39 protein-coding genes, 3 pseudogenes and 1 riboswitch (1 of these 43 only partly in view) are annotated in these 57671 nt (G+C 59.0%); of the genes and pseudogenes, 15 read left to right on the top strand and 27 right to left on the bottom strand.

All coding sequences use genetic code 11. The annotated features are described in order from the left end of the window. Positions 1 to 173 precede the first annotated feature (173 nt). From ACVILL_RS04165 to groES, 3 genes are all read right to left on the bottom strand, one after another. Positions 174 to 1718, bottom strand: a complete 1545-nt coding sequence (locus ACVILL_RS04165; RefSeq protein WP_456727979.1) for an acyl-CoA dehydrogenase family protein — start codon at positions 1716 to 1718, stop codon at positions 174 to 176. A gap of 2585 nt (positions 1719 to 4303) precedes the next feature. Then, positions 4304 to 5944: a chaperonin GroEL gene (groL, locus tag ACVILL_RS04160; protein WP_456727978.1), complete on the bottom strand. Its 1641-nt coding sequence runs from the start codon at positions 5942 to 5944 to the stop codon at positions 4304 to 4306. An 81-nt stretch (positions 5945 to 6025) separates the two neighbouring features. Then, positions 6026 to 6340, bottom strand: a complete 315-nt coding sequence (groES, locus tag ACVILL_RS04155) for a co-chaperone GroES (RefSeq protein WP_050421352.1) — start codon at positions 6338 to 6340, stop codon at positions 6026 to 6028. A gap of 1054 nt (positions 6341 to 7394) precedes the next feature. On the opposite strand from groES, the gene ACVILL_RS04150 reads away from it, so the two are divergent. Next, the gene (locus ACVILL_RS04150; RefSeq protein ID WP_456724715.1) at positions 7395 to 8042 is read left to right on the top strand and encodes an FkbM family methyltransferase; all 648 of its coding nucleotides are present in this window, start codon (positions 7395 to 7397) and stop codon (positions 8040 to 8042) included. A 705-nt stretch (positions 8043 to 8747) separates the two neighbouring features. Here ACVILL_RS04150 and ACVILL_RS04145 read toward each other — a convergent pair. The 9 genes and pseudogenes from ACVILL_RS04145 to ACVILL_RS04105 form a co-directional block, all read right to left on the bottom strand. Continuing rightward, the gene (locus ACVILL_RS04145) at positions 8748 to 9155 is read right to left on the bottom strand and encodes a hypothetical protein (protein WP_456727977.1); all 408 of its coding nucleotides are present in this window, start codon (positions 9153 to 9155) and stop codon (positions 8748 to 8750) included. Positions 9156 to 9169: 14 nt separating this feature from the next. Then, the gene (locus ACVILL_RS04140; protein ID WP_456734158.1) at positions 9170 to 9958 is read right to left on the bottom strand and encodes a condensation domain-containing protein; all 789 of its coding nucleotides are present in this window, start codon (positions 9956 to 9958) and stop codon (positions 9170 to 9172) included. 163 nt (positions 9959 to 10121) lie between these two features. After that, entirely contained in the window at positions 10122 to 11369 is a 1248-nt protein-coding gene (locus ACVILL_RS04135) for an MFS transporter (protein WP_456727976.1), read from the bottom strand. Further along, the gene (locus tag ACVILL_RS04130; protein WP_456727975.1) at positions 11366 to 13642 is read right to left on the bottom strand and encodes an aminotransferase class III-fold pyridoxal phosphate-dependent enzyme; all 2277 of its coding nucleotides are present in this window, start codon (positions 13640 to 13642) and stop codon (positions 11366 to 11368) included. The genes ACVILL_RS04135 and ACVILL_RS04130 overlap by 4 nt, the downstream gene beginning before the upstream one ends. 20 nt (positions 13643 to 13662) lie before the next feature. Continuing rightward, positions 13663 to 15177, bottom strand: coding sequence for an FAD-dependent oxidoreductase (locus ACVILL_RS04125; protein WP_456727974.1), 1515 nt, complete (start codon positions 15175 to 15177; stop codon positions 13663 to 13665). 1740 nt (positions 15178 to 16917) lie between these two features. Continuing rightward, a complete protein-coding gene (locus ACVILL_RS04120; RefSeq protein WP_456727973.1) occupies positions 16918 to 17241 on the bottom strand; it encodes a helix-turn-helix domain-containing protein in 324 nt (107 codons plus the stop codon). A gap of 1661 nt (positions 17242 to 18902) precedes the next feature. Continuing rightward, complete coding sequence (locus ACVILL_RS04115) at positions 18903 to 19139, bottom strand: hypothetical protein (RefSeq protein ID WP_456727972.1); 237 nt, start codon at positions 19137 to 19139, stop codon at positions 18903 to 18905. 52 nt (positions 19140 to 19191) lie between these two features. Further along, positions 19192 to 19497: pseudogene (locus ACVILL_RS04110) on the bottom strand (branched-chain amino acid ABC transporter substrate-binding protein); the annotation flags it as partial. 37 nt (positions 19498 to 19534) lie between these two features. Then, positions 19535 to 19729, bottom strand: a complete 195-nt coding sequence (locus tag ACVILL_RS04105; protein ID WP_456727971.1) for a hypothetical protein — start codon at positions 19727 to 19729, stop codon at positions 19535 to 19537. A gap of 264 nt (positions 19730 to 19993) precedes the next feature. Here ACVILL_RS04105 and ACVILL_RS04100 point away from each other — a divergent pair, with 264 nt between their 5' ends. Both ACVILL_RS04100 and ACVILL_RS04095 read left to right on the top strand, forming a co-directional pair. Further along, entirely contained in the window at positions 19994 to 20578 is a 585-nt protein-coding gene (locus tag ACVILL_RS04100) for a LabA-like NYN domain-containing protein (RefSeq protein WP_456727970.1), read from the top strand. A 3-nt stretch (positions 20579 to 20581) separates the two neighbouring features. Beyond that, positions 20582 to 21220 (top strand): hypothetical protein, encoded by a 639-nt coding sequence (locus tag ACVILL_RS04095; RefSeq protein WP_456727969.1) that lies wholly within the window; start codon positions 20582 to 20584, stop codon positions 21218 to 21220. A gap of 524 nt (positions 21221 to 21744) precedes the next feature. Here ACVILL_RS04095 and ACVILL_RS04090 read toward each other — a convergent pair. Beyond that, positions 21745 to 23403 (bottom strand): MFS transporter, encoded by a 1659-nt coding sequence (locus ACVILL_RS04090; RefSeq protein ID WP_456727968.1) that lies wholly within the window; start codon positions 23401 to 23403, stop codon positions 21745 to 21747. 641 nt (positions 23404 to 24044) lie between these two features. On the opposite strand from ACVILL_RS04090, the pseudogene ACVILL_RS04085 reads away from it, so the two are divergent. Then, positions 24045 to 25305: pseudogene (locus tag ACVILL_RS04085) on the top strand (Glu/Leu/Phe/Val family dehydrogenase). 199 nt (positions 25306 to 25504) lie between these two features. Here the strand turns inward: ACVILL_RS04085 and ACVILL_RS04080 are convergent. Then, positions 25505 to 26671: an acyl-CoA dehydrogenase family protein gene (locus tag ACVILL_RS04080; RefSeq protein ID WP_456727967.1), complete on the bottom strand. Its 1167-nt coding sequence runs from the start codon at positions 26669 to 26671 to the stop codon at positions 25505 to 25507. Positions 26672 to 27791: 1120 nt separating this feature from the next. On the opposite strand from ACVILL_RS04080, the gene ACVILL_RS04075 reads away from it, so the two are divergent. Both ACVILL_RS04075 and ACVILL_RS04070 read left to right on the top strand, forming a co-directional pair. Further along, on the top strand, positions 27792 to 28373 hold the full coding sequence (locus ACVILL_RS04075; RefSeq protein WP_456727966.1) for a LabA-like NYN domain-containing protein: 582 nt from the start codon (positions 27792 to 27794) through the stop codon (positions 28371 to 28373). Between the two features lie 564 nt (positions 28374 to 28937). Next, positions 28938 to 29240: a hypothetical protein gene (locus ACVILL_RS04070; RefSeq protein ID WP_456727965.1), complete on the top strand. Its 303-nt coding sequence runs from the start codon at positions 28938 to 28940 to the stop codon at positions 29238 to 29240. A 792-nt stretch (positions 29241 to 30032) separates the two neighbouring features. On the opposite strand, the gene ACVILL_RS04065 is transcribed toward ACVILL_RS04070, so the two are convergent. After that, positions 30033 to 30392, bottom strand: coding sequence for a Dabb family protein (locus ACVILL_RS04065; protein ID WP_456727964.1), 360 nt, complete (start codon positions 30390 to 30392; stop codon positions 30033 to 30035). A gap of 726 nt (positions 30393 to 31118) precedes the next feature. On the opposite strand from ACVILL_RS04065, the gene ACVILL_RS04060 reads away from it, so the two are divergent. Beyond that, entirely contained in the window at positions 31119 to 32279 is a 1161-nt protein-coding gene (locus ACVILL_RS04060; protein ID WP_456727963.1) for an 8-amino-7-oxononanoate synthase, read from the top strand. A gap of 1388 nt (positions 32280 to 33667) precedes the next feature. Here ACVILL_RS04060 and ACVILL_RS04055 read toward each other — a convergent pair. From ACVILL_RS04055 to ACVILL_RS04040, 4 genes are all read right to left on the bottom strand, one after another. Then, positions 33668 to 33832 carry a hypothetical protein gene (locus ACVILL_RS04055; RefSeq protein WP_456727962.1) on the bottom strand — a complete coding sequence of 55 codons (165 nt, stop codon included), beginning with the start codon at positions 33830 to 33832 and terminating at the stop codon, positions 33668 to 33670. A 311-nt stretch (positions 33833 to 34143) separates the two neighbouring features. Next, positions 34144 to 34887, bottom strand: coding sequence for a carbonic anhydrase (locus ACVILL_RS04050; RefSeq protein ID WP_456727961.1), 744 nt, complete (start codon positions 34885 to 34887; stop codon positions 34144 to 34146). Positions 34888 to 34898: 11 nt separating this feature from the next. Then, the gene (locus tag ACVILL_RS04045) at positions 34899 to 35624 is read right to left on the bottom strand and encodes a thermonuclease family protein (RefSeq protein WP_456727960.1); all 726 of its coding nucleotides are present in this window, start codon (positions 35622 to 35624) and stop codon (positions 34899 to 34901) included. A gap of 1478 nt (positions 35625 to 37102) precedes the next feature. Continuing rightward, complete coding sequence (locus ACVILL_RS04040) at positions 37103 to 37987, bottom strand: nodulate formation efficiency C protein (RefSeq protein WP_456727959.1); 885 nt, start codon at positions 37985 to 37987, stop codon at positions 37103 to 37105. A 1100-nt stretch (positions 37988 to 39087) separates the two neighbouring features. After that, positions 39088 to 39289, top strand: a riboswitch (cobalamin riboswitch). A gap of 98 nt (positions 39290 to 39387) precedes the next feature. Here ACVILL_RS04040 and metE point away from each other — a divergent pair. Next, a complete protein-coding gene (metE, locus tag ACVILL_RS04035; protein ID WP_456727958.1) occupies positions 39388 to 41733 on the top strand; it encodes a 5-methyltetrahydropteroyltriglutamate--homocysteine S-methyltransferase in 2346 nt (781 codons plus the stop codon). A 650-nt stretch (positions 41734 to 42383) separates the two neighbouring features. After that, positions 42384 to 43402: pseudogene (locus tag ACVILL_RS04030) on the top strand (IS110 family RNA-guided transposase). Between the two features lie 302 nt (positions 43403 to 43704). On the opposite strand, the gene ACVILL_RS04025 reads toward ACVILL_RS04030, so the two are convergent. Both ACVILL_RS04025 and ACVILL_RS04020 read right to left on the bottom strand, forming a co-directional pair. Then, positions 43705 to 44196 (bottom strand): hypothetical protein, encoded by a 492-nt coding sequence (locus tag ACVILL_RS04025; RefSeq protein ID WP_456727957.1) that lies wholly within the window; start codon positions 44194 to 44196, stop codon positions 43705 to 43707. Positions 44197 to 44229: 33 nt separating this feature from the next. Then, positions 44230 to 44889 carry a cation transporter gene (locus ACVILL_RS04020; RefSeq protein ID WP_456727956.1) on the bottom strand — a complete coding sequence of 220 codons (660 nt, stop codon included), beginning with the start codon at positions 44887 to 44889 and terminating at the stop codon, positions 44230 to 44232. A 67-nt stretch (positions 44890 to 44956) separates the two neighbouring features. Here ACVILL_RS04020 and ACVILL_RS04015 point away from each other — a divergent pair, with 67 nt between their 5' ends. Then, on the top strand, positions 44957 to 45379 hold the full coding sequence (locus ACVILL_RS04015; protein WP_456727955.1) for a MerR family transcriptional regulator: 423 nt from the start codon (positions 44957 to 44959) through the stop codon (positions 45377 to 45379). Positions 45380 to 45562: 183 nt separating this feature from the next. Here ACVILL_RS04015 and hemN read toward each other — a convergent pair whose 3' ends face one another. The 6 genes from hemN to ACVILL_RS03985 form a co-directional block, all read right to left on the bottom strand. Further along, the gene (gene hemN / locus ACVILL_RS04010; RefSeq protein ID WP_456727954.1) at positions 45563 to 46915 is read right to left on the bottom strand and encodes an oxygen-independent coproporphyrinogen III oxidase; all 1353 of its coding nucleotides are present in this window, start codon (positions 46913 to 46915) and stop codon (positions 45563 to 45565) included. 687 nt (positions 46916 to 47602) lie between these two features. Then, positions 47603 to 48232: a hemerythrin domain-containing protein gene (locus tag ACVILL_RS04005; RefSeq protein ID WP_456727953.1), complete on the bottom strand. Its 630-nt coding sequence runs from the start codon at positions 48230 to 48232 to the stop codon at positions 47603 to 47605. A gap of 145 nt (positions 48233 to 48377) precedes the next feature. Beyond that, positions 48378 to 49058, bottom strand: a complete 681-nt coding sequence (locus tag ACVILL_RS04000; protein WP_456727952.1) for a helix-turn-helix domain-containing protein — start codon at positions 49056 to 49058, stop codon at positions 48378 to 48380. Positions 49059 to 49558: 500 nt separating this feature from the next. Next, positions 49559 to 50350 (bottom strand): universal stress protein, encoded by a 792-nt coding sequence (locus tag ACVILL_RS03995; RefSeq protein WP_456727951.1) that lies wholly within the window; start codon positions 50348 to 50350, stop codon positions 49559 to 49561. 335 nt (positions 50351 to 50685) lie between these two features. Further along, positions 50686 to 51291 (bottom strand): response regulator FixJ, encoded by a 606-nt coding sequence (gene fixJ, locus ACVILL_RS03990; RefSeq protein WP_456727950.1) that lies wholly within the window; start codon positions 51289 to 51291, stop codon positions 50686 to 50688. After that, positions 51288 to 52718 (bottom strand): sensor histidine kinase, encoded by a 1431-nt coding sequence (locus tag ACVILL_RS03985; protein WP_456727949.1) that lies wholly within the window; start codon positions 52716 to 52718, stop codon positions 51288 to 51290. The genes fixJ and ACVILL_RS03985 overlap by 4 nt, the downstream gene beginning before the upstream one ends. 1318 nt (positions 52719 to 54036) lie before the next feature. On the opposite strand from ACVILL_RS03985, the gene ACVILL_RS03980 reads away from it, so the two are divergent. From ACVILL_RS03980 to ccoO, 5 genes are all read left to right on the top strand, one after another. Further along, positions 54037 to 54252: a hypothetical protein gene (locus ACVILL_RS03980; protein ID WP_456727948.1), complete on the top strand. Its 216-nt coding sequence runs from the start codon at positions 54037 to 54039 to the stop codon at positions 54250 to 54252. A 464-nt stretch (positions 54253 to 54716) separates the two neighbouring features. Further along, entirely contained in the window at positions 54717 to 54944 is a 228-nt protein-coding gene (locus ACVILL_RS03975; protein ID WP_229158196.1) for a hypothetical protein, read from the top strand. Between the two features lie 330 nt (positions 54945 to 55274). Continuing rightward, a complete protein-coding gene (locus ACVILL_RS03970) occupies positions 55275 to 55703 on the top strand; it encodes a hypothetical protein (protein WP_456724681.1) in 429 nt (142 codons plus the stop codon). Between the two features lie 101 nt (positions 55704 to 55804). Continuing rightward, entirely contained in the window at positions 55805 to 57427 is a 1623-nt protein-coding gene (gene ccoN, locus ACVILL_RS03965; RefSeq protein WP_456734157.1) for a cytochrome-c oxidase, cbb3-type subunit I, read from the top strand. A gap of 8 nt (positions 57428 to 57435) precedes the next feature. Further along, on the top strand, positions 57436 to 57671 hold the beginning of the coding sequence (gene ccoO, locus ACVILL_RS03960) for a cytochrome-c oxidase, cbb3-type subunit II (RefSeq protein ID WP_456727947.1). 499 nt of this gene lie beyond the right edge of the window; only the first 236 of its 735 coding nucleotides appear in the window; the start codon lies at positions 57436 to 57438; its stop codon lies off the right edge, out of view.

Genomic DNA, 57671 nt, shown 5'->3' with positions numbered 1-57671 from the left:
CGCGGTGATGGAGCGTGCTCAAAGCTGACGCGATGCGTCATCATGAACTGGCAGCTTTGCGTGGTCGGCGGCTTGTTGTAGCTGGACAAGGTCAGGTCATGGTCGAGGTGAGACTCGGCGCATCCGCAATGCCTGTGTGGCAGATCGCCTTCGCTCCACCTCGTGGCTGGACGTTAGACATATTGTACCAATTTAAGGTAATCGTCTGTGAGAACAGGGGAACGGATGGAGCAGGCCGCGTCTTGAAGAAAATTGGCCAGCGTCTGGCTGGCACGAGTGCGGCGTTCGACACTTAGGCGTGTCGGCGCGCGAGAACGCATAGCGGCTAGTTCGGTGCTGACCAGATCAGCCGCCGCTGTGGCACAGTCCGAGGCAGTGAAAGTGCCAGCAGTCATGACAGCTTGTGCTAATCCCAATGTGGAGAGCCAACCTGCATAGATTAGCACGGCACCGTCTGTCTCATCGAGGTCGCGGAGCTCCTCAACGACGTCCGCGTGGATTGTCGCCGCACCCAGAGAGACAAAAAGATCTGCTATTTCGCCGCGTGTAGCTCTGGAAAGAAGACATCGGCCAAGATGGGATAAAAGCGTCTCCGTCGGACCTTCGAAGATGCGGAGGATACGAGCGTCACGATAGATTTTAGCTAAGGGCGTCCCTTCGTCGTACCCTCGGCCACCCAACAGTTGGACGCATTGATCGGCGACAAGGCCGCACCATTCGGACGACAGTACCTTCGTTGCCGACGCAAGGTGGCTATTGGGAGAGCCCTGCCCAGAGACGAGTCGGCAGGATGCCGTAAGCATCGCCTTCACGACTTCGCGGCGAAGTACCATCTGCCCAAACAGCTGCTCGATATAGCTGTTCTCAATCATGCGCAGCTTACCGAGGCGACGATGATTTGCATATGAAGCCGCGACCTGGATCGCGCGCTCAAGGGCGCCCAGGCCCATCGCAGCCACACCTATTCGGCCGCGGTTCATACTCGATGCCGCTGCGCCCCAACCGTCTTGGTCGCGAGAAAGCACGTAAGCACGTGGCACCTCGACATCCTGGAACTCGAGAGTATTCTGTATAATTCCACGCAAACCGAGGGTGCGATGCTCGTGCGTGACTTTAAGGCCGGGAGCTTGCCTATCAACCAGTACACCAACGAGGCGACCTTTGGCATCATGACCGGAAGCTCGCGCAAAACAAACGATCCACCGGGCCCAGTCAGCGAGGCCAATCCAAATTTTACGGCCGCAGATGCGAACCCTATCTTCATGCATGAAAGCCGAAGCTTCTATGTGCCTCGGGGCAGAACCTGCTCCAGGCTCCGTCAACGCGAAAGCGCAAAGATCGCCGCGTGTTGCACCCCGTATGACCTGCTCTTGGTTGGGGAGATGCGGTGCCGCTTCGATGCAGGGCAAGGCCAGGAAGTTATGGATGACGAGGGTAGAGGCAGCGGAGACATCGAAAGATGCAGTGGCAGAGATGAGCTCGATGGCCTTTTGCAAGGAAAGAGCCAATCCGCCATGATCCGCCGGTATGGTGAGCCCGAACAGTCCATGCCTTGCCAGCATGCTATGTAGGGTCGGAGGGAATGCTCGACGGTCATCCGCGTCTGCGAAATTTAACTGACTGAGGTCATCGATCAGACTGGAGTATAGGCTGGAAGCACGAACTCCGGCTGAGCGTTCCGACGCCTCCTCGAAAAAGGCGCAAACTTGAGAGGACATAGCCATGCCGCCAGAATGATTGCCCCCGCGCTATATACCAATTATCCCTGCGGCTGGTCCGAATACACATTCGTATAGCTCGCTCGCCAGAGCCCAGAATTTGTGCGGGGGACGCTTGGCAACAGGACGCCCGGTCAGAGCGCACCGCCGGTTCTGAGGACCCCTTTACTCCGCATTAGACCGTGGCCCCTGGCGTTGGTCCATCCGCTTCTCCGATGAGCGAACGACGTGCAGCAGGCTCGTGGCTCCGGTCTCTCAGCAGAGTTCTGCGAAGCGGAAGAGTCTTGATCGGACTTACGGTCTGCCACACGGCGACCCGGACCGTCCCGCCGACTGGCACCGGTGATTCCCCACATCGAGCTTTACGAAGTCCGGCCCGATCGATGTCGGAGCGATTTCGAACCGAGAAGCTGTGCCGACCTCGCGACAGAGGAGGCCCAACGTTCAGAAGCGAGTCAACCGCCGCTTTGGTGGAAAGAATATTGGCGCGCATCCAGTTCAGGCGGGGATGCAAGGTCTGCTACGATCGCTTCTCGTTGGAAAACGTGGCCGAGATTCACATATGCTATCTGCCCAGTTTGGCCCGCTCTTTATTTTCAAGCCGCCCGTCTCTTATCCCTGAGTCAGGCAAGATGGCGGCCCCAGTACCGGCCCTTGGCCCCCAGAGGTGCTGGGGCCGTCTTCCAGCGGACGTCAAAAGGTTGGTCGGCAAGCTGCTTGTAGACCCCGAGGCCTTCCTCTCGCTTGCTACGTTGCAGGTTATTGCCGCAGCATGCTGAGTAATTTGAAGACCAACGTGGAAATTGAACTTGAGGAAGACGCCGAGGCGTCTTTCGATGTCCGCGTGCGGGATTCTCTCGGCGACTTGCTTGGTTCACGCTCGGCGCCGCATTGCCGTGGAGGCGGCGGCTTGATTGTCACCCTCTCGAGGAGCAAAGCGGCTCATGTGGCTTTCTCGTGACTGTGTCGTCGAAGTCACCAAACCGCTTGAGCATCGGCCTATATTCGTCGGGAGCGAGGATCCATGTACGATATCTACGTGAACAAACGGAACGACCTACTCGTCGTTCCTCGGGGCGATTCCATTCCGCTCCATTTCAACAGGAACTGGCGGAAGAAACGCGTCGTACGGTCGGTGAGCGAGCAAATCCTCGAAGACATCCGGACGCACGGCTACCATCGGCGAAATGTTACAGCCGGGCCGCGTATTCGGGGAGCTTGCGCGTCCTCTCAGCCACGCGCTGAAAACGCTAGCTGACAAGTTGGCTTGATCTACAAAAGAAGAGTTCATCCGCATCTTAGGTGCAGGCGGTCATAGGCTTCATTTGCGAACTTCGGCTCTGATGGAGAGCCGAGGCTCTCGGTGCGCCAGGTCGGCGTGGGATGAAGCCGCCGTATTCGACAACACCTCCAGAACGCCGGCTTTACAGACGTCAAAGTCGTTGCGAGGTCGTTCGTTGTTCAGGCGAAGTCACGGGACGGCAGACCTGTCGTTATGAGCATTGGTCCGCATGGAACGTCTGTGTTTGAAGCAATGAACGGGACGAAAAGCAGTGAAGGAACATCAGGGGCTGGTTCAGGTCCTGCGTCGCCAGAAGCCAAGCCAAACAATTCAATAAATCAGAACACGGGCGCGTCAAGCAATCCGCAGTCTGGGACTCAACAATAATGAGCTGGCCGGGTCGAGAAGTGGCTGACCGAGTGTCGCCAGCGGTCGGCGAGGGCGGTGGCTCGCCGATGCCGGGCCTTCGGCTCAGCTCGGGTTGCGAGGATGAGTTGGGAGCATTGGACAACACAAGACCGCTGCCCCGGCGGCTCATTGCTTTGCTTCAAAGTCGGCCGACTTTGCGCGCATTTCCATAGCGGATTGACGTGTCCACCCACGAACTGGGTGCGCGGGGCTTGAGTTTGAGTGTTTGCCCTTGGAAACGGGAGCCGATAAGCGAAATTGGAAGGTTGGGACTATGATACCGCCGTTATAGATGTGGCAATTCTCAAGAGGATTCACACCTGTTATTTTCGGACCCCAAATTTTTTCAGATCATGCTGCTATGGGCAGGTAATTTTCATTTCGTATTTTTCAGCCCAACGTACGGCTGCTGATTTCGGCGACCAGCGGTTCGACAACCTCAATCTGGCCTCAGCGGAGAATCCCCGCTGGGGCCTCTTCATTTGGCGACGAGATGTCAGACCGAAGCCAGGAATGGTATCTGGCGCCTCGGACTGCGCATCAGAATTGTAAATGTAGGCGGAAGGTGAAAGCCGTAGCTTGGCACCAGATATGCGTCTGCTCAGATGAGGTTCTTCGAAAGACTCGAATGAACAGAGGCGGCTTCGTCAAGCCGAATGGCCCGCAAGCCAGGGGTCCGTCACAAGCTGGGCTCCTTTTTTATCATGCCGAGGCGCGGAGGATACGTCAGACGAGGCTTGATCGGGGCCGACCGCTGCTGGCATGGATGACCGATGCGGCTCTCGACGCCGCCTGCCGATCCAGCTCAAATGGTGTCTGGATGGTTCGCCCGAAGCTGAAAAGCCCTGGCATTCCTGCCAGGGCTCCGCATGTGTCGGCGCTTTGAGAGGCGCAGTCAGAAATCCATACCGCCCATGCCGGCGCCGGGAGGAATTGCGGGACCCGCCGCGGCCTTCTTCGGCAATTCGGCGACCATCGCTTCTGTGGTGATCAGCAGAGCTGCCACGGAGGACGCGTTCTGGACCGCGATGCGCACGACCTTTGTCGGGTCGATGATGCCCTTGGTGACGAGATTGCTGTACTCGCCCGTCTGGGCATCGAAGCCGAAAGAATATTGCTCGTTCTCGAGGACTTTGCCGACCACGATCGAGCCGTCTTCGCCAGCGTTGATCGCGATCTGGCGGGCCGGCCAGGACAGCGCCTTGCGCACGATCTCGACGCCGGTCTTCTGGTCGTCGTTCTTGGTGCGCAGGCCCTTGAGCTGCTCGGAGGCACGGAGCAGGGCAACGCCGCCGCCCGGCAGGACACCTTCCTCGACAGCCGCGCGGGTCGCATGCATCGCGTCATCAACGCGATCCTTGCGCTCCTTTACCTCGACCTCGGTCGAGCCGCCGACGCGGATCACCGCGACACCGCCCGCGAGCTTGGCGAGACGCTCCTGCAGCTTCTCACGGTCGTAGTCCGAGGTGGTCTCCTCGATCTGCGCCTTGATCTGGGCGACGCGGGCGTCGATGTCGGCCCTCTTGCCGGCGCCGTTGACGATCGTGGTGTTTTCCTTGTCGATCATCACCTTCTTGGCGCGACCGAGCATCTGCAGCGTGACGTTCTCGAGCTTGATGCCGAGGTCTTCCGAGATGGCCTGGCCGCCGGTCAGGATCGCGATGTCCTGCAGCATGGCCTTGCGGCGATCGCCGAAGCCCGGAGCCTTGACGGCCGCGACTTTCAGGCCGCCACGCAGGCGGTTGACGACGAGGGTGGCGAGCGCTTCGCCTTCGACGTCTTCAGCGACGATCACCAGCGGCTTGCCGGTCTGCACCACGGCCTCGAGCAGCGGCAGCAGCTCGTTCAGCGAGGAGAGCTTCTTCTCGTTGATGAGGATGTAGGCGTCGTCCATCTCAACGCGCATCTTGTCGGCGTTGGTGACGAAGTAGGGCGAGATGTAGCCGCGGTCGAACTGCATGCCCTCGACGACGTCGAGTTCGGTCTCGAGCGACTTGGCTTCCTCGACCGTGATCACGCCCTCGTTGCCGACCTTCTTCATGGCGTCGGCGAGGAACTTGCCGATCTCGGCATCGCCGTTGGCCGAAATGGTGCCGACCTGGGCGATCTCCTCGTTCGAGGTGACCTTCTTCGAGTTCTTCTGGAGGTCCGCAACCACGGCTTCGACCGCGAGGTCGATACCGCGCTTCAGATCCATCGGGTTCATGCCGGCGGCGACCGACTTGGCGCCTTCGCGCACGATTGCGGCTGCAAGCACGGTCGCCGTGGTGGTGCCGTCGCCAGCCGCGTCAGCAGCCTTGGAGGCGACTTCGCGCACCATCTGGGCGCCCATGTTCTCGAACTTCTCCTCCAGCTCGACCTCCTTGGCGACGGCGACGCCGTCCTTGGTGATGCGCGGAGCGCCGAACGACTTCTCGAGCACCACGTTGCGGCCCTTCGGACCGAGCGTGACCTGTACCGCGTTGGCGAGGATATCCACACCACGCAGCATGCGGTCGCGCGCGTCTACTCCGAATTTGACTTCTTTGGCTGACATAAACAATTCCTTCGGTTGATTGTCTCATCCTTCGGCGCGCCTGGCAGGCGCCCGCCGGGGTGAGGTGTGCGCGTAGCCGGGTCAGGCGGCCTTCTTCTTGGAAAACACATCGGTGAGAACGCCCATGATGTCGCTTTCCTTCATGATCAGCAGGTCTTCGCCGTCGATCTTGACCTCGGTGCCCGACCACTTGCCGAACAGAACACGGTCGCCGACCTGGACGTCGATCGGAATCAGCTTGCCGGTCTCGTCGCGGCCGCCCTGGCCAACGGCGATGACTTCGCCCTGCGAGGGCTTTTCCTTGGCTGTGTCCGGAATGATGATGCCGCCGGCGGTCTTCTCTTCAGCGTCGATGCGCTTGACCACGACGCGGTCGTGAAGCGGACGGAAATTCATACGGGCCTCCTGAGCGTTTGAACGAGTTGGCATTTCGCCACATTGCAACAGTATCGTTGATAGCAAGAGCCAGGCCAACGATGAGGAGCGCCTTTTGCCTGCAGTTCTGCTGAAGCGCGCGCCTGGACTGCGCGTGTTAGGTCGGAAGCAGACGCCATCATGTCTAGAGACAGTCAAGCTGTTGCGAACATGACATTGCGTTTCGTCAACGCCACCATATTCCCCCTATACCCTTATCTTGCGGTCTCTGGGTGCACACCGCGGGTCCTGCGAAGTGAGGGGTAGCGGAACGTAGCTTGACCAGCGGTCGACGGTCCGAATTGGCGTAGCCTTCCGGAACCGAGCCGATTCGTCGGGGGCGACCAATTGGCTCTGGGGCCCGACGACCTGGGAGGCCGCGTGCCCCGTCGGATTGGCTGTGATCGATGCCCCTTGGGAGTTCGGGCCGCACCAATGCTGTTTTCTCCGAGCGCCCGTACAGGGATCGGCGAACGTTGCGGTGAGTTCTGCGACCATCATTCAGCGGCGGTCAGCGTGACCTGGGGCACCCTCAGCAACGCTCGGCGTGATCGCGCTCCTTCAGGCCAAACAGCCTAAAAGTTGTGAGCCGAAGGATCGCGAGTGTGCGAATCTGGAACGCCGATTGTCAGATGGCAGGGCGACATTGGCTGGGCTGCGATCGAGGGTGATTGGTCTTCGTTGCGCAGCGGTCACTCTGTCCTCGACCGCTCCATCGAGAGCCGCCGACGGGTAATGCGCCGGCAGGACGATGTTTAGACGTAGATGATCTTTAATCTAGAGGGCGAGGGACCGCACACCGGCATAGCTATCCGATTCTTGTGCACGTCTCCGATCTACGTTCGCCCGGCTGTGGCCCTAAGACAATCGCTACGGCTCCCGCCGCGACAGGCGCCCCTTTAGTATCACAGCCCAGATGGTCTTGGATAAAGGGGGACGGGCATATGAATTATATACGTTGATATGCATTGTGCGGGGGCGTCTGGCATGTGATTGCGGCTTCGAGCAGGAAATTTCAAGTATTGGGGAAAGACCGGTGTCTTCTGTGGAAATACATCAGCACATTGTTTCCCTTCTTCAGAAGTCCGATCCGGTGATCCTGGATATCGGATGCAACGACGGGACCGACACACAACACTTTCTCAACCTGTGCCCGCAAGCGCAGCTCTACTGCTTCGAGCCTGACCCCAGAGCGATCGCGAGGTTCAAGAAGAAGCTGGGCCCATCTCTCGACAAGGTGAAGTTGCTCGAATTCGCGATCAGCGATCGAAACGGGATGATCGAATTCCATCCAAGCAATGCAGATGGTGATGCGAAGGAATGGGACCTTTCCGGCTCGATACGCCGCCCGAAAAATCATCTGACTGAGTATGATTGGGTTCGTTTCGATCGCCCCGTCCCGGTTCAAACACGGCGGCTTGACGATTGGTGCAACGAAGCCGGGCTGAACAGGATCGACTTCATCTGGATGGATGTCCAGGGAGCCGAAGCCGACGTCATCGCCGGCGGCATGCAGACCGTCAGCAACACGCGCTTCATCTACACGGAATACAGCGACCGCGAGCTCTACGAAGGGCAGCTGTCCCTCCAGGCTATTCTTGACCTGTTACCGTCGTTCGAAGTGGCGGCGCACTATCCGCACGACGTGGAAGGCGATGTATTGCTTAAAAATACGCGCTTCTAGCGGCTACTTCGATCCGTCGCTCATTCGTGGGTGGAAGACTGATTTGCACGGTCGATGACGCCCGGAGCTGCACAACGAGTGATCAATACGGCGAAGAAGCATGGCTGGTCCGGACAGGCTTGCGAGCGTCCTTTGGTTCGAGGCTGTTATTGCAGATCCCGCCGATGGCCGCCACGTCGAGGCTTTGGTGAGTGTCTGACAATCACCGGCTTAGCGAGCGGGCACGACCGGCGAGTTTACAGTCAGTCGCCCGAGCCGTTTCAGATGCTTGAATCAGCACTACCAGCCGGCGCTCCAAGCGTTTGAGCGTCTGAACGGCTGCTGTATGTTCTGGGCCTCTTGGAAGCTGGTGCACTCGTTCGAACAAATGCCAAAGCAATTGCATGAGTTCGCGTAGCTCCTTGAGTTGGCCGGATTTCGTCACGCACTTGGCGCCGCCATTGTGTTTCATGCCGTGAGTTGATGCTCACGCCATCCCCTGGCATCTTCCTTGTTCGAGTGGTCAGCATCTGCGGACAACTTGGTAGTAGCAGGCTTCATTTGAGGCTCCTTTTATCCATGCGAGCATAACTGCAGCAACTGATCATCCCGCAGGGTCTCCTCGGTCGTTCCGGGACGAATTAACTCACGGCCAGGGCTTGGCAAGGACTGTGCCATCACCAGCCCAGTCCAAAAAGGCATGTGAGGATGCTGTGCGCCTTTTGGTCAGTTCGAAAGTCGCGGCAGCGGACGAGCGCGACTGATGAAATGAGCCTGCGCCGCCACTTCAGCGAGATAGTGATCCATCGCGGTTCGCGCGAGGGGGCTGCCAGGATGACGGAAGTGCACGTAAATCCCGTCCTGCCAGCGACTGATCCACAGGTATGTCTCGCAAGCATCAGAGCTACGACTGATCATAAATCGTGTCCGCCACGGTGGCCACGGGTCTGACCCGGACACAGTGCGATTGTCCATATAAGAGACCATGAAACGGTCGCGCAGCGCGGTGCCGAGCAGCTCCATCGCTTTTGGAAATGGCACCTGAGCGGTTTTCTTGGCTCGCTTGAGCTCGAGCCGCGCGGCGCGCAGGAGCTCCGGCAACGTGCCAGCCAGGCGGAAACGCACCGGGCTCATCCCGACATACCATCCTACCGAGCGCATCGAGAGCAGATCGTACCGCGTGTGAAAGGGGGCAACGGCAAGGAATTCTTGTTGGTCTGCCAGTGTCTTTCCGGCGAGCGCCAGGCAGGCGAATAATCCCGTCGTCGCGTTTCCGCCCTGGGACCTGCAGCCGCGATCGAACTCAGATGCTTGTACCGCATCGAGCAGCCACATTCGTCCTGTGCGTTGTAGGGTCCCCTCCGGCGCACCGAGTGGTAGCGGAAAATCCGGCAATTGACCGCTGCGGCGATCAATTCGCGCCAGTGAGCGATAGCAGGATGATCATCGGTCAAATCGCCCAGTCGCTCTCGCTCGGATTCAGCGTGGTCCAGATAGCTGCTCACCGGTGCCAGCTCGGGCGCCACTCCCAGGATTGCGGCTGTGTACAACTCGTGGATTTCGTATGGCACCAAAGCGATGGAATAGGCATCGCTCACGGAGTGGTCGCAGGCCAAGAGGAGGCTTGTCGATGTCGGCCGGGTGATCGTCACGAAGACATATGCCGGCCAGGACAGCGGCTTGGTCTCTGCGTCAAACAGCTCTTCCAGTAATTGAGCTATTTCATCGGGATCGGCGCGGTCACCAACCACGGTTTTTTCAAGCGCTGCCGCGCCTGGATCAATCGTGGCACGACGAATTGCCGATCCATCCTTGACCAGCCGGCTGCGTAGCGCCTCGTGCCGGTCGACCCAGCCAAGGATCGATTTGGTCAGCGCAAGCGCTGTTGAACTCGCCCGGCAAGTCGAAGGCGGTGCCGAGCCAGCCGGGCCGGCCATCGTGCGCAAAGCGAAGATGGTCCTCCTGAACATGGGACGGACGGCGCGGGTCGGGCCGCCAGCTGACCGGGTCGGGAACGCTGACCCGCCACACCATCAGCCGACCCGGCTGCCGATCAGTATCGCAAGATTGCTTGATGTCCATGAAGGGCCGTCACGATGGTTACAGATGCAAGCTACGCATGCGGCGCAGCGGCGAGCGCCAGATCCAGACTATCGAGGCGGTGCCAAGCACACTGCTCACCAGCAACATGGTGCGCAGGCTCGTTGCAGCAGCGGCCGCACCGCCGACCAGTGCGCCCAACGAGCCCAGTCCCCACACGACGCTGCGGATGCTCGCATTGACCCGGCCTTGCAGGTGCTGCGGGACCAACGCATATCGAATTGGAACTTGCTGCACGTGGTAGAGTCCCTGGCCGATCCACAGAATGAATTGGGAGAGCGCCACGCATGTCACTGCTGCCCACCAGGGCCCGGTGAGCAGGCCTGCAAGGCCCATGCCTGCCGCGCTCACCGCCAAACCGGTCATTAATACGGGACCAAGCCCAATTGTCCGGCCCGCCCACGGTGAGCCCGCCGCGCCCACCACACCGCCGAGAGCGCCGATACCGAGCACCATGCCGACGATTTGGCTGTCGAACTCGAGATTCCTGGTCAGATGCAGGAGAAAAGCCGCAGAATACGCGTTGTGCCAAAAGATGAATGTGCCGGTGGCCAGGGTAACGGCCCTTAAAACTGGATTGCCGAACACACTCGCCAACCCTTCTGCCATTTGGACGAGCACAGTGCTCGAGGGGGCCGTTGAGCATGAGGCGGCACGCATCGGCACCAGCGAGAGCAACGCGGCGGCAAGCAGAAATGAGACGGAGTCGGCCAGGATTGCGGTTGGAGCGGAGAACGCGTTGATGAGCCAGCCGGCCAGGAACGGACCTGCGGCCATCGCGGTCGCTTGGCTGAACTCCAATGAGCTCTGCGCCCGAACCAGCTGAGATCGATCCAGGACTGTGGGTATGCACGCCAGATAAGCCACGTCGGCGATCACCGCAACTACCCCAACCAGCACGGTTGTCACGTACAGCTGAACCATTCCCAGATGTCCAAGGCTGGCGCACAACGGAATGGTGGCGAGCGTTACCGCCATCACCACATTGGCCGTCAGAAGGATTTGTCGGTGCGGGAGACGGTCGACGATGACCCCGGCGAACAGGCTCACGAAAAGGCACGGTGCCCGACCGCAGGCCAGCAAGAGCCCCGCCTGCGCCGGTCCGGCATCCAGCAGGGTAATTGCAGTCAGCGGCAGCGCCAGCATGGTTACGTTGGAGCCCAGCAAGGAAATGGTCTGACCGACGAGCAGCGCAAGGTAGCTGCTTGGCAGCCGGTGAGGCGCACCAGATCGGCGCCGGCGGCTCACGCGTCGCCAGACGGCGTTGAGGCGGACAGATAGCCTAGTCGGGCCAGTTCACTTCCGGCGATCTCCTCGAACTCCGAAATCTGAGCTGGCGTCAAATCCTGGACGTGGCGACTGATCCGCCCCTGATGCAGCGGCTTTCCCGCAGCCTCGGCTGCCGGATGGTCGTGCGGTTGTTCGAACAACGCGTGTTCGTATTCAGCGTGACGCAGCACGGCCTCGTCCCAAGGCAAGCCGAGGTGATCCAAAATCGCCGCCAGAGTAGTGCGGGGACTGCTGACAAGGTCCTCGTAACGCACCTCGAGGTAACGGCCAGGCGGCGCGATTCTGTGCGGCCGGGACACCACTTCAAACCAACCCTGCGCGGCCTCGGCAATTGTTCGGTACCCCCAGTCAGGAACTGTCCTCAGATGAGAGGCGGCAACGTCGCGGCCGTCCCGCACGATATGCACGAAATGTGCACGCGGCCACAGCCGGGCGAAGTCGTCGATCCGGGTGATCTTCCGCTGCAGTTTCAATCCCCAGCGTTGCGCTCCGCTGCGCGCCCGGCGCAACTCGCCGATCTCGTTAATGAGGTGGCATCGGTCGGCGAACGAAACAATGTCATTGCCGGTGACGACCATGACCTTGTTGACAAGTTCGCGCACGTCATCGAAGTCGAGACCAAAGCGGCGGCACTGCACCACAAAATGCGTCCCGTCATACCAGAACGGATCGATTGTGTTCTTGCTTGCGCCCATAAGCCGTGAATCGGCCGCACGCAGATCGATGGCACCAAGAATGTGCGGCCCGAGATTGGGCGGTTCGAGGAAGTCGATCTCTGGTCCGGCTACCAGATCCAGATGCGAGTCGAGCACGACACTCAGCAGGGTGGTGCCCGACCGGTTGTCACCTCCGAGCAGCACCGGCGATGTGGAAAATAGAACCGGCTGCGACATGGCCCTGTTCTCTGTTCGACATGCGTGCTTGTCAGTGGATGGGCGCATTGAACCAGCGCCGAACCGCTCCCGGGGTGGCAACGAAATGATCTCTGGCGACCGTACTGCAGCTGCGACTGGATCTGGGTCGCGAGCCGGGTTCTCCATGCGGGACAGCGCTGCCGGAAGGGCCTCTCCAGCTGCTTCGACGGCGGCCTGCACATCGGTGTCGGACACTGCCGCCGATGGCATGAAACGCCCGCCATACTGCATCAGGAAGCCCCGACCCCACATTTCCTGGAAGAAGGCATGGCCAAGCTCGGCGTCAGCAAATACGACATCGAACATGGTGGGCCAGGCAAACGCCCATGCCGCGACTTGCCGTCTTGTGAAGACGCCGTTGAGCCCCTTGATCAATTGCTCGCCGACCTCGCGCATCCGGGCCAGCGCGGTCCCGTCGCACAGGGCGTGCAGGGTGCTCAATGCAGCGGCGAAAGGGGTTACTTCGCGCTGGTAGGTGTTTCCCATGTATGTCTTTTCGGCCGCGGCCAGTACGTCCGCCCGGCCCGCGACTGCCGACAGCGCCATTCCGTTCGCCAGTCCCTTGCTCAGTGTAATCAAATCGGGCGTGAGGCCGACCGCCATGTGGTACCCGCCAAGGGCGTAGCGGAATCCGGTCATCACCTCGTCAAGGACAAGCAGGGCGCCGTGCCGATGCACCAGCCTCTGCAGTTCCTGATGGTATTCTGGCGGGAAGAAGTTGACCTCCGGGGTGATGATCACCGCGGCGACGCGCTGGACACTTGCCAGCTCATCGAGCAAGTCGAGGTTGTAGCGGAAGTCCACGGTGTCGCGGTCCCGATTGGGCAGCCCCATCTCGGGGCGGTCCTGCAACTGCCAGTCATGCCAGCCGTGATATCCGCTGGTCAGTACATGGTTGATGCCCGTGAACGCGCGGGCAAGGCGCACGGCTGCGGTGGTAGCGCATGATCCGGTGCGGAAAAACATTGAGCGTTCCGCGACGGGGAAGATCTCCGCCAGCCGTTCGGCCAATTCGACCCGGTGCACGGACAGCGGTCCGGGCAGAATCCCGCCGGTGCGGCGCATCTCAGCGGCTGCGTGCGCCACGACCGGCTCGTATCCGGCCCCGAGCGGCGCGGCACCGCTACAGGAAGTGAAATCGACGTATTGCTTTCCATTGATGTCCCATGCATGCGCGCCTAAAGCGCGCGTCATCACGACCGGAAAACGCCTGTTGAGGTCCCACTTCTGCGAAGCGGTGACGCGCAGGGCGCGTCGCAGTGCCGATCCATGCCCGTCGGTCGCGGTCACGGCGGCAGTAGGCGTGCTGATCGACAAAACCGTCTCCGTTGCGCTCGTTACGTCAGCTGCGTGACTATTCTTCGAGCGATCCGCAGCGCGTTCGCCTGAATGGTGAAGGTCGGGTTGACGCCCCCGGCATAGGGGAAGAAGCCGCCATCCGCGACATAGAGATTGTCGATGTCGTGCACGCGGCCCCAACGGTCAACCACCGATTGTGTCGGATCGCTTCCTGCCCGACAGCCGCCATGCAGATGTCCGCTGCCGAACTGATAATTGGAATCTTGATAATCGACTTGTTTTGCCCCTGCCTCGGCCAGCAAGTTCGACGCATGTCGCGACAAGTAGCCTAGTCGGCGCTTGTCGAGGGGGTGGGTCCGGTAATCGAGAATGATCTTGGGCAAACCTAGCCCGTCCCGGCTGGTGGCCAGCCTGACCGCATTGTTGCGCATGGGTTGATCGGCTGCCAAAAAATGCAGCCGTAGCCTTATCTCTCCGTCGGAATCCGTGCGTTCAGGCGGACTTGCTTCGTAGATCATTCCGCCGAGCCCCGAAGGCGCCTCGTCGTCCAGGTAGTGATCGGACACCGCGACAGTGGAGAAGGGGCAGCCGGGCTGGGCCGTGATCGGCGGATTCAACGTGGTCCTACCGGACACGTAGCCGCTGATCTTAAACGAGATACCACGGCCTACCATGCCAGATGCGTTGCCGATTCCGTTGGGCGCCGCCGGCTGCGTCGAGCGTAGGAGCAGGGCGGCAGACTGCACTGCGTTACCCGCGAGTACCACGCAGCGGGCGCGGACCCGAGCGCGTTGTCGGTTGAGCGTGTCCACCCATTCCACCGAATCGGCTCGACTGACGTTGCCGAGATCGATGCGGGCGGCCTTGCTGCCGAGCGCAATCGTCAGCGCGTCCGGCGGCAGGGCGACACCTGTGAACGGCGAGCATGCATCGGCCCTTGCGCCGCTCGAGCACAGATGTTCGTTGCATGGTCCCTCGCAGCGACAGGCTGGCCGGCCGCGATATGGGATCGAGTTGATTGCCAATGGAGTGGGGAACGGCAGCCAGCCCAAGCGTGCTCCGGCATCCGCAATCAACTGGCCCTGCACGCTGTATCGGTGCGGTGGCAGAACGGGGAGATCGCTCGGCGGCTCGAGCGGATCCGCTCCGGCCAGGCGGGCTACTCCCACGCGCTGTTCCAGCTCATCATAAAATGGGCGTAGGTCCGTGTAGTCGATTGGCCAGCTCGGGTCGAGCGCGTCCCCGGCCACATGCGCTCGTGCGTCAAAATCGATGGCGCGACAGCGGAAGGCTATTCCGGCATACAAAGTCATTCCTCCGCCGAGCGCGCAGACGGTCCACGGACGCCCGAAAGGCGTCAACGTTCCTGCCGCAGACTGCACCAGGGCGCTATCCATGCCATTTTGGACGCTCGCCAGCGAAGCGCCGGGAGGAAGTGTTCGTCCCTCTTCGAGAAGGAGTACTCGCAATCCGCGTTGTGCGATCTCGTGAGCGACCGTCGAGCCGCTGGCGCCACTCCCGATTACACATACATCAACAATATCGGCCGTCATTATCCCTTCTTCTGGCAACAAATATCGCCGATGCGCTATCGGGCCGTGTTCATTAGAGAGGAGGTGCCATCGAACTAAGTCTCATCGAGAGCGTTGGACGCGCGGCTGATTCATGCGATCGCTCCGGATTATCCGGTTTAGCTTCGCTCGTCTGCCAAGGATCATCGCCGTGAGATCGTACAATATGACGCCGCGTGCGATTCAAGCCCTTCGAGGCAGCAACCGCATAAATATGAGCAAGCGGCTTTCGCGAAATGCGATTCTTGATAGATCTAAGAGCTCTCAAAGCAAATCCACCCACATGTGCTCCCGATGCGGGTACTAAACACATATTGTCGTGATCGAGAAGGTGCTCGCAAGTGCGGCTTCGCGACGCCATGTGGAAGATTTTAAGGCCGCAGTCGCTCGAATGCGTCGATCGGTCACCACTCTCGCATATCATCGTACGAATTGTACGTGGTTTGATCGCGAGAGACGCAGCCGGTCTGATGGACCCACCAGCAATTCAAATTCGTTCTCAACTCTCCGCAATCATTATACGCCGGCTAGAGCGCCTCAAACTACGCCCTTCATGGGCAGCAAAAAAGGCCCGGCCTCATCGATGGCCGGGCGGAGTCAGTCTGGGGGAGCGAGGCTGCTAAGCATCGCGCCAGCTTCCGTCGACAGAGGGAGGGCTGCCGACGGTTATTTGCGGCAAGGATTTCACCGCAAATTCAAATTGCGAAGGATCATGTCGGGCAGATCTGGTGTCGAGCGTTCCTCTTTCGCGTCATCTCATAGACGATGGTTGCAACAGTAGAGTTGGTCTCTGCTGCACACATACCGACCGCATCAGCGTCTCATCACGGCAGCGACAGTTGGTCCTTTCGGACTCCCTTGTTAGCTAGTCTGAGATGATACAACGTGCCGCCGCGTGCGATTCAAGCTCTTTGAGCTGACCCGCATGCAATTCAAGCGGACGGCCTTTTACAATCAGCTAAGTACCTTCGAGAGGAGCAGACGTACGTGTTGCTCTCGTTCTTTGATAGTCGCGTACTACACCGTGATCGAGACGCGCTGGGCGTCATGTTTTCCATGTGATCTCATGCCTTTTGGCCTTTCCAGAAGCTGACGTGCTTTCTGATTGGCGGCCGAGAATCTTCAGAGCAGCGCACGCTTTTGAGCGTCTTGTTAGCCGGCCGAATGACACGGTCGGTGTCGACGATCTCAAATGCGCGATGATCATTTTACCAAGACTGGACGGGGGTGGTCCGAGCATGATGGGCTCGGTGCCCGATCCGAGCATCTTTACCGGGGAGTTGCGCGGCGCGGCTCATTCGGCGGGCACATCACAGCCAAGCGCCAAAGCTGTGCTGGCAACACGGAAATCACTCTCCCGTGGCCGCGAGCTCCCCAGCGATTGACGATGCAGATTTTGTGGATCTTGCCGGCGTTCCTCGAAATCCGTCGGCGACACACGTTCGCTGCGCGAGATCGCGACGGGGCGTGGCCGGGCAAAAAAATGCCCTGGATTCCGCCCACGAGCAATGCATTCGCCTCAAAGCCAATTACATACCAGCTCGGTCTTGCCTGTCGAATGGTGAACGCCGCCTGCGATGTCTAGACAAAGCTGCGCAGGCAGCAACGGCCCAAGCAATTCAGCGCATCAGATAGGAGGGACGGAATTCTGCAAGCAACTCGAGTCGATCTCGCTGAAGAAGATCAACAGCATGTCCGTTCCATTCAATGAGCTTCCTGCGCCTAAGCTCCTGGATTGTCCGATTCACGTGCAGTCGTCGAAAGGCCGCATGCATCGGCGATGTCTTGCTGTGTGAACGGAACATGGAAGCGACCATTATCCAGAAGACCGACAAGCTCAAGCCGCGCGGCGATCTCGCAGAGAAGATGAGCAAGTCGAGGCAGCGCTTCCCGGGAGCCAAGATTTTCGATCCACTCGCGATAGATCGCCGTCTCCCGCCAAAACGCATGGGTGAGCGCAGCGGACTTCGCGAGGATATCCTTAAGGTAGGAGTGGGGTACAAGGGCAATGATGCTCATGCCGATGCTGCCGAGATCGCCATCCATTTCCGGGAAGTGAAGGGTGTGCAGGTCGGGGATGTCCCCAGGTACGTAGAAGGACGTTATCTGAGTCCGATCCGATGCCACTCTTTGGCGAGACAGAAGCCGCCTATCACGACTGCGCAGCTTACAGGCCGATCCCCCTGGCGTGCCAGGCACTCGCCCGGAGCAAACCGTTTGATGGTGTGAGGCATGCTTTCGAGCTCAGCTTGGTCTTGCTCGGACAAGCCTGTGACGCCACGCAGCCGCGCTATGAGCATTTGGTGCGGCAAGCGTACCCCGTTCTATCGCCGGGGTACGCCGATATCGACACCTATCCCCACTAGCTATGGCCGCGGCCATTCTGCACGGTTCCCCTTGATGTTCGACGTTTCTTCTACTCTCCCATTCGAGCTCTACGCGATCTCAAGGGGAGATGCGGGATAGCCACAAACGTACCGGACGACGACCTTCTGGCTATTCCTTAAAGCTCGACGATAAACCGTTTACTTCTGGAGAACGACGAAGCATGGTCGCGCGATCGTCGTGGACGTCGGGCTGCGGGACCCTCTAACCGAGCGTCAAGGCTTACGAGCGTGCAGCCAACGTCGGCTCGACATCTGACGCTTTCCGCATCGCGCCTTGACGGTACCCAAGAAAGGCAATTCCGTTGCCCGGGGCGGCTCATCTGCCTACGCAAAAGGCGCATGTATTTTTCTGTCGATCATGAATGCGGATGGAAAGGACGCCATCGAATGGGCGGTCGGATCTGAAGCCCCCGAAACACGACCGGCAGACCTTCTCTGCAGGAACGGCGATCGTCTCGTCAGCCTGGGACCGGTCCGGGGCCGATGCGCCCTATTGTCGACGTGACGTGCAGATCAGACTGGCAATAGAAATCCGAAGTGATTATTCGAGCCGGCCCCAAGAGGACAAAGCTCGACGTCCTGCCCCGTCGTGCCGCCGAGTTTATGTACGAAACGGCCTGATCTGTGGCGCAGATAGCACATTGCCAGAGCTAGCGAGACAGTTGGATCGCTGCGTACGGTGTTCAGTGACGTAAAAAGACCGATGTACCGGTACAATCACAGGCAATAGGGTGTGCTTGAGCTGTCGTTCGCGGTTATTGGTCGGATAGAGGGTCAAATGAATCATGCGGTTGGGAGCCGCTATGAATTGTCGGCAACGCCAGATGAAGAGCGTGAGTTGGTGCGCTGCAGACAGGAGATAGCACGTCTCAGGCAGATAGTCGTGCAGCTTTCTGAACTCGTCTTGCGCAATGTTACCCAAAATGCAGAGGGCCGAAAGTAGCAATCCGGCTGACGCGATCGGCCGTATACCGAATGGTCAATTCAGGCGACGGACGTTAGACAATAGCCATTGTGATCCGCAGCGCGGCGTCCCCGGGGGGAGGGGAGCGGCCCCGCCCTTGTTCTTCATGGGGCGGGCCGCGTAATTTCCGGTCGAAGCGCTTCGTGGGTCGATGAACATGAGTGATACGTATCGCACGGATGGGGGTCTGCAGGCTCTCGATCCGCCAATTGATCTTGTCGATCCCTCATAGATCTGCGTTAGGCAGGTCTAACAAGCTCCATTGCCTCTAACCCGGTGGAGGCGCTGAACCCCGAGAGCGGCCGTGCATCGATCGGGTAAAGATCAACGATCAGCGTATGCATGCGGTGCTCGCTTTAGGCGGATGGCGATCTACGGATACCAAGCTGCTCCAGCGCGAGCTTTGATATCTCTGCTGCATCGCTAACCCCGCTTGCGCCAATCTCGATAACCTTCTTTGCGACGATTTCGGCGATAGGGTCGTCTCGATCAACCAAGCAAAGCGAAGGCAGTGTTCGTGCGTAGGCCAAGCTCAGACGTTCAATTCCTTCCGGCCGTCGTTTACTGCCCTGGAGTAATCGATCGATCGGCATTGATCGACGCTCCGGGAGACACACCAGTTTTGATGTGTCGGCCTAAGACGCGTCAAAATGGGCTCGGGTTGGTCTCGCTATAGCCGCCCTTGTCGTTCCGCCTGTAAACGGCATAGTCGAGCTGCTTGATGTCACCCTTGGCGTCGCATTCCAGCTTTCCAATAACCGTGTCCCAGGAGCCCGCCTTGATCACGTCCATCACCTTCCTCGGATCGGTGTTGCCGGCTTTGATTGCGGCCTGCGTCCAGACCTGCACCGCAGCGTAGGTGTAGAGGGTGTACCCTTCAGGATCGATGTTCCTGGCTCTGAACTTACTGACGATGGCAGACGCCGCCGGCGTGGGCTTCCGACCCGGCTCCCGCTTGCGCAGCCATTCGATGTGGCTGTGGTCGTCATTAAGTCTCGATGTACTTCAACAAGGTCTCCGGCGGGTATGGCCTGCTATCATCCTGAGGCTCGCCGAGATTGGAATGCACGAGGAAGGCGTCGATGCTGACATAGCTGTCGAGTTCGGCCTGCTTGCGCTTGACCTCCTCTTCGGTGCTGCCGATGACGAAGGCGAACCTCTGGGAAGAACTTGACGTCGTCACGGCACCGAGTCGCGTGTCATCCGCGATGAGCTCGGTGGCCGTCCGTGGGTTTCGTGTTAAAATGAACTGCGCCTCGGCGTTGCGCGCAGCCCGCAAGCCGAGACGAGACACTTAGTCGAGAAAGAGATTGATCGTCCGTTACGTACCATGTTTGTTAGAGCGCGCAGTCTACGAACCAAGATATAGATGCCGCGAATCGCGGCCGGCAGCAATGACGCTGCCGCGAAGCATTGGAGACGACAGATGAAGAACACGAATTGAGGCATGTCACCCTTCGGCAAGATCGCGCTCTTTATCGATGGCCCCAACCTCCACGCAACCGCGAAGGCGCTCGGCTTCGACATCGACTACAACCGCCTGCTCGGGGAGTTTCAGCGGCGTGGTACGCTGTTGCGGGCGTTCTATTACACGCCGATTGTCGAGGATCAGGAATATTCGGCGGTCCGGCCGCTCCTCGATTGGCTCGACTATAACGGCTACGTGGTCGTCACCAAGCCGACCAAAGAATTCGTCGAGACCTGCGGCCGCCGCAAGGTGAAGGGCAATATTGACGTCGAGCTCGCGGTCGATGCCATGCAGCTTGCTGAGCACGTCGACCAGATCATCCTGGTCTCCGGCGACGGCGACTTCCGTTGCTTGGTCGAGGCTGTGCAGCGTCGTGGCGTCCGCGTGACCGTGGTTTCCACCATTGTTATCCAGCCGGCCCTAGCCGCCGACGAACTCCGGCGGCAGGCCGACGAATTTATTGACCTAGCGCAGTTGAAGTCGAAGGTGGAGCGCGATCCGTCCCAACGGTTAGACTCCACGCCAAGTGCTGTGAGGTACCGCGATTCGGCCATCGCGGAATAAGATATGGCGGTGATTTCGTGCAGGTTGATGGCGGCCCCAACAATGCGCCGCTTAGGGCTCTACTCGTATCTCGTCCGCTTTTTGCTAATCTGGGTGGTCAGTGCGACGGCGGAGGGGAGCAGGGCCGATGACGGTCGATCGTCGCCGGTTGTTGCAGATGTCAGGATCGAATGCTCGCTGAAACGGAAGGCTGGCGACCTGTTGAAAACCGAAGCATTCGTCGCGCAGGAACACTATAAGGAAAACATCGCGCCAACGGCCCAAGTCAGGATCTCGTGGCTTGGCGCGACTTTTGTGCGCCGGTACACAATCAAGGTCGAAGCCGAGGGCGAGCCATCTCTGCAACCGTACACCTTGAGAAGCGCGTCCAGTGCGGTCGACATCAGCAGAGAATTAGGCGCTCGCGATGTGACCACGCTCGCGAATGTGTGGTGCCTCTTAAGGCTGCAGGCTAATGGAGAAGGCGGGGCACTGCAGACCAATTCTATTCCCAATATATTCTTTGTTCGTGACGGTGCGGGCGACGTTGGTGTGGTTGATGTCCTATGGGGAGGCGCGGGCTGGGAAATTGGAGCTAGTCCGATCGGAAACCAACGGACATGGCCTCCTGGCACTCGCGTTTTCTCTCACGGCGCGGATTAACGAATGTAGCGACTGGACTACCGGACTTGGGACTTGGTGCCTGCGTAGCAGCTAGAAAGCTAAGTAGTTCTTCCTCATCATGCGGACAGGCAAAATTGGAGGGAAACCGAATGAGGCTAATCCCCTTAATTACAAGTTTAGGTTTGGCCATTCTCGCAACGTCAATACAATCATCGGACGCAGCCAAAAAAGCCAAAGGTTATGTGCCCCGAAGGGAAAATATCATGCGCTGAGTGGTGCAAGAAGCACCTTGAACGTACGAACTGTATGACCGGCCATCAGAACAGTTGCGATCAAAAACCGCAGGGCGCCAACGCCTGCGTTGGCAACAATTAGCACAATCGAGAGCCGCCCAACGCGATGACCTTTTGTACGAAACGATCCAATCTGAGCCCGAGATGACACACACAGGCTGCCGTCCTCCAACGCGTGCACGAAGTCGAGTCGAAAAGCGGCGAAAAAGCCGAAGCGTTCCCGCGCGCCTTCACCCCGACCGCAACTCTTCCAGCTGCCCCGCCCGGCAATCATGAACAAGACGGGCTAGCGTGCCCGGGCGTGTCGTCCTTCCAGCGTACCGAGCCGAATGGCCTCTCCAGCATGCGCCGAACACGTACCGGCGCGGGACCGATGTGGAAGTGAATGGCCCGCCGTTCCAGGGCACGTTCCGACTGGGTCGGGCGGTTGCGCCAGCGCAAATAATCGAACCACGTCGGAAAGTGATAACGCTCGGTCCAGAGCTCGGGATCGGCGATGTCGCGCGCAATCGACCAGCCATAGGCGCCGTTGCGCTGGCGGGACAATTGCACATCTTGCATGACGTTGTGAAACGCGCGGGCATTCTCTTGTGCAATTCGGTATTCGATCTCGACGACGAGCGGCCCGCTGCGTCCGGTCAAGGCGAGCCGTATTTCGGGATCGGCGAGCAGCTCGGGCTCTTCGCCGCGCGCGCCAACACGGGGCATGGGTAGCCAACGGCCGATGAGTGGTGAGGCGAGCATCAGGGCGGCCGACACCAGCAGCGCGGTTTCAACGCCGGCCGCGTCGGTCAGATGGCCCCAACCCCAGCTGCCGACGGCGATCCCACCTGAGCTCGCCGCTTGATAGGCTGCAAGCGAGCGTCCGGTCACCCAGCGCGGCGCCGACAGCTGCACCCCGATGTTGAACACCGCCCATGTCATCATCCACACGGCTCCAGCCAGGGCCAGTGCCGCCGCAGTCAACACCGGTTGGCGGCTGAGCGCGACCGCGGCCATCGCCGCGCCCATGGACAACGCGCAGGCACGAATCGCAGCCTCGCCGCTCATTCGTTTGCGGATCTCGGCGATGTTCAGCGCGCCGACCACGGCACCCAGGCCGAAGGCGCCGAGCATGATGCCGTAGGTCTGGGCATCGCCATGCAACACATCCCGCACCACCAGAGGCATCAGCGCAGTAATCGCGCCGCTTCCGACGCCGGTTACAAGGGTGCGAAGCAATACGACTTTGATCGATGGCGAATTGCTGATGTAGCGCACGCCAGACACCATTGCGCGGCTCAATCTTTCAGGCGGCAGGCGTGAGGGGGCGCTGACGCGCTTCCAAAGGAACAACGCGGTCATCAACGGCAGATAGAGCAGCGTGTTGAGCGCGAATGCGGCCACTGCACCGGCGCTAGCTACCACCACGCCGCCGATCGCCGGGCCGACGCTCCGTGCGATATTGTAGCTGATGCCATTCAGCGCAACCGCCGCAGGCAGCTGCGCTTCCAACGGCACTTGTTCGCTTACGGACGATTGCCACGCCGGTCCCATAAGTGCCATGCCGCTGCCGACCACGAAGCAGAGTACGAGCAAGACGTTCGGTGTGGCCAAGCCAAGCCAGGCGGCTACCGTCAGGCCGGTTGCGCCGGCGAGCGCGATGCCAAGCGAAACCAGCGCCACGATGCGGCGATCGTACATATCGGCGATCGCGCCGGCTGGCATCGAAATCAGCATCACTGGCAGCAATAGCGCGGTCTGCACCAACGCGACTTTGTCAGCCGAGGACGTCATCTGCGTCATCGCCCAGGCTGCACCGACACCTTGAATCAAGCTGCCGATATTGGACAGGAGGCTCGCAAGCCAGATACGGCGAAACGTCGTGTGCCGCAGAGGCGCCGTGATGCCGTCAGCGCTACGCGACTGGACTGTGGTTGGGTCGGTCATGTCAGATCGTGATGATCTACCATGATTTGATTCTGATGCGGATCACAAGGATGTTCCTGGCGCGATATCGCTCGCATGGCGGTGTTCGGCTCGCTTTCCGATCTCTCAATTTCAGTACGAACGCTTTCCTGACTTACGGGGCGCTGTCGATCGGATGAGTGAGGTCCGCTTCGTGCCTATTCGCTCCAGTGCGTCGCTTGCATGGCCACATTGACAGACGATACATGGCTTGCGCGCAAACTTTGTACGTAACGGACAAATGGGCGAAGTCCACGAGTGCGGAATCATTCGTCGCGAGATACGGTGAACGCTCCTTCACTGCTGGGGAGCCGAAAGTCCATATCACGGACTATCGATAGTGCACATAGCGATGCAGCGTTTGGCAGAACTTGCTTTCGGTCGGCAAATTGATGCCCGTCGTTGTAGGGCGCCCGGTCTGTCCCAGTCCCGCGCGGCGGATGCTGCGGCCAAGGATTTCCATCGAGAAGCAATGTGGGGCAACAGATGGGCCATCGGGGCCCGGGCCAACAATTGTTATTTCACAGGAGCGGGTCTGTCGCAGACCGGATGAAATATTACAAAGCGACAATACCGAATCCACTACCTGATCCAGCATCTAACCGCGAACCAGGGAAGTGAACGTGACGGCATACCATGGGCCAGTCTTTGACATGGCCGTAAGGCAATTCGAGGTCATCGCAGACTATCTATCCATACCGCAGGACGCGAGAGCCAGGATTCTGATGCCGGAGCGCGCGGTCACGGTCTCTTGTCCGATTCATCGCGATGACGGCAGGACCGCCGTGTTCGAAGGCTATCGCGTGCAGCATCACCTGACGCTTGGCCCCACGAAGAGGGGGCACACGGTTCGCAGCAAGCGTTGATCTCGGCGAAGTCGCGGCGCTGGCCGTCTCGATGAGCTGGAAGTGCGCATTGGTCGGACTGCCGTATGGCGGCGCGAAGGGAGGAATCGACGTCGATCCGGCGAGCTTGTCTAGGCGCGAACTCGAGGTGCTTTCTCGTCGATATATGCAGGAGATGATCCCGTTCGTCGAGCCCCACACATACGTAATGGCGCCCGATAAGGGAACCAACGAGCAGATCATGGCCTGGTTCATGGATACGTACTCCATGTATCAGGGACGAAGGGTTACCGAAATCGTGACGGGAAAGCCGTCAGCGCCGGCGGAACCCTGGGGCATCGGGAAGCCACAGGCAGAGGTGTTGCTCATCTGGCCCGTCGTGCTGCAGATGAGCGCAACATCCGTCTCGATGGCGCAACTGCGATTGTACAGGGATTCGGAAACGTCGGCTCGATCGCTGCACTCGAGCTGCATAATATGGGAGTTAAAGTGATCGCGGTAAGTGATCACACCCGGCGCGCTCTACCGGCCCTCGGGTCTCGATATTCCCGAGCTGGTCAGGCATACCGCCTGGCACGGCAGCTTGATCGGTTATTCCAGTGAGCTCGCTTTCGATTCGATGGAGATGCTCGCATTGCATTGCGACATACTTGTTCCGGCCGCGGTTGAACGGGTGATCAACGACAAATTGGCAGGCAACCTGCGTTGCCGAATACTAGCTGAAGGAGCCAATGGTCCGACCACGCCAGAAGCCGATCGAGTTCTCGAAAAACGCCAGAGAGAGTTGTTTGTGATCCCGGACATTCTGTGCAACGCAGGAGGTGTGGTGGTTAGTTATTTCGAATGGGTGCAGGACCTTCAGCAATTGTTCTGGGAGGAGGAAGAGGTCATGCGTCGGGAGTATCAGATATTGGACCGGGCGTTTGATCGGGTGTTGTCGCGAAGCAAGCGGGACGGGGTTTCCAATCGCACTGCTGCTATGGCCATTGGTGTGGAGCGGGTACGCGGTGCAAAGGAGACACGCGGACTGTTCCCGTAGCCTGTTGACGTGTCTTCGATTTGGTATCTACTCGCTCGCATGGGCGTTCTGATCCACTTTGATCTGTATAGCAGTGGCCAAGCGCAGAGGCGGCTAGATTTGGCACGATCGCGCGGGATCGATGCTGTGCGTTCCCGCATCATGACGCGGGTCCGACGATCCGTCGATGCGGGCCGTGCGGATTCCCGTGAATACGACTTCATGGAAAGCCCGGCGGTGCTGGACTTCCGAGCAAGAGGCGGCCGGCGCTCTGAAGCGTGCCTTCGTTTAAAGCGGCGTGCTGGGCAACCACGAAACTGTCGCACATCGCGCGCGCCAGGTTGCTCGTCGTATAGAGCGACCCGGTTCCGGCGAGACCGCTCGCGATCTTGCAGACCTCAGCGCTCTGTCGGGCGGCGTTGGTCGCGGCGAGCCGCATCAGCGTCGTCGTGTTCGCTCGGACCGCTCCCTTCAACGCTTCCTTCCATAGCTCCTCGGTTGCATCATAGAAGAAAGAGCGGGCGGAGCGCAGCATGGCTTCGGCTCTGGCCACCTCCAGTTGGATGTAGCCGCGCTCCGCCATCACGGGCGCTCCAGTAATCGAGGCGCGGCTTCGGGCCATGGCGACTACCTCGTCTAGCGCGGAGCGCGCAATACCGATGCCGACAATCGCATGCGCCTGCGCAGCGAAAGCCACCGGCGGATAACGGTAGATCGGCCCGTCGAGTGTCGGCGGACCGCCGCGGATGAGGGTCCACTTCTCCGGCACAATGACATCGTCGACAACGACGTCATGGCTGCCGGTGCCTTGCAGGCCGATGACGTCCCAATTGGGACGGATTTTCACCTTCTCGGCCGGCATCACGGCTACACGTGCAAGACCACCTGTTGGATCATCCTCCACAGTGATCCCAACGCCTATCAGCTCCGCTCCCGGTGAGCCGCTGGCGAATGGCCACACGCCGTTCACGACAAACCCGTCGGCGCTTCGCTTGGCGGTCTGGAGCGGGAAAACCGCACCTGCGTACACCACGTCAGGTCCATTTGCGTATACTTCGCAAAGCGTGTCGTCTGGAAGAGCGGAGAGATAGCAAGCTCCGTCACCGAAGCTGGCGACCCAACCTGCCGATCCGTCCGCTTCGGAAATGCGCTCGATCAGGCGACAAAAATCGGCCGGCGTTCGCTCCTCACCGCCGAAGCGCTTGGCGGCCATAGCCCTGTAGACGCCAGCGCGCTTGAAAGCGTCGATGATGTCGTCTGGAAGCTTCTGCGCGCGGGCGAACTCGTTCCGACGCGCGCGGATATCGGCCAGCAGCGGCGACAGATTATCCCTCGTCGCTGCCGAAACATCGGTTTCTGGCGCGATCATCTCTGGCGGCGTGTTCATTTTTGTCCTCGGTGTCTTGAGACGATCAGGGGCGCACCAGCGTGATTGATGCGGATTGCGCACGCATGGGGGGCCGGATTGATTCCAGCCGGAGAAGATCGTCGATTGCGTTGATATCGATCGTGATCGAATTGCAGGCAGTCTCCTCTCCAAGCGACATCCCGAACGGATTGGGTCTAAGGGGGTCTTGAGGGCCGGGAAAGCTGGCCAAGATGTGGCCTCGGCATTGTCATTGAAGCCGAAGCGGCAAATCAGACCATATGCGGCGGCGAGATCCATCCAACTCAGCTGCACTATGACTGCGAGCGCTGACGTCAGCGCATATCTTGGCATGTCTTCTCGACTGGCGATTTTTCACACTTGGCGGCGGGCCACTCCAGCCCACGTCGTCAATTCCTGACTTGGCGCGCTCGAACCCGCGGATCCCTTGCCACTTCCCCAGCAATCGACGTGCCATCAAACATGGTCCGCCGGCTGTGTTTGCACGGGGCGAGATCGCATGGCACGAACTGCGTCAGCAGAATGCGTTCGCGCTCTGTGTCTGGTTCCAGTCACTGTGTCATCAAGCGGACACGGCGCGAGGCGAACGAACTGAAATAGACCTCAGCCGCGGACCAGCCGGCCTCTGTTGCTTGCCTGCACCGGGCTCACGTGCGAGATCCAGCTTGTCTAGCGGATCGGTCGAAACGCTGGGCGCAGGTGCAGAATTGCAATCCACGCTGCGGCTTGTACGAAGGCCGTTGAGCGTAAGGATAAGCGGAACGGAAATCGCCACCGCGATCTGAGATAACCGCACGTGACCTGGCGAAAAGTGCTGAGAGTGAACGTAATTGCTGGGTCAGAATTCCAAGCGGGGGGAGGCGCCAGACATGACATTGTCATGAGACCATCTGCTTTGCTGCGGTTTTGGCCGGCCAGAGCTGGGGTGCCTCCGCTTGATCCTTGAACCGATGACATGAAGTGGATGAAACAGGAGAGCCGCGGTGCATGAGTTCGACATAAAACTCGTTCCGGGTTATTGGAAGGCAGCCCTTGGCTGCCAACCCTCCAGCTTTCCTTGCAGACGGACAGTCGATGGCCTGCGCTGCCCCGCGCATCCATTTTGGAGGTTGGAGCAGGAATGTCCCGAGTCGAAAAGCTTGCCCTCTTTATCGACGGTCCAAACCTTCACGCTACCTCCAAGGCGCTTGGCTTCGAGATCGACTACAAGCGCCTGCTCGAGGAGTATCGGAGGCGGGGCCCGCTGCTGCGGGCGTTCTATTACACGACGATTGCTGAGGATCAGGAGTATTCGTCGATCCGGCCGCTCATCGATTGGCTGAACTACAACGGCTACACTGTCGTCACCAAGGCAACCAAGGAATTCCTCGATACCAGCGGCCGGCGTAAGGTGAAGGGCAACATGAACATCGAGCTTGTAGTCGATGCCATGGAACTCGCGGAGCATATCGATCAGATGGTCCGATTCTCTGGTGACGGCGACTTCCGCTCGTTGGTTGAAGCGGTGCAGCGCCGCGGCGTCAGTGTCACCGTCATCTCCACCATTGCGATCCAGCCGGCGATGATCGCAGACGAGCTTCGGCGGCAAGCGGACGACTTTATTGAACTAGCGCAGCTGAAGCCGAAGCTGGGGCGCGATCCGACCGAACGGCTCGGGCCCGCGACCGGTGTTGGCAAGCGAGAGCCGGTCAGCGCGGAATAGCGCATGCGGTGATGCGGTGCAGGTTGATGGCAAGTGGCCGTGATACCCGCGGCGCGCCCGCTCCGTCCAACAGCACGACCATCTCAACGATGACTTCTTCCTGTCGGTGCTGGTCGCGTCTGTTCATGCTGTTGTGCACGTTGATCCACGGCCATCAGCGCCGCTTGTTGCTGCCGTAACGCGCTGTTCTCGGCAGGGCGAGTTGCCGCGTCCTCAGATGGAGCTACCGATAGCTTCGGCCGCGTCCTGGACTGGCCGAACCGCTGCACTGGACCAGTGCTCGGATTGCCGTAGTTCGCTCCCAAGGCGCATCAGGCTGCACTGCAGCCAGAGTTTTTCCTGCTTCTCGTGCCTGCTACGCCGAAACAGTGCTTCGGTATACGCGCGCATGCGGAATCGGTAAAGCAGTCGGTAGAAATGACTGACCATGTTCCTGTTCCTGCTCGATTTTCGTCGATTTTCGCCAACGAGCCAACGAGACGCATTTGATCGCATCATTATCTTCACTGAGCGCGATGTTTAAATGCAAGTTGTCCCCACGGGTCGCTTGAAATCGGCCTTTGAGTGCCTGTTTTTGATGGAGCTCATCCCAAGGGAGTGGTGGTTCACGAGGTAAAGCCGCAAGAAGAAATTTCGATCTACGCCACGGTGTTGGCAGATATCTGGCGCATCTTAAGACGGCAGGCCAACGGTGAAAGCGGCGCATTGCAGACCAACTCTGCTCCCAACATATTCTTTGTCCGTGATGTTATGGGCGTCCTCGGAGTGGTTGATATCCTTTCGGGAGGTGCGGGTTGGGAAATTGGAGCAAGTCCGATCGGAGAACAACGGGCGTGGCCGGTTGGCGTGCGTGTGTTCTTTCCCTAACCCCAATGCCGGGGATCACAGATGGCGGGCTACGACGCCGGTGGAGCCACGAAGGTCGCGACTGATGGCGGCTTGAACCGCGATGGGCAGCCTTCGTCCTTCAGAAGTCCGTCCACTGTTTCGCGATACGAAATCAAGAAGACGCTCGCGGATAATCACACGGAATATCACCACTGTCGGCAGACGCTGGTGGCGGCGAAATCGTCGGGCTCCCCTATGTGGAGGAGTCGTCCATCGACGCTGTGCAAGCCATAGAGCGCGGCGAGTTCCGGTTAAGTGCGGTGCAGAACATTGGCGCGAAACGAAATCATCAAGCAAGTTTATCGAACTTGAGACAGCCGTCCGCTGCCAGATCGCATCGATCCGCTGATCTGGCGTGACTCGATCCAGTTCAAATGGCGTATGTTCGGGTTCATCTCCAACTGGGGAGGGCGGTGGCGAAAGCAAGCTCCGCCAGAGGTCAAGCGTTTGAGCCGGTGAGACAATAGGGGTAAGCATCATGACGGCGACGACAGCCCGTTCGATCGCACGCAAGGCAGGCCACGGTATGAAACGTACGTTCAGCTAGGCGATATTCTCTTACTGCTCTGGTCTATCGAGAAACGTAAGATGCGGTCGATCCGCCAGACTGACAATGCAGTGACAGGCTCGACCCGTTCCAATTCTCGGACGTGCATTGAACGATTAGTCACCGAACGATTATTGGCCTCGCGTGCGCTCCGATGGTGATCTCCGTTCCAATGGGAGAGCCGCTCCCTTGGATTCCGCAGGCTCTTGGTATCGACTGTCGGGTTAGCGCCCGCACGTGGGCGCGGCACGCCGGCTAAGCTGAATCATTCCTCCAATCGCGGCGAAGCGCAAATCTGTGGATACATCGTAGTCGGCCGCAAAGCGCAGCTCCCGAAGTGGCCGTACCAGCCTGATTGCCTCCTGGTACAGGCCATGCCCCTTGTAAGCTGCGAGTTCCGTTTCGTTGTCAAACTCGGCATAGACCACGATATCGATATCGTTATCGAAGCGGTCGGTCTTGCGATTGCGCGCGATCTCGAGCCGGCGCGCATGTGGAATTGTGGTAAGAACCGCCAGGCCTTCGATGATCTCATCGATGTGAGTCGCATCTATGGCTGAGAACAAGACGATGTGACGAATCATGGATGACCCGAAGCTTGTGTTGCAAATCGGTCAAATAACTATCGTGAGATTGGCCGCGCCGCAACGCCGGTACGGGGGCCGCGAGGCGCGTAAAGGAGGTCGTCACTTGATGCGCCGAAATTGGGAGTGATGTCGCGATCGTTGGGGGTACGGAGCGTGCGCTTATGATGCAATTAGATCACGCTCGCTGAACGCGCGCGAGTTTGTCCGTTCTGTACAGACTTTGCGCGCGCATGAGGGTGCCTAATCTGCCAAATAGCTACGCGAGGGCAGAATGTCCGTATGCACTCTCTCAGCGGCCGTTCGGGGAGGACCTTTAGGTGCGGACAAACGGAGGGAGCAGATGTCTCCGCGTGACTTTGGCATCCAAGTGAGCAGCGTCGGCATCACCGGCAAGAGCGGGCGTGTTGAGAATCGGGTCGCCATGCTCGTCCTGCTTGCTCACTCATGTTGTGGAACAAAGTCAAGGGCGTGCGATTGGGGGCGCCGCTGAGCGATCCCGGTGCACTTGGTCGCGACGGTCAGAGTCGTGATTGAGCCAAGCATGAGGCTTGTTTTCTCTGGACGGCAGTCCGTGACCGGCGGGCTGGAGGCGCGGTGCTTCTTCGGCCTGCGCGCCTCGATCTGCTTGCGAATCCACTCGCGTGTCGGTGACAAAAGCCGAGATCTGTGCCACGAAGAACCGATTGATCGCAGCCCTGCTGCGGGGCGGCAGGAAATTGATCAATGAACACGCCGCTTAATGGCTATGTCGCGGCCCTGCAAGCCTTGAAAGAAGACGATCGGCTGCGCGACCTGAAGCCGCGCGCAGGAACTGATTTTGCTTCGAACGATTATCTGGCGCTGGCGAGCGCGCCGCGTATGAAGAAGGCGCTGCTCACGGCGCTCGATGCCGGCACGCCGATCGGTGCTGGTGGGTCACGGCTCCTGCGCGGCAATTGTGAGGAGCACGAAGCTCTTGAAGCGGAGGCGGCGCGGTTCTTCCACGCTGAGACAGCGCTGTTCTTCGGCGGCGGTTACATCGCAAATTTCGCTCTTTTGACAACGCTGCCGCAGCGGGGCGATCTGCTTATTCTCGATTCGCTCGTGCACGCCAGTATTCATGAAGGCGTACGAGCGGGCCGAGCCGAGTTCCGGATAAGCGCTCATAATGACCTGCAGTCGGTCGACGATACGATTGGCGACTGGCGCGCCAAGGGCGGAAGGGGACGCGTGTGGATCGTGGTGGAGAGCCTGTACAGTATGGACGGCGACTTCGCGCCCCTCAAGGATCTGGTCGCAATCGCCGAGCGCTACGAGGCGTTCTTGGTCGTGGACGAGGCTCATGCCACAGGTGTTTACGGCGACCAGGGACGGGGGCTCACCGCGCCCTATGAGGGTCGCGAAGATATCCTGGTGGTCCACACCTGCGGGAAGGCGTTGGGGACGGAGGGCGCGCTTGTTACCGCTTCCGGCGTATTGCGCGATTTCATGGTCAATCGGTGCCGTCCATTCATTTTCGCCACCGCGCCATCGCCCCTGATGGCTGTCGCTGCTCGGGAAGCGCTCTTGATCCTACAGGAGGAGCCTGATCGGCAGCAACGCCTGACCGATCTTGTCGATTTTGCGCATCGGCAGTTCGCCATGTGCGGCCGCCCGATCCGTTCGAGCTCACAGATCGTTCCTTACATCGTGGGTGACAACGCCCGCGCGATGCGGCTCGCCGCTGCACTGCAGGCGCGCGGCTTTGATATCCGCGGCATACGGCCACCAACAGTGCCTGTGGGAACGGCAAGGTTGCGGATCTCGCTGACGCTTAATGTCGGGCAAGATGATGTATCCGATATGATTGATGCGTTGGTCGAAGAGACTTGGGGTGAGGGGTACGGTGACGTCGCAAAATCATGACGTGAGGCCGATATCCGGATCGGTAAACGATATCCGAGGGATGCGCTGGTGCGTGCAAATCGTTCCTCTCCGATCGGTGATCACGATGTCCTTACGCATTAGTGCCGCTTCATGCGGCGCACGTGAGCTCAATACAAATTCGACGAGGCTGCGGTTCCAACACTGGCGGCCTTCTCGTCGACTGATACATGAGAGACCGACACATGCCGACGCGAGTAGCACTTTTCCTATCATCGGTGGGCTGGACAGCCATCGTCGTGGCAATTCTCCTTTATGTAATCTTCAGCCCTGCTTGATCGCCAAGGCCGGACGATCCGCCTCGTGTGGCTTCCTGAGCCCGTTCGATATTGAAGGCTTACTGAGCATCAAACAGCATGCCGACCGATCGCCGGATCGACCCATGTCGCAGTGGAGCTCCCGTCCACGGGAGCGATTGCAGCAAGGTTTAGGATGGCACCCCGACCCTTTCTCGATGGCCTAAGGTCGATGATTGTAGGTCGTTCGCTTGGACTTATCGACCTAAGCTCGGGCCTGGACCCGAGACATCACCTTTCCTGTGATCCACGACCGCCGCGTGTGCCGGTGCGCTCAATCTCCCCGAAACTCGCCAGCTTCTCGAAAGCCAAAGCCTCTTAGCATAGACTTTCTCTCTCGATGTCGAGCCGCCTAGACCGAACCGGTGGCACGGGGCGGATCTGCAAGAGATTAAGACAGAGGAGAGCTGTATGGATTTCATTGAGATCAACGGCGGCGGATCCCCAGGGTCTCCAGGAGAGTACGCCTGGACACAAGAGGATCATGATCTGTTTAGTCGGATCATCAATGAACCCGGGCATCGTCGTCCGCCGTGCCGGAGGAGACGGCATACGATGTCTCATTCGCCGTTCCCCACAAGTTTTCCCACGGCACCCAATCCCCTCCGGGGCAAAATGGTCGAGAGACTGAACCACTTGGGTCTCCTGCCTGACGCCGACCAGCCGAGTATGACCTATGAGATCAAAGGGCATCGCCATACGGCCGCGATGGACCCCTTTAGCGGCGTGCGTTTCATTCATAACCCTCCGGAGGACCAAAATATTGGAGCCGGGCCGGCGGGGCTACCAGATTTCGGAGCATTTATCTTCGAGACGTCGCGTAGAGGTTTCCCGTTTCCGGAGCAGTGGCCGCCCCCAGCCCTGATCGAGAAGCTGCAGGAAACGGGCTTCATGCCTAGTCCAAACAACATAACAACCATTGCCCTCAATGGCCGAGCTTACAATGCAGAATTAATGGAGCGAGGGTTCGTTAGGCTCAGGCGGGTTGGATGAGAGACGCCGGGATAGAACCAGCGGAGCCGGCCGCTACAGTCTTGCGGTCATTCGGTTCCAACTATGTCGACTGTTCATAGCTCAGCAATGGGCTGTCGCGTGCCGCCAGCGGGTGGACAGCATCGGCCCCTGGCGGATCGCGGCGTCAGGAGCCGCCGAAGCGTCGGCATGGACCAGTTCCGTGAAATCGCCGTTGGCATCGTTTTCGAATGCACCATAAGGCCACAAAACATTTACGCGAAGCATAGCCTCTCCACGGGCGGCGATGGCAGCGGGTGAATCTGGGTGGCCGTCGCAACGCTGTTCCAGACAGCGATAATGAACAACATCGGCCGCGATATCGAGATTCCTGGTGCTGGCCGCGACGTTGCCAACATACGTACGAAGAATGTGACCAGTATCAGGAGACCACGCAAAACATTATCCCGAAGCTATGACGATCATGAAGCAGATCACGTCCGGTGTACTTGATGCAGCTCGATGGGCGTGCGAATGCTGTGTCAGTCGATTGAGGGGGCAGGGCAGACAGGCTGGGCGATCGCGCGAAGGGACCAGCGTCAGCCCAATACGTCGACCCTGCCGGTTTCGAGACGATATAGACCGCCGACGATCTTTAGTGTTTTCTGCTCAACAGCCGGGTTCAGGATCGGGCTGGCGGATTTGAGCTTATTGACGTTATCGATCACATTCTGCTGGATCACATCGGCAGAGCTGTCACCTGGTTTGTGGCGCGACCCTCTTACGGCAGGCGCGAGCGCGCTGACGATGGAGCGAATATGTCCCGGTGCCGGCTTGCCTTCGTCAAGCGAGTTGATGGTGGCCTCTATCGCGCCGCAGTGATCGTGACCGAGTACCAGGATCAACGGCGTGTTCAGTACGGCGACCGCGTACTCCAGGCTAGCTAGCGTGTCATCGTTGACGAAGTTACCGGCGAGGCGGCATATGAACAAATCACCAAGTCCGCTGTCGAAGGCAAGCTCGGGCGCTACCCGCGAATCGGCGCAGCTCAGAACCGCCGCATATGGATTCTGACCATCGACTAAAAGTCGGCGCTCCCGTTCCAGATCGCGCATTCGCGACACGCTCTGCACATAACGATCGTTACCCTCCATCAGCCGCTTCAGCGCAGCATCGGGCGAGAGCCGGTTATCCGGCTTCGGCGGCGTTGTTGCTTGCTTCGCGTCGACAATGTTGCCGGCAAACGGCACGACAAATGCCGAAATAGCGAACAGCAACAGCGAGCGGCGCGAAGGCGCGACCTCGGTCGGATAGGGAGTGCCCTGTGAGTGGTTTGCATGCATGGGGAGGACCTCTATCGCGCGGATCTACGCCACCCGATGGCTTCGGCCTCGTTTTCGCTGCAGAACCAGCGTTCAGCCGGTTTCTTCGTCATGTCGATTTGTCCGTAGCTGAGTTGCCCAGGAGAGTGATACGTGCGCTCGCCGTTACGGTCGACGGTGCCCTTTATCAGGCAGTCGGGCGAGGGTGGGTCAGATAGCAGAGCGGATCCGAGCAGGAGTTCCTGGGCCTCGTTCGGCACCGAGCTCACGCCGACAATGATCGTGCTCTTGTTGCGGCGGCGCCAGTCCCAGGGGGTGATGAATGCCCCCGACCACAGGCCGGCAAAGGCATTGCTCGCCGCCACCTCATTGATGACGTAAACATGGGCGGATGGCTTGGATGACAGTGCCCAACCGGAGCTTACCATCCAGGCGTTCACGTCCTGGCCCTCGATGAAGCAACTGCCGAGAGACCTGCCGTACTTGTCTACTCCTGCGGTCTGACAATCCCATATTCGTCCTTTCGAGTAGTCGATAAGGGCGTCGCGAGCCGCTACCCCGCAGGCCCATTTCCGGCCATGAGCATCCAGGCAAATCTGATCAGTCTCGGGGGCCTCGATACCCGAGAGCCGAATTCGCGTTTGCGCGATCTCTATCGTGTTGGCGTCGAGGATTTGGGGGGCACCGCTCAGTTTCGCCGCGCAAACAGGAGACGCGATGATAGCGAGCAATGCTGCCATCATTACGCGGTACTTCATCCTGATATCCTTTCGCTCTTGGTTCATCGACTCACAAAATCGCAGCGGTCCGGGTCGTCACAGCCGACTGCTTGACTGCACAGATACGTCATCTGGTCTGCATCGTTCGACGATGCTTTTGTGGAAGCTTGCATATATTTCAGCCTACGACCTGACGCTGGGTGAGATTCAAGAGATTTCTTCGGGGGCATTTTCCGATGCGGCTCTGGCATCCGAAGCTCGCTCCCTCTCTCCGGGACATATTCCCGCATGTTCTCAGCGCGGGACTCGCGACCCGGGAAGGGCGCTTGGCACGCTATTTCTCCAAGGGCTCGGAAGAGGCGGGCGAGTGCTAGTCTTCGCTGCCGAGCGGAAGAAACCGCATTGCTAAGTCTCTATCGTTCGACAGGACTGCACGCGGTTGATGGTAAGAAAAGTGGAGGTCTGGCAAGGCACGATAAGAGTGATTGCTCAAAAGAGATCGGCCTCTCGCGTGGTCCCACGGCATAAAGCAACCATGCTTCACTCACACGGTGGGCCGCATCCGCGACCGTCATTGCCCTGAAACGCTGCGCGCGAAATGGACTTCCATAAGCCTGGCCGGCCGTCGATGCTCGTCGAACGGAAGAAAGCAGGGTTCGGGGTAAGGGCGAGCGCGCGGAATGATGTGGAACGGCTTTTACGGGCTGCCTTGCAAGGGCGTCGTCGCACTATTGCGAGTGGCGATCTGGTCGCGATTTCAGAGCGATGAATTAATCCACAACACGTGTCTGCAGTCAGGCATTGCGGCATTCGCGCTGGCGGGACTTGGGCGACTCACGCTAGTCATCATGTTCAACCGCCTCGCTGACAATGGGACTGAAATGGTTATGGCCACCCCCGAATTGCCGGTCTCTTATTACGCGCTAGAAGTGGACGGCCGGCTCAAGGCCGAATTCGCAACCAGAGACGGCGCCCGGGCTGGTGGAGCAGAACTAAAGAAGCGTTTTCCCACGCTTCAAATCAAGATCTATGACGCCAGACGAATGCGCGCGAGGAAATTTAGATTAAGCTCAGTTCGATCTTTGATCCTCGCAGCAAGGCTGCGGAGCTCCTCGCCGGGGGCACTCGGGAAAGGGTCCCGCCGCCATTGAGCATGCCGGCGTCGCTATCACTGCCCGTTCCCGGGGTCCCTCTTGAACCGGTCTCGTCGCTGCACTCGCTCCCGCGGGTGCTTGTTGGTCGCGCGATGCGCTGCGCGCACGCCGGGTCGGGCTTGGCCTCAGCATCGCCTCGCTTGGTCCTGAAGGATGACGTGGCGCTCTGGCGAGAGCTCGGATGTGTCTTTTTGTACCAGTTCCGCCGCTGCTACTCTTCTGAATGGGCAAGAGCCATCCTGATGCCCGGCTTTCTCGATTGGGGGCTTGCAGGTCGGAGAAGGGCTTGCCTGCTGCTGGCATAGCTGGACGCGTCACTATTTCAGCGCATGGGTCTTGCTGTTGGCCCGACCCGCTCGGTGCTCAAGGAGTAGCGCTGCCGTCCTGATTATTTGTCGAGGCCTTTCCCACCCCCTCGAACGCCTCCCGTTCGTTTGGCTCTATGTGATGGAACCAAGAGCCGGGAGGAGAGGTCGCAATCCTCTTGGCAAGGAAAGATTGCGGCTCCCAATCGTGCCCCTCGCGCTTCTCGAAGGTGATGACGCCATTCTCCGTAAAATAACGCGGGCCTGGTATGTTGCAGTTCACCAACAGCAGAACGCGCCACCGGTCCGCTTTCTCGGTCGGCTTGTCATTCGCCGCCGTCACGTAATCCACGACAACAGGTTCGATGACATGACAGCGGCCGCGCCGCAGTAGATCTCCGAGCTTGCCCCGCGCGGTCGTCACAAAGTTGAAATTGACCGGATCATGCAGAAAACGAAGGTTTGCGTCTTTTTCTCCGTCGGTGACTTCACTGGCGATGAGTGAAAGCGCCAGGGCACGCCAGCCGAGTTCGATGGGCTTTGCATAGGGAGACGCAACTTCAATCTTTCCGTCGGTCCCGACCTTCCAGGTAATAACGTAATGTTCGTCTGATCTGTTATCCTGATGTCTGGTCCAGGAAAGATAAACATACTCAGTGTGGTCGATGCCTTCGGCGATTCCCCAGTTTCGAGGGACGAAGTGAGCCACTTTCGAGACTTTGGAGACAATGTGCTCGATTGTCTCACCGTCTCGTGCTCGCCAGGTTGACTTGACTCGTTCGACAAGCGCGTTTTCGCCGGCTCGCGCACTGTTGCCCGTCGCAACCAGCCCAGCAAGGAAAATCAGCAATTGACAGAGACAAAGCGCGCCTCTTGCAGACATTCTCTTCATAGCGGCAGGACCATCGGTTTTGCATCCACACGTCAAAGCGGCAGCCTTCAATGCTATCCTCGATTGCAAGAAGTTAGCGGCAACGTGACGCGGGCGCCTGCCGATATGCCGCGCGAGCAGGCGCAGTCCCCTCGACGTCACGCGCCGCTAACTTCAGTGGGCCAGCGACAACCTCAATTTGCTGTGCTGGACCTGCCCAGGGGGGAGAAGCCCGGGCATCTTGAGCCTGCATCCTTCGTGCCAGGAAATACCCGGCAAATCACGCCGGATTCGTGTAGCGTTTGTCGGCTTTCCGACCTGCGCTCGTTTCAATGTTTCCATTCCGCCGATCCGCGCGGGCTTGGCGCAAGGAAGGCTGCGGCAATCTACGGATAAAAAATCGGGCAGCATTCGTAAATGCTGTCGAACCGTCCGCGCGGTATGGTCACCCAAACGCCCGCGAATCTCTACAGGCTCGCAGATGCTAATAAGCAAAAAACGCTCATCATCGACGGGCGTGTGGAATCGTTATGCGAGGCGCCAGGCAGGCAATGATATGGAGCGCCCGTATCCGCCTACGCGCACGGCCAATCGTCCAGCCGCCTCGGCTCCGCATTCATGGTTTGTCAGCCGCTGTTTCCAATCGCGTCAGCCGGTAAGCGAGAAACGATCTAGTCGCGCTAACTTCCTCTCGAGTTGCTCAACATTCTCGAGAGCATCTGTCTGACGGATTGATTCATGAACGCTTACACCAACCACCCGAACAGGCCGACCGCAAAGACGGTTACAGCAAAGACGCCAACGGTGCTCCAAGCAGCCATTTTCATTGCGGGTCGCCCAGTGCTCAAGTTCCTGCGCATTATCGGCATCACGGATCGCAAGTCGCCTACTAGGATTGGTTGGCACGCAGATCAACATGCGCGCCGGGCATGCTGATGAATGGTTGCGCAGATGTTTTGCCCCTGGCGGCGGTACTTGACTGTCGAGAGACAGGATGCTGGCGCGTTGGAAGCGCCGCGAATTGCGCCTTCGACAATTCTTTCGACACATGTATCGGAGAGAGCTTCCAATCGTGGTGAACTTTCGACGTTAAATAGCCATTTGAGTCACCGATGATGGCGGCATTGACGTGAGTGAATCATCTGAGAGGTTGACGGAAGAGGTCTCTTGCCGATAATCCAAATCGTAGAGGTTCTCCGGTCCCGCTGGATTCGGAGCTAAGAGGGAAGCCGGTGAACATGCCGGCGCTGCCCCCGCAACTGTAAGCGACGAGCCGCTGTCCAACAAAGTCACTGAAGCCCGTACAGCTTCGGGAAGGCCGGACAGCAGCGATGACCCGCGAGCCAGGAGACCTGCCTCGACCACATATACGTCCACGGGCGGGGTGTCCCGGTGGTACGCCAAGCAGCCGCCCTCGGGCGATTGTGCTTGCGTCCGCCATGGCCTTTGCCCCCAACTACGGGGTTAGCGCTATGTCTCTTCTCTCCCTTCCGGTCGCCACGCTTGGAACGCCTCGGATCGGTCCAAGACGCGAGCTCAAACGCGCGCTTGAAAGTTACTGGACCGGCGCAATCAGCGAACAGCAATTGCTCGAGGACGCAGCTGGCCTGCGTGCTGCGAACTGGGCTCGCCAAAAATCCCTCGGTGTCACCGTCATTCCGTCCAACGATTTTTCGTTGTACGACCAAGTGCTCGACACCTCTGTCATGGTTGGTGCCATCCCGGAAGTCTACGCGTCGAAAATCGAATCGGTTTCGCTCAAGACGTACTTCGACATGGCGCGCGGTTCACAATGCGTTCGCCAGAATACCAGTTGCAGCCACGGATCGGGCGGATTTGGCGCGCCCGCACAGGAGATGACCAAGTGGTTCGACACCAACTACCACTACATGGTTCCTGAATTTCATCGCGGACAGACGTTCCGCCTATCTTCTCGCAAGCCTATCGAGGAGTATGAGGAAGCCAAGGCCCTAGGGTTCCAGACGCGCCCTGTCCTGATCGGGCCGGTCACATTCTTGAAGCTTGGCAAGAGTCCGGATCCTGCGTTCCAGCCGCTGTCACTCCTGGATGAGCTATTACCGGTCTATATCGAGGTTCTGCAAGAACTAGGCAAAAGGGGAGCAAACTGGGTTCAATGCGACGAGCCCTGCCTGGTCCTGGATCTGGAGGAGGGGACGCGAAGATCTTTGCTGCACGTCTATGATCGGCTCGCCAGGGAAGTACCAAACGTCAAGATCATGGTCGCGAGCTATTTCGGCGATCTCGGCGATAATCTGGACACAGCTTTGAACATGCCCGTTGCCGGACTGCACGTGGATTTGGTTCGCGCACCGAACCTGTTGGACCGGATCATTGCTGCTCGGCGAAGTGATCTCGTCATGTCCCTCGGCGTCGTCGACGGGCGAAATGTTTGGCGGTCGAACCTGTCGGCGCTCCGCCAGCAACTGGATCCCGCCATTGCGAAGCTAGGCAGGGATCGTGTTCAGATCGCTCCGTCCTGCTCGCTGCTCCATGTGCCCGTCGATGTTGAACTCGAGACCGGACTTGCATCCGATCTCAAGAGTTGGCTTGCCTTTTCGGTACAGAAGATGCGTGAGCTTGCGATCCTGGCGCGGGCACTCGCGGGTGATCAGAATGTTGCTCAAAGTCTTGCTGAATCGCAGTCGGCCGTGACTGGCCGTCGGACTTCACCAAAGATCCGTGATGCCAATCTTGCGGTGCGGATGCGAGCGATCGACGAGGCCATGCGCCGGCGCGCCAGCCCATTTGTCCGTCGAGCCGAGATCCAACGCAAGCGCTTTAGACTACCTGCCTTTCCCACCACGACGATCGGATCCTTCCCGCAAACCCCTGAGGTCCGTAATGCCCGCGCGACACATTCGCAAGGCGCCATGAGCGACGAGAAGTACGACAAATTCCTCAAGGAGGAGACTGCGCGCGCTCTGCGTTGGCAGGAGGACATTGGTCTGGACGTGCTCGTGCACGGCGAGTTTGAGCGCAATGACATGGTGCAGTACTTCGGCGAGAAACTCGCCGGATTCGCATTCACCAGGAATGGTTGGGTGCAATCCTATGGCTCGCGCTGTGTCAGGCCACCGATCCTATTCGGAGATGTTTCGCGGCCAAAACCGATCACTGTGGATTGGTGGCTCTACGCGCAATCACTGACCAGCAAGCCGGTGAAGGCGATGTTGACCGGGCCAGTAACGATCTTGAACTGGTCGTTTGTTCGCGATGATATTCCAAGAGGCGAGGTCTGCCGGCAGATCGCACTGGCGATACGCGACGAAGTCCGCGATCTCGAGATAGCCGGTGCGAGCATGATCCAGATCGACGAAGCTGCCCTCCGCGAAGGATTGCCGTTGCGTCGATCGGAGTGGGCGGCCTACCTTCAATGGGCCGTCGACAGCTTCCGCATTTGCTCATCAGGCGTTGCAGATCAAACCCAGATTCATACGCATATGTGCTATTCTGAGTTCAATGACATCATCGACGCCATTGCTGCAATGGATGCGGATGTCATCTCGATCGAGACGTCGCGTTCGAAGATGGAACTGCTCGACGCGTTCAGGAACTACAAATATCCCAATCAGATCGGGCCGGGCGTGTACGACATCCATTCTCCACGCATTCCCGAGGTAGGGGAAATGCGGGAGCTGATGGCATTGGCTCGGCAGCGGTTGCAGGATTCGCAGCTCTGGGTCAATCCGGACTGTGGTCTGAAGACGCGCAAATGGGAGGAGGTTCGCCCGGCGCTGATCAACATGGTCGCCGCCGCCCGGCAACTGCGCGGGGCATCTGATCGGCCAAGTCGTTGATCCTGCGCTTGGCTCTCTCCTCCAGGGCGCTGATCCGCTCATAGGGCGTTGCGCTCTCGATCATCTCGATCGAGCTTGCACGACAGAAAAAAGCCCGGCCGCGCTTAGCAGGCCGGGCGAAAGTTAAGTCTGAGAGGAGCGACGCTGAACATCGCCGACTTCCATCGGCGGAGGGAGGACAGCCGATGGTCCGATTGCCGGCGAGGACATTCGCCGTAGATCTGAACCCGAGTTAAAGCACGGCTCAGCATAGCTCAATCATGCTGTGGTATGCGACCGATGTAGTCGAGTATCGGAAGACTAAACCGAGGTTTGCCTGCGATGAGCACCTTCACAAGGGTTTGCCGAGCCGAGCAAAGACTGCTGATGGCGACGCCCGGCCGTCTCGTACCGACCGAGGCGAAGTGCAATTAACGGTTTCTCGCCGCTGGATCGGCGCGACCATACGAGCAAACGCGACCGCAAAAATTGCTCAAGCAGCCAATGCATGAGTGGCTTCTTGTTGATCACTGCGCAGGCAGTCGCTGTCCGGTTCCACTCAATGGCGAAGGTTTGGAACTCTGTTTGGAATGCATGAGCTGGGGTAATCCGATCCCGGCCTCTCGATACACTGTGTTGGGATTGATTCGATCCAGCAAAGGAGAAGCGCGATGGCCCTATTTGTTGGACTGGATGTTTCGCTGAAGACCACTTCGATTTGTGTCGTCGAGGCTGATGGCTCGGCGGTCTGGAACCAGCAGCGATAGTGAAAGCCCTGACACGATGGCAAGAGCGTATTACGCTCGTCGGCATCGAAGCCTGCCCGTTGTCCGAATGGCTTATGGCGCGCTGGTCGAGACTGGTTTTCGGATGATCTGCATTGAGACCCGCCATGCGCAGAGATTTTTGTCTTCGCGACCGAATAAAGCCGATCGTAGCGACGCGCGTGGTATCGCCGATATGATGCGGATCGGACACTACAGGCCGGTGCATGTCAAAAGCAGGGCATCGCAGATACTCAGGACCACATTGATTGCACGCCGCAAGTTCGTCGATCATATGTTGGCAATTGAAGACACCATTCGCGGATTGTTGAAGGTCCACGGCCTCAAGCTCGGCCTCATCCATCGCGCGCGTTTCACCGCGAAGGTCGAAGCCCTGCTGGCTGATACGCCAGAATTGCAAATGGCCATTGCGCCGCTGCTCGAGGCACGAAACACGATGCGGACAATGAAGGCCTTGCTGGACCGTCAGCTTTCGCTCCTGGCGCGCAAGGATGATGTCTGCAGGCGTTTGATGACCGTCTCCGGCGTAGGACCGATCGTGAGCCTTTCTTTCAAAGCCACCATAGACGATCCGAAGCGGTTTAAGGATTCCAAGGTCGGTGGCCGCACATCTCGGTTTGACGCCTCGTGTCTATCAGTCTGGAGAGATCGACCGTTCGGGTCATGTCAGCAAGTGCGGAGATAAGCTGATGCGGCACGCCCTCTACGAGGCGGCGAACTCGCATCTGCGGATTGCCAAAAAGTGATCCGTACTGCGAGCGTGGAGCGTAAAGCTCGCCAAGAAAGTCGGCGCGAAGAAGGCATGCGTGGCGGTAGCCCGGAAGTTGGCTATCATCATGCACCGAATGTGGGCTGACGGTACGAACTTCAGATTCGGCCAATCGCCAACCGCAGTACTAGCGTAGAGATCGTTCCGGCGTAGCATTCTGCTCTGCCAAGGACGTGGGGAAGATCAGTCCGTTTCGATCCCTGTGCGCATTCAGCACGCGCTGTGAGCTTGGACGACCTCACCTCGCCGGACCCCATCATGGAGCGTGCCGTTCCCGGTCGACTCCGGACAGAAGCGTGGACCAGGCAGACGCAGTAAGCGGCAACGATCGTCACCCCGAAGGGCGGAGACGCTTCGTGGCTCCGGTCGCGGGCACGTGCCCGCGAGTAGATCGTGACCAACCGAAGGGCGGGGCCGCCTGAAAACACCCCGCTTTGATCAAGGTATCGGAATCAGCAATCCGACGGTGGTGCTGAGCGATTGCTCGTGCCCGCGGCTGAAGGAGTAGCTGTAGGCAGGCTCGACGAACCAGCCAAACTTTCGATCCGCGGTGGGCCAGAACATAAAGTCAAGTGCGAACTCAACGCCAGTCTGGGTGCCCTCCCGTGAGAACGTCCATTGGGGTCCGACGCCTACCATGAACTCGACCTTGTCGGACAGAGTGAAGGGCTTCTTGAAGAGAATGTCCGTATCCCATTCGCCACGGCCACCGTGGAACATGCGAGCGGCGCCGACTTCGATCTCGAGCCAGTCCTTGATGGGCGTAAACTCGACGGCAAGCGACGGGCCGTAGGTGGATGGGCCTGGCAGCCCCCATTCGCCAACGGGGCCAAGTTCAATGATCGCGGTCGGCTCTTTGTCTCCGGCCCGAGCATTTGCCGCGAACAGCAACGTCACCAGAATGAACACTGAGGTGTGTCGCCAACCCATGCTTCGTCTCCCTGAGCAAAACCGAACGTCTTGTCAGCGCCGGATAACCGTCAACGGTGACCATTTGGGGGTAGACCGAAGCTCGGACTGGGCCTGTCGAATAACCGTCACAGCCCCTTGCAGAGCGAGCACAGCCATCACCGCGGCCACCATTACATCCGGCCATCCAGTGCCGGTCCCGAAGACGCCGGCCGCTGCGATGAGTACCGCCAGATTGCCAAGAACATCGTTGCGCGTGCAGATCCAAGCCGAGCGCATGTTGGCGTCGCCCATACGGTGCTGCCATAGCAACCAGAAGGAGGCAGCATTGGCGACGAGCGCGGCCAGTCCGACGCCGCCCATGGTAAGGGCATGTGGAAGCGTGCCGGCGTAGACATACCACGCCGTAGTCCCGAGCACCCAGGTTCCGAAGAGTGCCATCGTCGCGCCTTTCGCGAGCGCCGCGATTGCCCTGTAGCGCAAGGCCATGCCGACCACGAACAGGCTGATCGCGTAGTTGGCGGCGTCGCCAAGGAAGTCCACCGCATCGGCCTGGAGCGCGGCTGAACCGGCGGCAAGCCCGGCGCCGATCTCGACGCTGAACATCGCGGCGTTGATTGCCAGCACCAACCACAAAACCCGCCGGTACATAGCTTGCTGGAGCGGATTAGCGCCCGGGTCTTCGTGGTGATGTCCACAACAATGCGCGCTCATGATTGGCCTGTCGTTCAATGGGTGTCTGGCTTATATTTGGACCCTGTAGTCGCTATAGGGTCAAGGCATGGATACGCTGACGATAGGGCAATTGGGCAGAGCCACCGATACGAAGATCGAAACGATCCGGTACTACGAGAAGATTGGTCTTCTGCCCGAACCAAGCCGAACGACGGGCAATTACCGCAGCTATGCGGCCGAGCACCTGCGACGGCTTGGCTTCATCCGTCGCACGCGGGAGCTCGGATTCTCGATCGAGGAAGTGCGCGAACTCCTGAAGCTGGCCGCCCATGGTGAGCGGCCGTGCGAAGAAGTGGACCAGCTCGTGGCGCGCCACCTGGAGACAACTGAACGAAAAATCAAAGCCCTAAGGCGACTGCGCCGGGAGCTGCGCGACACGCTGGCCTCCTGCAAGGGTGGGCGCATCGCCGAATGCCGAGTCGTTCAGGCTTTAGCGCCCGCGGCGGTCAGCCCAAAAAAGAAAGTCTGAGCCACCCAGCGGGGGCTTGACGGCCGGGATCGGATTACAGAAGCGGATCGACGGGCCACCGTGAAAGTGGCGGACAAATCGGACGCTCCACGATCACGGGGGGCGGTCCGAACCGCGCATAAGCCAGTTCACTGGTGACCGAAGTGCGGGGGCGCTGGAGTGGTAAGTCCGCCGTTCACACGATCAGACCGCCGGGCTGTGCGTAGCCCCGCACCGAGCAAGGTGAGCGTCGAAGGCTGAGGCGACGCACCGGACCAGGAACCGGGCGCCGTCGACTACGGAAAGCCGGCCATTGTCGACCACGACGGCGCCATCTGCGATAAGGCTGTCAAGCCGGGAATGATCGACAACGGCCGAATCCGGATCCATGCCGTGACGGCGAGACGTCTCCGAGAGATCGATTGTCATGTCGCACATAATTCGCTCGATGATCTCCGCCCGGTAGCGATCATCATCGGTCAGTAAATAGCCCTTCGCCGTCGCGAGCCGATCCTCGGTGATGCGAGCGAGGTAATCCCTTGTCGAGATAGCATTCGCGACGAACCCCTGTTGCAGGCGGCCGATGGCGGTGGCACCGAGGCCAATAAGGGCGCCTGCGCAATCGTCAGTATATCCCTGGAAATTGCGGCGCAACCTGCTTTGCTTCGCCGCCACAGCGAGATTATCATGCGGCAGGGCGAAGTGATCGAGGCCTACGCGTACGTACCCAGCGTCAACCAAAGTGTGAGCTACCATTTCGGATTGGAGGTAGCGCTCGACGCTGTCGGGCAGAGTGGATTCGTCGATCTTGCGTTGATGCTTCTTGAAGGTCGGAACGTGCGCGTAACCAAAGGCGGAAAACCGGTCCGGATGCAACTCGAGGCATTTGCCGACGGTATCCAGGCACGAATCGACCGTCTGTCGGGGCAGCCCATACAGCAGGTCGAAATTGATCCGGCAAATGCCGGCGTGGCGTAACCGCTCGACCGAAATTGCGGTCTGTTCGAAGCTCTGCGGGCGGTTGATGGCCTGCTGGACGACCGGGTCGAAGCTCTGCACGCCAAGGCTTGCCCGGTTGACCCCGCTATAGCCCAGGGCTTCCGCCATCGGATTGCTTAACATGCGGGGGTCGATCTCCACGGCGATCTCGGCATCAGGCAGGACGGCGAACGAATAACGCAACGAACCGACCAAATCGGCGAATGTTTCAGGTGTCATCATCGTTGGCGTGCCACCGCCGAAGTGGATATGAGAGATTGGCTGTCGTTGGCCAATGACCTCTGCAACGAGGTAGGCTTCAGTGCGCAGTCCAGCTGCATAGATCGCGATCGGATCGTCGCGTTTCGTGACAGATGTATGGCAGCCGCAGTACCAACACATGCTTCGGCAAAATGGCACGTGCACGTAGATCGAGGCAGACCGTCGGCCGTCGAGAGACTTGAGCCAAGCTTGATAGTCGACCTCCCGAACTGACGCTGAGAAATGAGGGGCGCTCGGATAGCTGGTGTAGCGCGGTAGTCGGTGCTGCCCGTAGGATTGTGCTAGGTCCGGTCGCATTGGGATGCCTCTCTCGCTCTCTGGGCGCCCGATTATCAGACAGATGCATGGTAAGCTTTGCGCTGCCTCAAATATCGCAGTTACTTATGGGCCGGCCGGTAGGTCATGCCCGCCGCGCATACATCATGCTTTGAATTGTGATGAAGCGGTCGCACTGCAGGAATGAACCTCCTTGGCAATGCACCTCCCATGGCTCATCATGGTCAAATCGAGCGAGAACGAGACGAAACGAAGCAGCAAACGGATCTTTATCGAAATTGACATCCGCAAGCTCTGCTGTTCAGAGCGAACGTTCCGGGATCTGCGGTATCTCGCGACGGCGTGCCGCGATCCGAACCGGCCCCGAGCCCACGAATTCAGCCCGTGCCAGGCAAGGCTTGCGGAGGGAGATTGTTTCGCCGCACCCGCCTGGCTGCTATCGCGCGTCTCCATCGGCTCGCAGAGATGAGAAATGCCCGTTTCGCGCGATACCAATGCGGTATGGTCGAGCCTGTTACGATCACTGCCGATTACGTTTGAATCTGACCGTTTTAAGGTTCGGCCATGCCGCTTGTGCCACCAGTTGAAACAAACGATCGTTGGGCTCAGAGGCAGATCGCCTGTTCGTAACCTGAGAGCCGGCGAGACGATCTTCATTTTCGAGTCCCATGAAATAATGTCCACTTTCCTGCCGAAAAGCGGCAGCGATCAATGTGGTCCATCCCTCTCCGCATTGTGTCGCGGGTTGCCGGCCAACGCGCTCGAAAACGCAAGTGCGCTCCGTTCGGCCTCAGCTTCTTTTTCCAATTGTAGAATATGCGCTCTTAGCGCGTCGGACGCTGCTTCAGCTGTCTCGCTAAATAGCGGATCACCGTGATCGGTGAGTGCGGAGGCGACTTCGCTCCAATCCTGAGCCGATAAAGCCGCAACGGCGGCAGGGAAGAAGTCTCGTTCTTCCCACATCATGTGGTGCCGCTCGCGTACTATAAAGTCGCGCACGATGTTGCCGACGTCTTGTCGAAGGACTTCGCGGTCGGCCAGGACGCCATCAATGGCCCGAGCGAAGTGGTGCAAGCGGTCGATGACTTCCTGATGCTCATGGGCAAGATCACCCACCATTGCAGCCGCATCCGGGGCGCGCGTCTTGAGCCTGGAAAAGATCAAGTCTTCCTGCGGATGATGATACACCGCCGGGTAAACCTCGAAATAGCTGATAATCGCGCGGATCACCTCATAGTCCGGACGATGTCCTTGCTCAAAAATCTCCAATTCGCGTTGAAGGGCGATCAGAAGCAGATCAATATTGCGATGCTCTCGAAGCAGGCGATCGATGACCATTGCGGTGCTCCATGGAGGAAATGTAAGCTAGCGGCGATTTGTGCCAGATCGCCCAAGCCGCACTTCGAGCTCTTTCTGCGCTGTATTTGCCGACACTGCTCGGCGTATAGAAGGAGTGCGCCGTCGAAAGCTGGCGCAAATCGCCTTAGCCAAAGCTCTGCGCAAAGCGGATGGACAGTTTGTCTTTGAGCTCGACTCGGCGTGAACTCCGCAGCACGATCGCTCCGTTCTGCTCAAGCTGGGTAAAGGTGCGCGACACGGTCTCAATCGTCAAGCCAAGGTAATCTGCAACATCCTGCCGCGACATGGGCAACTCGATGGCAGCGTTCTTCGTCGTGCGGCGAGATATATCGAGAAGGAACGTGGTAACCCGCTCTTCTGCGCTGCTGATCAGGAGCATCGAATGTTCCTGAAAACGGCGTAGCTCAAGCGCCATCGCCACCCAAAGTTGCCTTGCGAGATCCCTCTCGTGACTGCCGCGAAAAATGACAGCGGTACGCTTCACCATCAGCAGTTGCGTCTCGCAGATCGCTTCGGCCGAAGAGATGTGGCATTCTTCGGCCTCAAAGCCAAAGATCTCACCGGGCAGATAAAAAGCGCCGATTTGACGACGACCGTCTTCGGAAACCTTGTAGGTTCGCACAGCACCCGACACTACCTGATAAAGGTATTCGGCTGCTTCGTCCTCGCCGTAGATCTCGCTATTGCGAGTGAACTTCATCGGTGTAGCAATCATACCAAACGGTCCACGAACGTCAGATTGCCCACGCAAGTCGCTGTTCGGATGGGGGCTGTTCTCAGTAAAGCTGGCAGCCGGGGCGTACATGGCGAACTCTATGCGTCGAATGTCGATGAGATAGATTGGTCGCTCCGGACGAATTGTGAAATCCGGATGTTTTACCTAAGTAACAACCCCTACGTATTTACACGTAGCTATACGAAGATTGTCTTGAAACGGGCGCCGGCGGCCTCCTGATTGCGGGACGCAAGTTTCGGCCCGCAGCCGAAAGTTTCTTTCGTCACGGTGACGCTGACCCAGGACCGGTCGACCGGGGAATCTGACAAGGCGAGGTGATCCAATCGATGTACGCTCGATGGCCCGGACGAGGCGCCCGTCATCACTTGATATGCGCATGTGGACTGCAATTGGGGGGATCATACAGCTCAACGGCTCAACATCCGGTCTTGCCGCACTTCTGCAATTTTACAGTTGGAGGAGACCGCGATCCAGCCTGAAGTTGAACTCGGGCGGCTTCGAATGCCGGTGACGCCGTCGAGACGGCATTCCGCATCCCGGCAACATGCGCCCGTTCGATCCTTTTGCTCTCAATGTGACATCAGGACTGGGATGCTGATCGCACGAAGCATATGCCGCATGGAGGCGCCAAGCAGCCTCTCCTGCAGCCGAGAGCGACCATATCCCCCCATTACCAACAGGTCGAGGCCTTCGTCGGCCGCAAGCGACAGGAGGGCGCGCCGCGCTGCCCGCGTTGTCGGAAGTGACACGACCTTCGCAGGAAGTCCCGATTTTGCAAGGTACTCTCCCAGATGCGCGGTGGAACTCTCTGCCGGGACCTTGTCCGGAGCGGTGGTCGCAATGATGGTGAGGGCATCGGCTTTACACAAAAGTGGCCTCGCGTCGTGCAGCGCACGCGCCGCACGGCGGCTGCCGTCCCAGCAAATCCCTACTCGTCTGATCGAGAAGGCGCCGTGGAAAGTAGGTGGCAGGTACAGAACTGGCCCACCAGCCTGGAAAAGAATCTCGCTAGGTATAAAATTGTCGTAACTATCGTAGCCGCTCTGAGGCTGTGTAACGATGGTCATGTCGTGGACTCGCGCGCTTGCGCAGATGATGCGGCGCGCGTCTGCTGGAATCGCGCTCAGCGCACGACTCGTATAGGAAATGCCGGCAGTCCGCGCCTGTATGTCGAAGATATGAAGTGCTGCTTCGGCCCGCTCCAACGCACGCGCCTGCTCGACATCGAAAACAGCAGTAACTGCCGTTACGCCCATTGCAAGAAGCGGAATAATGGTTCTCTCGTAGCCGATGGCTACAACGTCAAGATGCGCGCCGGTGCTCAGCGCGAACGAAATCGATCCGTTGATTGCAGCCCGCACCGGGAGCTCCGTCGGAAGGTGGACCAGTATGTTCCCGAGCATTGTCGTTCTCCGAAGTCAAAGACCTGCGCCTCGGAGAATCCGAGACCTCAAATGATCCGCTTCATATACCGCCGCTGAACGTTCTTGAGCACGATCAAACTGGCAAGAAGCGGGCCTCATGATAGTCCACGGCCAGGAATAGTACTCGCCTGTGTTGCACAATTTACACCCTGCAAAGAATCGGCAGTCGATTTGAAGCTCCTGCGCATCAGGAACATGACCTGCTCGTGCGATCTGTTCAGTTGAAGCGGACAGCTCGATGCTTGATAGGACATTCCGTCCCTTGCGATGTTCTAGAGTCCGGCGGCGATGGCTATTCGCATCAACTCAGACATGCTGCGAACATTGGTCTTGGCCATGACGTTCGCCCGGTAAACCTCGACCGTTCTCGGGCTGATACCAAGATCATGGGCGATCACCTTGTTGATCTTGCCGGCCAGTAGTCCCTGCAGGACATCACGCTCGCGCGACGAGAGGTCTGCCAGGCGGGCTTCCGCCCGCAGTTTCGCCGCATCGTCCGCTGGCTCGGTTGGCCTTGCTTCCAAGGCGCTATTGATCGCACGCAATAGCACCTCGTCTTCGAAGGGCTTCTCGATGAAGTCGACCGCACCCGCTTTCATCGCTTCGACTGCCAGCGTTACGTCGCCATGACCAGTTATCAGGATGACGGGACAGTCGACGCGATCGGCCTTCAGTTTGCGGACCAGTTCCAGGCCGCTCATGCCCGGCATGCGGATGTCCGACACAATGCAGTCAACCGGACCGCTCGCGGCGTCACTGAGAAAGCCGCTCGCCGTCTCATAGGGTGCCACGCAGAAGCCTCTAACATCAAGCAGAAACGCGAGCGAGTCCCGCATCGCGGCGTCATCGTCGATCACAAGAATGCGCCGCATGGTCATGCTTCTTCATTAGCTTCCGCAAACGGCAGGGTAAACTGAAAAACCGTGCCGCCGCGCGGGTTGGCTTCCACAGCGATGTGGCCGCCATGGGACTCGATGATCGTCCGGCAGATTGATAGTCCCACACCCATGCCATGCTCTTTGGTCGTGACGAAGGGCTGGAACAGGCGGTCGGCTATATCAGGGCTGATGCCAGAGCCCGTATCGGCAACGGTAAACCTGGCGAGGCCGTCGACTTTGGCAACTCCGACGGTCAATTCGCGACGCGGGCTGGAGGCCATCGCCTCGATCGCGTTTCGTATCAGGTTCAGCGCGACCTGCTGGATCTGGATCTTGTCCACGATCATCGATGGCAGATCGCGATCGCTGCGGATCGTCACCCGCACGCCTTGCTCCTTGGCGCCGAGCAAGGCCAGAGCGACCGCCTCTTCAAGCAGGGTGAGCGGATTCTCCATTGTGTGCTCCGTCTCGCCTTTGGCGACGAATTCTCGCAGGCGCTTGATGATATCGCCGGCACGCAGAGCTTGCTGGGTGGCATGTTCGATGGCATCACCAATACGGTTGGCGTCCGGCTTGTCTGACGCCAGCAGCATCTTGGCGCCGCGCATGTAGTTTGTGATTGCGGAGAGCGGTTGGTTGATCTCGTGGGCAATAGACGAGGCCATCTCACCCATGGCGGTCAACCGCGAGACGTGCACGAGCTCAGATTGCAGTTCCTGCAATCGGCGTTCCTGCGCTCGCCGTTCGGTGAGGTCTCGGATGAAACCGGTAAAGAATCGTTCGCCGCGCACTTTGGCCTCACCGACGGCAAGCTCCATCGGAAAGGTCGAGCCGTCGCTTCGCTCGCCGACCACGATACGGCCGATGCCGATGATGCGCCGCTCTCCGGTAGCCAGATAGCGTTCAATGTAGCGGTCATGCTCGGCGCGGTAGGGCTGCGGCATCAACCTGGATACATTCGCTCCGACCACTTCGTCCGGAGACCAACCGAATAAACGCACTGCCGCGGCGCTGAACGAGCGAATGAGTCCCTTCTCGTCAATCACGATCATGGCTTCTGGTACGGTGTCCAGGATCGACTGCAGATGGGCTTGCCGGTACCGCGCCTGCTCTGATTCTCGTCGCAGCCGATCGCCCATGAAGCCGAGCACGGGGCCAAGTACCGCGAATCCGGCTATATCGATCATGTTTGCAGGATCGGAGATGAGGTTTTTCCCAAGACATGCCGCGCTGATGATGAGGCAAAGCAGTGTAGCGAAGATGGCCGCTCCGCGGCCGCCAGCGAAAGCGGCAAAAATGATGACTGGAAGGTAGATGATCGTGAATGTGCGGTCCTGAAGGTACGGATCCAGCGCCCCGCGAAGCACGAGCGCCAGCGCGGCGGCCGCCGCGGCTGAGCCATAGCGGTACCAGATGTGGTCGGACATGTTTCCTGGCAAACCTCTCATTCGATCGACTGTACATAGTTTGGCTATGTGAGGCGACCGGATGCAGCCGCGTTTCGTTGCGCTACCTGTTGTGCAAGGCAGCCGCCGCTATCTCGGCCAGATGCGCCAGTGCGTGGGCTGCACAGCGACGTGCTCTCCGGTCGTGGCCTTGATCCAGCCGCCGAAGATCCGGTGGCAGGGAAAGACCAACCGGTGAATGGTATTACCCTCGATCACCGCGATCTCCAACTCCCGGTTAAAGGGCGCCGTTTCAATGCGCTCCCACGTCAAGTCGCCAATAGATCCTGGACGGTCATCATCGCCGCTGACTGACAAAATCAGGCAACCTTTCGAATACTACGGGCGAGATCGCTCTGCGCCAACAGGCTCAGGCTGATCTCGCCCGAGCGGCGCATGGTCTCGATCACGCCCGTTGCGGTCCAGGTGCTTGGGGGCATGGCGCTGCCGATCGGGTCGTGCTGGGAGGTGATCCGATCGCCTACCGAAGTATTAGGGCTGCGAAACAGCCCCCGGGATCCGGTGGAGTCGAACCGGGCCAGTTGAAGCCAGCGCCGGTTGGTATTGATTGCTGTGGAGAGCAGCCGAAGTGGACTGCCGTTCCTGCAAGCCTGCCCGCGGCGGGACATTTGTCGCCGTGGTCTGTCATGTCGGATATCCTTTGTCGGTCGGAAGTTTCCCCGTCCTACGAAGTCAGCGTGGGGCGTGGAGTCTTGATGCCGTCGAGTGCGCTCTTGTGAGTCTGGCGAGTCCATGTGGGAACGGTATGACGGCGGAATTCGCTTGATGGCATTTAGATGGGCAAGCTGCGCTCGGCCAAAGCATCGCGCCGATCCGCGGGTCGATGAAGTGGCCAGCATCACACGCGGCGCAGGTGACCGGGGGCAGCTCGCTCGGGTGCGTCCGGCAGCAGTCCTTGAGCCAACTCGCCGGTATTTGGATACGAAAAGATGAAGGGGCGCCAAGTCTTTCTATCTGCCACGTTTCTGAGCTTGACTGGAAAGTCGTTTCTATCCGCAAGCCGCCACCGCAGTATTGATGCAGGTCAAAAAGAAGCTGATGCGCGTCTAGAATGGGCGAGGGCGAGCAACCAATGCCAATGCGTTGCCGGTAACACGTAGTAAACCGGCTCATCCGGCAGGGCCGCGCATGATCCACACGACATGCCAGAGTGTAGCGGGTTTGATGGAAATCAAAACGTAGGACGCGCAATGTGCAAATGTTGAGGCTGCGCAGCGCACGGGCATTGCACCATAACAACGCGTGTCATTGAGCTGCGAGTCGCGAAGGAGATGGTAAGTTGATTGCTCGCCTCACATTGTCGTTGGTCTTGCCTGCGCTGATCGCTGCCATCGGCTATGGCGCCGAAGTCTTTAACCTTGGACTTATCGAAACCTTGGCTGCGGCCAGCCTGATCGTCGGCTTTGCCGTTGCGGCGGCAGGGTGGGCCATCACGAGCGAGATGAAGCCGGTTCGCCTCATTTGCTCAGGTTCGGGCAGTCCTCGCCGCCGGTAGTCCTCGGCCACCGGCGCCGGTCAGAAATACCTTTACCCGCTGACTCGCAATCAGCCGGAGCTGTCGGGAATCTCTTGTGAGACTACCAAGCACCGTGCAAGGTTCGCGGCGTCACAAACTGCCACATCGCCGGCGATTGGAGTGGGGATTGATCGATAATCGCCATCGCAGGCGTAGCGGTCCATTCTGCCCCCAACCGTCTCTTGAGAATTTTCTGGATCAGCACCTCCAACTCTGCCGGCCCAAGGCATGAGAAAGACAAGAAGCTGCTGTTCCTGAGCCACCTCAACCAGATGTGATCCGGCAAGCCTGGACGCTTGGTGATTTGCAGCTTCTCCGGGACGAAAAAGCGCTCGCATCTCGATGGAGCGACAATCTTTTTTTGGGTGCCACTTGAGACAAATCAAACACTCGCCTGGCACGGATGGCAGAATGCAAGATAAGCAAACGACAGGAAGATTATCATGCCTTCATTTAACGTTCGGTTCATCAAGACCGTTTGCGACGATACCGGCCACGAGCATCGTGCCTGTCAGGCTGCGTTCCGGGTGCATGCAGCCTCGCTGAGTGCTGCTGCACAGCAGGCCGAAACCGATTTCTGCAAGCAAAAAGGTGTCCGTGATTGGACCATCTTCGCTGATGCGATGGAGCTTCGAACCCCGCCTGCATTGCCCCCGGCGTGGGGTGGTTAGCCTGAGCTCGGCCTGGGAAGTCCGCGAATTTTGATCGTAGAGACAATCCGCCAATCCAGGCACGATTCTTACAAGCGTCTTCGAGCGTCGATCGAGAAAAATAGCTCGCGATGTTGTCGCCAATTGAGCAGGCGGCCCTCTTGTCCGCGACACCCTTGTAGACTTCCCCGACATTTGCCGGCCTGCGGCTCTGCGGGCTCGTTGCAGCGCATCGTCGTCCAGCAGGGGCGATCTGGATCGACGATTTTCTCCCACGGACGGGTCCTATTTGATGCATGTCAAAAACAAGTCTGCCGCCGGCAGCTATGGCTGCTTTGAGGGGTATGACACATGGTTAGCCAATCTGGATTTGTCGGTCGCCCTTGGGGGTTCAAGAATTTGCTCACCCGGTTGCGGGCGAACCTGTCCCGGACAGCCGAACTGGCCTATTTGGGTGCGCACGACATCGACGCGATCGCGCGTGAACTTAATCTATCCACGTCCGACTTTCGAAAGATGGCGCAAAGTCCGGGCTCCCCTGAACTCTTAAACAAGCGCCTCGCACTTGCCGGCTTTTCCGAGAGTGCGCTGGCCGCCTGCCATGGAGACGTGTTGCGCGATTTGCAGCGGGTATGCGGCCTGTGTCAGACCAAGATCCGCTGCGCGGCCGACCTCGAGCGGCATAAGTCTGTAAATCCCCTCAAAGGCTGTCCTAACGAACATACTCTGCGCGCGCTCGCGCGTGAGATCGGCAGCGTTCCGCAGCGTTTGGGCAACTGATCGCGCTCGATCGCCCCGTCCCCGGAAAATGTGATCTCCTGGCAAGCGCCGCTTTCAAAAAAGGCCAAGACATGACAAGCCAATCCCTCGCCTCGAAATCCATGACCATGGGTGAAGCAGGCCTAATGTCGGTATTCGCTGTTTCTGCCTATGTTTGCTATTTCGCGGGGGCGATGGGGCACGATTCTGCATTTAGCTTCCACGCATTGCTCGCTTCCGCCGCCAGTCTGGCCGCCGCAAGCGTTATCCTCAATCGCTACTATGAACGCCCGGCGCTATTGCCGCCGGCGCAGATCAACGGGAGGCCGAATTACAATCTCGCTCCGATCAAATTCGCCTCAGTGATGGCGATGTTCTGGGGCATCGCAGGCTTTTCGGTCGGCGTTTTTATCGCCTCGCAACTTGCATGGCCCGCACTGAATTTTGATCTGCCTTGGACGAGCTTCGGCCGACTCCGCCCGCTGCATACGTCGGCCGTGATCTTTGCGTTCGGCGGAAACGTGCTTATCGCGACCTCCTTCTACGTCGTGCAGAAGACCTGTCGCACGCGCCTCGCTGGCGATCTTGCGCCGTGGTTCGTGGTAGTTGGCTATAATTTTTTCATCTTGATCGCGGGCACCGGCTATTTGCTCGGCGCTACCCAGTCGAAGGAATACGCCGAGCCCGAATGGTACGCCGATCTCTGGCTCACCATCGTCTGGGTCACTTATCTCATTGTGTTCCTGGCGACATTGGTGAAAAGGAAAGAGCCGCACATTTTCGTCGCCAACTGGTTCTATCTCGCTTTCATCCTCACCATTGCGGTGCTCCACCTGGGCAACAATCCCGCATTACCGGTCTCCGTGTTCGGTTCGAAATCCTACGTCGCCTGGGGCGGTGTGCAGGACGCCATGTTTCAGTGGTGGTACGGTCACAATGCGGTCGGTTTCTTCCTGACCGCCGGCTTTCTGGCGATCATGTACTACTTCATTCCGAAGAGAGCCGAGCGCCCGGTCTATTCCTACCGCCTCTCGATCATTCACTTCTGGGCGCTGATCTTCCTCTACATCTGGGCGGGCCCTCACCATCTACATTACACCGCGCTGCCGGATTGGACGCAGACTCTGGGTATGACGTTCTCGATCATGCTGTGGATGCCTTCATGGGGCGGCATGATCAACGGCCTGATGACGCTCTCGGGTGCGTGGGACAAGCTGCGCACAGACCCGGTGCTCCGCATGCTCGTGGTCTCCGTTGCCTTTTATGGCATGTCGACGTTTGAGGGCCCGACCATGGCAATCAAGGTCGTCAATTCGCTCAGTCATTACACCGACTGGACCGTCGGCCACGTGCATTCCGGCGCGCTGGGTTGGGTAGGATTTGTATCGTTCGGTGCGCTCTATTGCCTGATTCCCTGGCTTTGGAATCGCGAGCTGTACAGCCTCAAGCTCGTCAACTGGCACTTCTGGATCGCCTCGATCGGGATCGTGCTCTACATCTCGGCGATGTGGGTGTCTGGTGTCCTGCAGGGCCTGATGTGGCGCGCCTATACCTCGCTAGGTTTCCTCGAATACTCATTCATCGAGTCGGTCGAGGCTATGCATCCCTTCTACATCATCCGCGCCGTGGGGGGCGCAATGTTCCTGATTGGTGCGCTGATCATGGCCGCCAATCTCTGGATGACCGTGAATGCAAAGCAAACCGATCAAATCCAGGACACTGGAGCGCTCCAAGTCGCGGAATAGGTCATCGCATGTCTCTTTGGAACCGACACAAGTTCTTTGAGAAGAACTCGATCATCCTGATCGCAGGCATCCTTGCCGTGATCGCGATTGGGGGACTGGTCGAGATCACGCCGCTGTTCTACCTCAAGAGTACGATCGAAGTCGTGGAGGGCGTACGACCATATACCCCGCTTGAACTTGCAGGCCGCAACATCTACGTACGCGAAGGCTGCTATGTTTGTCACTCGCAGATGATCCGGCCATT

It is taken from the genome of Bradyrhizobium sp. USDA 3364, assembly GCF_054056355.1.
The sequence above is the reverse complement of the archived record's forward strand: the minus strand, read 5'-3'. Positions and strand labels throughout refer to the sequence as shown.

Bases quoted from the DNA above. Each gene is read 5' to 3' on its own strand.
- ACVILL_RS04165 (WP_456727979.1), bottom strand. From the start codon at position 1,718: ATGTCCTCTCAAGTTTGCGCCTTTTTCGAGGAGGCGTCGGAACGCTCA.
- groL (WP_456727978.1), bottom strand. From the start codon at position 5,944: ATGTCAGCCAAAGAAGTCAAATTCGGAGTAGACGCGCGCGACCGCATG.
- groES (WP_050421352.1), bottom strand. From the start codon at position 6,340: ATGAATTTCCGTCCGCTTCACGACCGCGTCGTGGTCAAGCGCATCGAC.
- ACVILL_RS04145 (WP_456727977.1), bottom strand. From the start codon at position 9,155: ATGAGCCCGGTGCGTTTCCGCCTGGCTGGCACGTTGCCGGAGCTCCTG.
- ACVILL_RS04140 (WP_456734158.1), bottom strand. From the start codon at position 9,958: ATGGCCGGCCCGGCTGGCTCGGCACCGCCTTCGACTTGCCGGGCGAGT.
- ACVILL_RS04125 (WP_456727974.1), bottom strand. From the start codon at position 15,177: ATGACGGCCGATATTGTTGATGTATGTGTAATCGGGAGTGGCGCCAGC.
- ACVILL_RS04120 (WP_456727973.1), bottom strand. From the start codon at position 17,241: ATGGATGGCGATCTCGGCAGCATCGGCATGAGCATCATTGCCCTTGTA.
- ACVILL_RS04115 (WP_456727972.1), bottom strand. From the start codon at position 19,139: ATGCCGATCGATCGATTACTCCAGGGCAGTAAACGACGGCCGGAAGGA.
- ACVILL_RS04100 (WP_456727970.1), top strand. From the start codon at position 19,994: ATGTCACCCTTCGGCAAGATCGCGCTCTTTATCGATGGCCCCAACCTC.
- ACVILL_RS04095 (WP_456727969.1), top strand. From the start codon at position 20,582: ATGGCGGTGATTTCGTGCAGGTTGATGGCGGCCCCAACAATGCGCCGC.
- ACVILL_RS04090 (WP_456727968.1), bottom strand. From the start codon at position 23,403: ATGACCGACCCAACCACAGTCCAGTCGCGTAGCGCTGACGGCATCACG.
- ACVILL_RS04080 (WP_456727967.1), bottom strand. From the start codon at position 26,671: ATGAACACGCCGCCAGAGATGATCGCGCCAGAAACCGATGTTTCGGCA.
- ACVILL_RS04075 (WP_456727966.1), top strand. From the start codon at position 27,792: ATGTCCCGAGTCGAAAAGCTTGCCCTCTTTATCGACGGTCCAAACCTT.
- ACVILL_RS04065 (WP_456727964.1), bottom strand. From the start codon at position 30,392: ATGATTCGTCACATCGTCTTGTTCTCAGCCATAGATGCGACTCACATC.
- ACVILL_RS04060 (WP_456727963.1), top strand. From the start codon at position 31,119: ATGAACACGCCGCTTAATGGCTATGTCGCGGCCCTGCAAGCCTTGAAA.
- ACVILL_RS04055 (WP_456727962.1), bottom strand. From the start codon at position 33,832: ATGCTTCGCGTAAATGTTTTGTGGCCTTATGGTGCATTCGAAAACGAT.
- ACVILL_RS04050 (WP_456727961.1), bottom strand. From the start codon at position 34,887: ATGCATGCAAACCACTCACAGGGCACTCCCTATCCGACCGAGGTCGCG.
- ACVILL_RS04045 (WP_456727960.1), bottom strand. From the start codon at position 35,624: ATGAAGTACCGCGTAATGATGGCAGCATTGCTCGCTATCATCGCGTCT.
- metE (WP_456727958.1), top strand. From the start codon at position 39,388: ATGTCTCTTCTCTCCCTTCCGGTCGCCACGCTTGGAACGCCTCGGATC.
- ACVILL_RS04025 (WP_456727957.1), bottom strand. From the start codon at position 44,196: ATGGGTTGGCGACACACCTCAGTGTTCATTCTGGTGACGTTGCTGTTC.
- ACVILL_RS04020 (WP_456727956.1), bottom strand. From the start codon at position 44,889: ATGAGCGCGCATTGTTGTGGACATCACCACGAAGACCCGGGCGCTAAT.
- ACVILL_RS04015 (WP_456727955.1), top strand. From the start codon at position 44,957: ATGGATACGCTGACGATAGGGCAATTGGGCAGAGCCACCGATACGAAG.
- hemN (WP_456727954.1), bottom strand. From the start codon at position 46,915: ATGCGACCGGACCTAGCACAATCCTACGGGCAGCACCGACTACCGCGC.
- ACVILL_RS04005 (WP_456727953.1), bottom strand. From the start codon at position 48,232: ATGGTCATCGATCGCCTGCTTCGAGAGCATCGCAATATTGATCTGCTT.
- ACVILL_RS04000 (WP_456727952.1), bottom strand. From the start codon at position 49,058: ATGTACGCCCCGGCTGCCAGCTTTACTGAGAACAGCCCCCATCCGAAC.
- fixJ (WP_456727950.1), bottom strand. From the start codon at position 51,291: ATGACCATGCGGCGCATTCTTGTGATCGACGATGACGCCGCGATGCGG.
- ACVILL_RS03985 (WP_456727949.1), bottom strand. From the start codon at position 52,718: ATGTCCGACCACATCTGGTACCGCTATGGCTCAGCCGCGGCGGCCGCC.
- ACVILL_RS03975 (WP_229158196.1), top strand. From the start codon at position 54,717: ATGCCTTCATTTAACGTTCGGTTCATCAAGACCGTTTGCGACGATACC.
- ACVILL_RS03970 (WP_456724681.1), top strand. From the start codon at position 55,275: ATGGTTAGCCAATCTGGATTTGTCGGTCGCCCTTGGGGGTTCAAGAAT.
- ccoN (WP_456734157.1), top strand. From the start codon at position 55,805: ATGACCATGGGTGAAGCAGGCCTAATGTCGGTATTCGCTGTTTCTGCC.